Here is a 41,310-nt window from a genome sequence, read left to right as displayed (position 1 = left end):
GCCGCAGGCTGCGATCTTTTGACTTTGTTTTTCAAGAACGAGATCAAAAGATCGCAGCCTGCGGCAGCGCCTACAGGGGCTTCTTTGTTTCTGGCTGAACCGTTTCTTGTGCAAAAAGTGCCAGATACTGGCCGACTAGTGGCCTTGCGCTAGGCTTTGCGATGGCTATGCTGACACCTAACTAACCATGTCGACCGTAATGTCACTGTCGGTCGGTTAGTCCGTGATTCATGCTGCCAGAGTGCGCAACCCGAGGCACCGACACTGAACCAACAAGGAGCGTCGTTTAAATGGAAGTTCTTCAACGCGTTAGGGCTGGCCCGCGTGCGGGCTATCAAGAGAAGGATGTCTTGATTAGAACGTCGCTGCATGGACGCTCCGATTAATCATCATTTGTCACCTGACAACTTCCTCCTGTGGAGGAGTGCGTGTGCCTGTTCTTCGGAACGTAGTGGTGGATTCTGAAAGACCTGAACTTTCATCAAATCAAAAATCCGCGCGGAAGGTGATACAACCATGTTCAACCTACATCACAAGGCTGACCTGCAGGAAATCGAGCGATTCAGCTGTGCTCTGACCGAGACCAACGCCAAGCTGGATGCGATCAGCCGTTCAATGGCAATGATCGAGTTCACGCCCGAGGGCATCGTTCTGGATGCCAACGAAAACTTCTGCAAGACCATGGGTTATGGCGCCGAGGAAGTTCGCGGCAAGCATCATCGAATCTTTTGTGAAGAAGCGTTTTACCGCAGCGAGGAGTACGCCAAATTGTGGCGCGATCTGGCCCGTGGCGAACCCATCGGCGGAACGTTTCTGCGTCTGAACAAGAGTGGCAAAGAGGTCTGGCTCGAAGCCAGTTACATGCCGGTGTATGGCCCGGACAAGCAAGTCAGAAGTGTGATCAAAGTCGCCGCCGACATTACCGTGCGGATCAACAAGGAACACGAAGAGGAAAGCATGCTGGCGGCGATCGGCCGCGCCATGGCGGTGATTGAGTTCACTCCGGAAGGCAATGTGATTACTGCCAACGAAAACTTCCTGAAGACCATGCAGTACTCGCTCAACGAAATCGTCGGCCACCACCACAGTCTGTTTTGCCATCGCGCCGATGCCGAATCAGCGCAGTACAAAGCATTCTGGGCCTCACTCAATCGCGGCGAATATCACTCGCACCGTTTCGAACGCAAGAACAAGTCCGGGCAGATGGTGTATCTGGAAGCCTCGTATAACCCCCTGTTCGATGCCAAGGGCCGGTTGTACAAAGTGGTGAAGTTCGCCAGTGATATCACCCATCAGATGACCACCCTGCAAAACGCCGCGGAATCGGCCCACAGCACATCGGTACAAAACGACGCGTGTGCGCAAAAAGGCTCACAGGTTGTGCAGCAAACGGTGCAGATCATTCAGGACATTTCCCGCGATCTCAACGAAGCGGCGGTGAGCATCGATGCGGTCAGCAAGCAGTCGGACATCATTGGCACCATCGTTCAGACCATTCGCGGCATCGCCGATCAGACCAACCTGCTGGCGCTCAACGCCGCCATCGAAGCAGCGCGGGCCGGGGAGCATGGACGCGGCTTTGCCGTGGTCGCCGATGAGGTGCGCAGTTTGGCGGCCCGCACCAGTCAGGCAACCCTGGAAATTGTCGAAGTGGTGCGCAAGAACCACGACTTGTCGTTGAGCGCCGTGTCGAGCATGCAATCGAGTCTGAGCCGCACCGGGCTCGGGGTGGAACTGGCGAACGAGGCGGGGGAGGTGATCCTGGAAATTCAACAGGGTTCGCGGCATGTGGTGGATGCGATCAGCCAGTTCAATGAGACGTTGCAGTTGAACTAGCAGCGCATGACAACTGCAGGAGCTGTCGAGTAAAACGAAGCTGCGATCTTTTGATCCTGATCTTTAAACCAAGATCAAAAGATCGCAGCGTACCGCAGCTCCAGCATTGGTTCTTATGCTGCCTTGAGATCAGAGCGCAGCGAGAAACTTGTCGGCCAGTTTGTCGCTGTCCTTGACGTCGTTGACGTTCTCTTTCTCCGACTGCGCCAGTTGCATCTTGTCCTGCAAGCGCTGGGCGATCTCTTTGCCGATGGCCAGTTGTTTCTCCGGCGGCATGTTCTTGATGTCTTCTTCGGTGATGCCCAAGTCCTTGAGGATACTGTCGCGCAGACGCTGTTCCGGCGTCTTGCTCATGTAGTCCTTGAACTCGTCGGTGGCGGAACCGGTGGCTTTGGTCGCATCCGAAGTATCGGTGGTTTGCAGGCCGACGCGGGTCTTGGCGAACGCTTCGTCGACGTTGTCGCTGATGCGCGTGGCTTCGCTGACTTGCTGAGTGGCAATCTGCGTGGCCGAGTCCTGCACCTTGGCGGTGGCGTCGCTGTTTTGCGTCTGCACCTGGTTTTGCAGCGTTTGCAACATCGCGCCGTGCAGGCCGCCTTGCAGACCGGCAGCCGCTGTGGCGGTCGCGTCTTCTGCCAACCGCTTGGGCAGCGGCAGCATTTCCATTTGTTTGGCACTGACCAACATGATGAATTGACCTGTAGTTATGACTGACCGCCATACAGGAGCAATTACCGTGCCTGACCAATAAAGCCTTTTATTTCAGAGAGTTGTTGGATTCAGGCGATTGAGAAAACGGTCATCCTTTGCCGATGAGCGGCAGTGGGTGACCGCCAAGCGTCAGCGATGGGCAATCCTCTCCAGCGCCAGATTCGTGTGCACGGCCAGTGCGGCGAATCGGGCAGACGCTTGCGCGGCCACCCGATAAACCAAATTATGAATTAGCGATTTATGCCGCAGCGGCAGAATCCGGCAGCGCCGAGGCCGGCAAGCCGAATACCCGATCAAACAGCCAGTTGAAGGCAAACGTATAGCAAGGGATGAAGATGATTAGCGCCAGATCCAGCAGAAACGCCTGTACCAGGCTGATGTTCATCCACCACGCGATCAACGGAATCAGGAACACGATCAACGTCAGTTGAAAACCGACGGCATGGGCGATGCGTCGCTTGACTGTGCGGGTACGCGACTTCTGCCGACTTTCCCAGTGTTCAAACAGCGAGGTGTAGATGAAATTCCAGGTCACGGCGATGGTGGTGATGATCACCGCCAATGGCCCGGTGCTGCCCGGCGAGGTGCCGGACAACAAGGCCAGACCAAGGGCAGAGAAGGTCATGCCGATTACTTCGTAGAGCGACACATAGACCAGTTTGCGTTTGACGCCTTGCATGCAGATTTGCCTCTTATTTCAGATTCGATGGCCAGCGGGACTGGCGGAGGCGGCGAAAGATAGCTTCAATAGAGCTGACAGAAAAAGTCAGTAGCTTTCAGTTTTATTGATAGGTGGGGAATTGAACTTCAACAGTGACAGCATCGAACTGTTTCTCGCCGTGATCGAGCGCGGCTCCTTTTCCGCCGCCGCCCGGGTGTTGGGCAAAGTCCCGTCAGCGGTAAGCATGGGCATCGGCAACCTTGAGGCCGAACTGGGTTATCAACTGTTCGACCGCAGCCATCGCGAACCGCAACCGACGGCGATGGCGATGTCGCTGGTGCCTCACGCGCGGTTGATCGCCGAACAGCTCAAGCAACTGCAAGTACACGCGGTGGAATTGTCGCTGGGGCTGGAGAGCAAATTGTCGATCGGCGTGGTGGCGGACATTGATCGCCGACGTTTGCTGGCGGCAATCAAGGTGATCGCCGAGCGTCATCCGCTGCTCGACATCGAAGTGCTGACCGCGCCGCAGGATGACGTGCTGGCGATGTTGCACAGCGGTCGGGTCAGTGTGTGCCTGGCGTTCGCCGGACTGAGCGTGAACGTGCTCGAGCGTTTTCAGTTTGTCGGCAACGAACGAATGATCGCCACGCTGGCGGCGGACAGTCCGTTGTTGCAGGGCCAGGATCTGTTTCTTGAAGACCTGGTGCATGTGCGGCAGATCTTCGTCGCCAGCCGTGATTTGTCGATCAGCGAAACCCGGCCATTGGTGGCTGAGTCCTGTTGGCGAACCGACAGTCTGGAAACGGCGATGGAGATGGTCGAGGCGGGATTGGGCTGGGGCAACTTTCCGTTGTCGGTGGTGCAGTCGCGGCTGGATTCGGGGCGCCTGAAACGCCTGAATTTTCGCAACATCGAAAACGGCCTGGTGTTGCCGGTGCATGCGGTGTGGCTCAAGAGCCAGCCGTTGCAGAAGGGCGCGTTGGCGCTGGTTGAATTGCTCGGCCACTGACCCAATGATCGTTCCCTCGTGGAGCGTGGGAACGATCAGCAAGGGAAGGGTGGTGTCAGGTACTTTCGCGGATCTTCAGTTCGAAGCCCATGTCTTCCTCTGGCCGCGCCACGCTGTTGCCCGCCATCAAGGTCAACATCTGCTCCGCCGCCCGCCGGCCAATCGCCTCTCGCGGGGTATTGATGCTGCTCAGACGCGGCACCATGTGCTCGGACATTGGCAAGTCGTTGAAGCCCAGAATCGCCACTTGCTCGGGAATCTTGATGCCATTGCGCAGCGCCTCAAGCAAAGCACCCTGCGCCAGGTCGTCGTTACCAAAGAAGATCGCATCGACATCCGGATGCGCTGCCAGCAATTGCAGAAACAACTCCCCGCCTAAGCCAACAGAGGAGGAGCGCGGTGTCAGCACTTCCAGATCCGGATCGTAGCGCCCGGCCTTCTGCAACGCTTTGCGAAAACCTTCGCCACGCAACAAGGTGCGCTGATCAAGCTGTGCGCCGATGTACGCCAGACGCTTGCGTCCACGAGAGAGCAAATGCTCGGCGGCAGTTTCACCAGCGCTGAGCTGCGAGAAGCCGACGCAGTTCACGCCAGCGGCGCTGTCCAGTTCCATCATGTACACGCAGGGAATGTTGCTCGCTTCGATCATCCGCCGCGAACTTTCAGTGCGATCAAACCCGGTCAGCAGAAAGCCTCGCGGCTGATAGGCCATGTAGTTGCGCAGCAGGTTTTCTTCTTCATCGCGCGAGTAGTGGAAGTTGCCGATCAGCACTTCGAAGCCCTTGGGCGTCAACACCCGATGAATGGCTTCCAGCGTGTCGATGAACAACAGGTTGGATAACGAAGGCACCAAAACCACCACCGAATGGCTCTGGGCAGAGGCGAGGGCACGGGCGGCGGGGTTGACCACGTAGTTGAGTTCGAGCGCAGCTTTCTGGACTTTCTCCACCAGCTCAGTGGCCACGGTGCTGACGCCGCGCAAGGCGCGGGAGGCGGTAATCGGGCTGACGCCGGCCAGGCGGGCAACTTCATTGAGGGTGGGACGGCCGGTGGTGCGGGTATTTTTATCGTTTTTAGAGGTGGTCATCGGGCGGCTTGCCAAACAAAAATCAAGGCACTAAGGTAGCGCTGTCCTGATGCAGCTGCAAATGCGTAAGCGAGGTCCTGCCTGATCTTCGCTTTTTGGCGTTGGGAACAAACCTGCTGCAACCCAAAAAAACGACAAGAAGGCGTCGGCAACTTCTACCTGTGCACTAGAGTCATAGCTAGCAAAGGTAGCGCTGTCTGCGCGCTGAGGTGTTATATGAGTCATCCCATCACCGCCCTGGTCATCATGGGCGTTGCCGGTTGCGGCAAGACGTGCGTCAGCGAGGCCCTGTGCCAATTGAGCGGCGCCACTGCCATTGAAGGCGATACTTTTCATCCGGCCGCGAACATCGAAAAGATGAGCGCGGGGATCCCCCTGAACGACGACGACCGCGCCGGCTGGCTCGACAGCCTGTGCGATGAATTGCGTCGCGTCGATGCCTCGGGCCAGCGCCCGGTGCTGACCTGCTCGGCCCTCAAACACAGTTACCGCGAAGTGCTGCGCAGTGCCTTGCCGGGCCTGGGCTTCGTGTTCCTGGAACTGACGCCTGAAGTGGCCGCCGAGCGTGTATCCCACCGCCCGGGCCATTTCATGCCGGCCACGTTGATCGAAAGCCAGTTCGCCACCCTCGAATCGCCCAAGGGCGAGCCGTTGACCCTGGCGTTGAATGCATCGATCCACAGCGTTGAAGAACTGGCTGAACAAGCTCACGTCTGGTGGCAGGCCAACGGCCTGAAACAGGCGGTATGAGTGTGTCCATGCAGATAGCGCTGTCCTCACGACTTCTGATTAACCCGCTTTAATAACAACAACAAACCAGGAGACACCCCCAATGTTTGGCATGTCCCACGACGCCTACCTGCTGCTTGATGCAGTGGTCACGGTGATCGGACTCATCATCCTGATCACCAAGTTCAAGATTCACCCGTTCATTGCCCTGACCATCGCCGCCGCGTTCCTCGGCCTGACGTCCGGCATGCCGATCGGCACCATCATCAAGGCGTTCCAGGACGGCTTTGGTGGTGTGCTCGGTTTCGTCGGCATCATCCTCGCGCTGGGCACCATGCTCGGCAAAATGATGGCCGAGTCGGGCGGGGCAGACCAGATTGCCCAAACCCTGATCCGCGCGTTTGGTAAAGACAAAGTCCAGTGGGCAATGATGTTCGCCGCGTTCCTGGTGGGCATTCCGCTGTTCTTCGAAATCGGCTTCGTATTGCTGATTCCGCTGGTGTTCATCGTTGCCCGCCGCACCGGCGTGTCGATCATCAAGATCGGTATCCCGCTGCTCGCCGGCCTGTCCGCCGTGCACGGTCTGGTGCCACCGCACCCGGGTCCGCTGCTGGCCATCGGCGTGTTCGGCGCTGATATCGGCAAGACCATCCTGTACGGTCTGATCGTTGCGCTGCCGACCGCCATCATTGCCGGTCCGATCTTCGGTACATTCATCGCCAAGCACATTCCGGGTCACCCGAATCAGGAACTGGTCGATCAACTGGCCCGCGAAAACGATTCCGCCGTCCTGCCGAGCTTCAGCATCACCCTGATCACTGTGCTGCTGCCGGTGTTCCTGATGCTGCTGAAAACCTTTGCTGACGTCGCGCTGCCGGACGGTAATTTCTTCCGTACCTGGATGGACATGATCGGTCACCCGATCTCGGCACTGCTGCTGGCGTTGCTGCTGTCGCTGTACACCTTTGGCTACAAGCAGGGCATCGGCTCCAACCAAATGCTCAAGTGGCTTGATGCGAGCCTGGCGCCAACCGCGGCGATCATCCTGATCATCGGTGCTGGCGGTGGCTTCAAGCAGATGCTGGTGACCAGCGGCGTGGGCGACGTGATCGGCCACATGGCAGTCAGCGCGCAAATCTCGCCGATCCTGCTGGCGTGGCTGGTAGCGGCGGTGATTCGTATCGCCACCGGTTCGGCGACTGTGGCGACCATCACTGGCGCAGGCATTGTGGTGCCGGTGGTGGGGATGATCCCGGGCGTCAACCGTGAGCTGCTGGTGCTGGCCACCGGTGCCGGTTCGTTGATCCTGTCCCACGTCAACGACGCCGGTTTCTGGCTGGTGAAGCAATACTTCAACATGACCGTGGCCGAGACGTTCAAGACCTGGACCGCGATGGAAACCATCCTCTCCATCGTCGCGCTGGGCTTTATCCTGCTGCTGTCGCTGTTCGTTTAAGCGACTTTTTGCAGACACAAAAAAACCGCAGCGATGCGGTTTTTTTGTGGGCGACGAATTTATTTGGATCGTTCCCACGCTCTGCGTGGGAATGCAGCCCGGGACGCTCTGCGTCCCAAAGCGGACGCAGAGCGTCCAGTGAGGCATTCCCACGCGGAGCGTGGGAACGATCCTAGGTGGGTCAGTTATTTGGTGACTAAGCCATCCGCCCGGAACATCCCGCGAATGCCGCGTACAGCCTGACGAATCCGGTCCTGGTTTTCGATCAGCGCGAAGCGCACATGATCGTCGCCATACTCACCGAATCCCACGCCCGGCGAGACGCAGACCTTGGCTTCGGCCAGCAGCTTCTTGGCGAACTCCAGCGAGCCCAAGTGCGCGTATGCCTCGGGAATCTTCGCCCAGACATACATCGACGCTTTCGGATTCTCGACCATCCAGCCCAGCTCATGCAGGCCTTTGACCAGCACGTTACGCCGCTGCCGATACTGCTCGGCGATGTCGCGCACGCACTGCTGATCGCCTTCCAGCGCAGCAATCGCTGCCACTTGCAGCGGGGTGAACGTGCCGTAGTCGTGGTAACTCTTGATCCGCGCCAGAGCGTTGACCAGTTCTGGATTGCCGACCATGAAGCCGATACGCCAACCGGCCATGTTGTAACTTTTCGACAGGGTGAAAAACTCTACGGCGATGTCCTTGGCGCCCGGCACCTGCATGATCGACGGGGCTTTCCAGCCGTCGTAGACGATGTCGGCGTACGCCAGGTCGTGGATCACCAGCACGTCGTATTGCTTGGCGAGGGCGATCACCCGTTCGAAGAAATCCAGCTCCACGCACTGCGCGGTCGGGTTGGACGGGAAGCCGAGGATCATCATTTTCGGCTTGGGGATCGAACCGCGAATCGCCCGCTCAAGCTCGGCGAAGAAGTCCACACCGGGCACCAGCGGCACCGAACGCACCTGGGCGCCAGCAATCACCGCGCCGTAGATGTGAATCGGGTAGCTCGGGTTAGGCACCAGTACGGTGTCGCCCTGATCAAGCGTGGCCAGCATCAAATGCGCCAGGCCTTCCTTGGAACCGATGGTGACGATGGCCTCGCTTTCCGGGTCGATATCGACCTCGTAGCGTTGCTTGTACCAATTGGAAATCGCCCGGCGCAGGCGCGGAATGCCCTTGGACGTGGAATAACCGTGGGTGTCTTCGCGTTGAGCAACTTGTACGAGTTTTTCGACAATGTGCGGCGGCGTAGCGCCGTCGGGGTTGCCCATGCTCAAGTCGATGATGTCTTCACCACGACGCCTGGCGGCCATCTTCAGCTCGGCGGTGATGTTGAAAACGTAAGGGGGGAGTCGATCTATGCGCGCAAAGCGGCGCGGCGAACCTTGTTCGGCCATTGTTGCCTCGGATAACGTAAGCGCCCGGAACCGTCCGAGCGACGCTGGTCACTGCGGTGACCTGTTGGCGAAGATAAGGGCAGTGATGGCAGACTGTCCAGTCTGTGCATAAACAAATTTTTCCCAAGGAAATCGGTAGATGGAATTCACCAGCGGCTTCTTGCTGAGCCTTTCGCTGTGCCTGGACATCGGCGTGGCCAATATCGCAATGATCACTTTGGCGATGCAGCGCGGTTACTTTCAAGGCTTCGCGCTGGGCCTTGGCACTTGTGTCGGCGACTTGATTTACGCCGTGCTGGCGCTGGCCGGGATGACCGTGCTGCTGCAATACGAAACTGTGCGCTGGGTGCTGTGGATCGGCGGTTCGGCGCTGCTGATCTACTTTGCCGCGAAGATGATTTATTCGGCGATTCACCACGAAGCGCTGCTGGCTGAAACCGCCGAAGTGGGGCACAACTCCCATCGCAAGGAGTTCTTTCGCGGGATCTTCCTGGCCATGTCCTCGCCCAGTGCAATTCTGTGGTTCGCCGCAGTGGGTGGCACGCTGATCGCCCGGTCCGGTGGCGGTGGCCCAGTCAGTTCGGCGCTGTTCCTCGGTGGTTTTCTCTGCGCCGGGCTGCTGTGGTCAGCCGGTTTGTGCTTCGCCGCCAGCCACGGTGGCAAGCTGCTGGGTGACAAGCTGTTGCGCTATTCCTACCTGGCATCTGCAGCGATCTTCTGCTATTTCGCGGTGTACGTGATCGTATCCGGCTATAACGAGTTTGTCGGCTCCGGTGCCGTCGAGCAGTTGCACGCACTGTAATCGTGCTAATCGGCATGGGCTTTCTATACTCACCAGCCGAACCACTTTTTTGTTCCAGGAGTCGAGTCATGGATGAGCAAACACGCGTCGAAGTGGCTGAACCTCGCTTCGAACATGGACACTTTCTGCTGATAGCAGGTTTTCGCGGTCGTTTTACCCAAGAGACAGCCAAGGATATCCCGGCGCTGTGGGAAAAATTCCTGCCGCACCTGGGGCGCATTCCTGGCCAACAAGGCGAAGTGACCTATGGGGTCTGCTGCAATTTCGACGGCAAGGGTGGCTTCGATTACATCGCCGGGGTGGAAATAAGCAAGCTCGATGATCTGGATCAGAAGTTGTATCAATGGGTCGAAGTGTTACCCCGCCAGTACGCGGTGTTCGAACATACAGGGCCACTCGACCAGTTGCCGCAGACCCTTCAGTACATCTACAAAACCTGGCTGCCGAGCTCTCACTATGTGGAACTGAACGCCCCGGAGCTGGAGCGCTACAGTGCGGACTTCAATCCGAAACTGCATACCGGCAAGCTGGAAATCTGTGTACCGGTCGACAGCAAATCCTGAGCCGACAACGCTGAGGCGGATCACTGATCCGCCTCTTGTTTTCAACGCTGTTTACGGCGCGCCCGCATCAGGTCGATGCCCAGGGTGATAAAGCCGAATGTACTGATGCCCAACACCATCAACAGGCCAATCTCAACGCTGCTCATAAGCGGTTCCCCCAAGGGTAGTCAGAGACACCCCACAGAAATAGACCCCCGCGAACCCGAAGAAAAGCGCTTATACGCAGGCTTTACGCCGCCCGCGCGGATCGATATGCACACCTTATTCCTTTATGCTTTGCGCACTTTTTTCCGCTGATTTTCGAGCTGCCATGAACACCGTCATTCGCAACGTCACCGCCGCCGACCTGGATCGCTGCTACGCCATCGAAACCGTTGCCTATGAAGGCGACGAAGCTGCCACTCGCGAGAAGATCGCCACGCGCATTGCGACCTGGCCGGAGGGTTTCATCGTTGCCGAGGTGGACGGCGAGGTCGCGGGTTTCATCAACTCGGGCGCGGCGTTTGACGTGCAGATGTCGGACGAGGCCTTCAAGGAACTGATCGGCCACGACCCGGCCGGGCCGAACGTGGTGATCATGTCAGTGGTGGTGCATCCGGACTATCAGGGCCAAGGCCTGGCCAAGCGCTTGATGGCCGAGTTCATCGAGCGTATGCGAGGGATGGATAAAGCGACGATTCACTTGATGTGCAAGGAAAAGCACATCCCGCTGTATGCCGGGTTTGGCTTTGCCTACATCAAACCGTCTGAGTCGGACCATGGCGGCATGGCGTGGCACGAGATGATTCTGACCCTGTAAACACGTCCCCCTGTAGGAGCTGCCGAAGGCTGCGATCTTTTGATTTTGGGTTTTAAGATCTAGATCAAAAGATCGCAGCCTTCGGCAGCTCCTAGAGGGGATGGTGTGTCAGTAGAGGGTGTCTTGCACCCGCTTCGGCGCCTCGCGGTCGTACGTGTCGGCATCGAACTGGCCGTCGTTCAAACGCTTGTGAAAGGCTCCGGCCGTGGGCAGCGCCGAGCGCGGCAGATGCGTTTCAGGGTTCCACGCATCCGAGCGCACAAACGCTTTCGAACAATGGAAATACGCCGCTTCCACTTTTACCAGCAACACGGTTTTCGCCGGTTTGCCGTTCACTGCAAAACTCTCCAGCAACGCCGGCTCGGCACTGATCGACGCCGTGCCGTTGACCCGTAACGTCTCGCCTATCCCCGGAATGATAAACAGCAGCGACACCCGTGGATCGTGCAGCACATTGCGCAACGTATCGATGCGGTTGTTGCCCGGACGATCCGGCAGGGCCAGAGTGCGTTCGTCGATGATCCGCACAAACCCCGGCGCATCACCGCGTGGCGAATTGTCGAGGCCATCAGCGCCCACCGAGCTGACAATCACCAACGGCGACACGCGCACCATCGCCTGATAGTCCTCGTTGAGAAAGGTGATCTGCTTGCGCACCGCACGCTCGTGGGGCAATCCGTAAATAGCTTCCAGTGCTTCAATTGAGTCGATCATCGTGCTTCCCTCGATGACTTAGAAAAACAGGCCCATGCGTCGCTCGTACCCGATTCGGCCCTTGTACGCCTCGCCGCTGTCGACGTAGCCGTGTTTGGCGTACAGCGCGATGGCGGCGTCATTGTCGGCGTCCACCGACAATTCCAGCCCTTTGATCTCCGGCCATGCCTGGCGTGCGACTTTCGGCAGCGCTTGCAGACACGCCTTGCCGTAACCCTTGCCCTGCGCCCGGCGATCCACCTGCAATGCATGCAGCGTGGCGCTGTGTTCATCGGCCCAGGCCGGTAACACCGGCGGGCGCTTGAGCAGCAGGAACGCCACTGGCACTTCATCCGCCAGCAGCGCAAAACCCTTCACGCCGGGGCCGGGTTTCGACAGCAAGGTGTGCAACGCGCCATGAATGTCGCCGGAAAACTTGATCTGCTCGGGATGGATTTCAATCGCCTCGACTTGCTGACGCTGCAATGCGTTCAGGTTGTCGTACGGCACGAGTTGGGCTGACACGGGAATTTCCTTTTTCCTACAAAGATGAGTCCGGATTCTAGCGACTTTGCTTCCTGCGGAAATTTTTTGTTTCGTCTGTCGATCTGCCGATTGGCCGAACGACTAAAGGTGTCTTCACAACAACAATCACGGAGAACAGCATGAGCGCACAGACTGAAATCCAGACCCTGATCGACACCTATCGACAGGCCGTCATGGCCAAGGACGTGGAGAAAGTCATGGCGTTGTACGCCGACGACATCGTCTCGTTCGATGCGATCAAGGCCCTGCAATTCAAGGGCAAACCGGCCTACCGCGCGCACTGGGTGGAATGCATGGAAATGTGCCCCGGCCCGCACATCTTCGAATTCCACGAGATCGTCATCGAGAGCGCCGCCAATATTGCCTTCGCCCATTGGGTGGCCAATTGCGGCGGCACCAACGAGAAGGGCGAAACCCAGAGCTGCTGGATGCGCGTCACCGCGTGCTATCGGCAGGTCGGCGGGGCGTGGCGCATTGTCCACGAGCACTGGTCGGCACCGTTCGATCCGATGAGCGGCGCGACGCTGTTCGATGTGCAGCCCTGATCTTCAGCCATAGTTGATCCGTTCGTTTCAGGAGAACGCCATGAAATATCTTTGTCTGGTCTACAGCGATGAGCGCTTGCTGCATTCGTCGCCCGATAGCCCCGAAGACGCTGAATGCTGGGCCTACGCCGAGTCGATCGAGGGCAGCGGACGGATGGTCGCGGCCGAAGCGCTGGAGTCGGTGCAGACCGCGACCACGGTGCGGATGCGCCACGGCAAACTGTCGATCACCGATGGCCCGTTCGCTGAAACCAAGGAGCAACTGGCCGGCTTCTACCTGATCGATGCCAAGGATCTCAACGAGGCGATCCAGGTCGCCGGCAACATCCCGGCGGCCCGGGTTGGCAGCGTTGAAGTGCGCCCCGTGCGCCAGTTGAATGTCTGAAGTCCGGGCGCGGGTCGAGCAGGTCTATCGCGAAGACTCGCGGCGGATTCTGGCGACGCTGATTCGCCTGCTCGGTGATTTCGATCTCGCCGAAGAAGCCTTGCACGAGGCATTTTTCGTCGCGGTCGAACGCTGGCAGCGCGACGGCGTGCCGGACAATCCGCGCACCTGGCTGGTGTCCACCGGGCGTTTCAAGGCCATTGATGTGTTGCGTCGTCGTGCACGGTTCAAGGCCTCGCAGCCGTTGTTGTTGGCGCAGCTGGAAGAGCTGGAGCAGGCCGACTGGAGTGACGAAGACGTGGAAGACGATCGCCTGCGGCTGATCTTCACCTGCTGTCACCCGGCGCTGGCGGCAGATGCACAAGTGCCGCTGACCTTGCGTGAAGTCTGCGACCTGACCACCGAGGAAATCGCCCGTGCCTTTCTCTCGGCGCCGGCGGCGATTGCCCAGCGCATCGTGCGGGCGAAAGCCAAGATCCGTGACGCGAAAATCCCATACCAAGTGCCGACCCTGAGCGAACTGCCCGAACGCCTGGACAGTGTGTTGCGGGTGATTTATCTGGTGTTCAACGAGGGCTATTCGGCGTCGATGGGCACTGAGTTAACACGGGAAGATCTGACCCGTGAAGCAATCCGGCTAGGGCGGTTGTTGATGGAGTTGCTGCCGGAACCGGAGGTGATGGGGCTGTTGGCGCTGATGCTGCTGCACGAGTCGCGACGGCCGGCGCGCACCTCGCCGACAGGGGGATTGGTGCTGCTGGATGATCAGGATCGCTCGCAGTGGGATGCCGGTTTGATTGCTGAAGGTTGTGCGCTGGTGGAAAGGGCGCTGACCACGCGGCGGTTCGGGCCGTATTGCCTGCAAGCGGCGATTGCGGCGGTGCATGCCGAAGCGCCAACCGCCCAGGACACCGATTGGGAGCAAATCGTTGGGCTGTATGACGTGCTGTCGCGGGCGGTGCCGTCGCCGGTGATCGAGTTGAACCGGGCGGTGGCGGTGGCCAAGCGTGACGGGGCGTTGGCCGGGCTGACGTTGATCGAGGGGATATTGGCGCGAGGGGAGTTGCAGGATTACCACTTGGCACATTCGGCGCGGGCGGAATTTTGTCGGCAGTTGGGCCGGGTTGAGGAGGCGCGGGCGGCTTATTTGCGGGCGCTGGAGTTGACGCGGCAGGAGCCGGAGCGGCGGTTTATCGAGGGGCGGTTGAGCGAACTCGATTGATCTGAAATCTTCAATGGCAGCGCCGGCCTCATCGCTAGCAGGCTAGCTCCCACAGGGTTCGGGGTTGAACACTGCATTTGTGATCGACATCAATCACTGTGGGAGCTAGCCTGCTAGCGATTGAGGTCCGAAGGACCTTCGGCGTTTTGTCAGGCCTGCTGGCGGGTCGCAGCCATAACGATTTCGCGGATGCAAACGTTCTGCGGCTGCTCATACGCATAAGCAATCGCCGTCGCCACATCCTCGGCACTCAACACCGTCCCGCCCATTTCCTGCTTCCAGGCCTGATACCCGGTCTTGATCGCCTCATCCGTGGTGTGGCTCAACAACTCGGTCTCCACCGCCCCCGGCGCAATCGTAGTCACGCGCACGTTATGCGGCGCCAACTCTTCACGCAGGTTTTCCGACAGGCCATGCACGGCAAACTTGGTGCCGACATACGCCACGTGATTCGGGAAGGTCTTGCGCCCGGCCACCGAGCTGACGTTGATGATCGTCCCGTGTTTACGCTCGACCATCCCGGCCACCACCGCGTGCACACCGTTGAGCAAACCCTTCACATTGACGTCGAGCATCTGGTCCCACTGCGCCGGGTCCTGCTCTGTCATCACGCCCAGCAGCATCACCCCGGCGTTGTTGATCAGCGCATCGGCCGGCCCGAATTGGGCCTCGGCTTCTGCCACCGCTGCGAGCAAAGCGGCGCGATCGGTGATGTCGACTTTACGGCTGAGGGTGTTCGGCAGCTCCAGCGCTTCAAGACGCTCAACCCGCCGCGCCAGCAACAGCAGCGGATGGCCGGCAGCACTCAAGCGGCGGGCGGTGGCTTCGCCGATGCCCGAACTGGCCCCGGTAATGATGATCAATGGCTTGCTCATGGATGCGCTCCTGAAATAAGAATTTCAAATGACTAAAGAATGGGCGCAGTATATTTTGCCCTGCCGAGGCTGAAAAATGCCTTATTCCTCTGTTTGTCATCGGAATTTCCTATGGATATCCGCCATCTCAAAGCCTTCCTCGCGGTGTTTGAGGAACGCAACATCACTGCAGCCGCGCAGCGACTGTTCATTAGTCAGCCGACGCTGTCGGTGACCATCAAGCAGCTTGAAGAAGAACTCGGCGCACCGCTGTTTGTGCGCCAGCCACGCGGGGTCGAGGTCAGCGATGAGGCGCGGTTGTTGTACCCGCAAGCGCGGCGCATGGTGGCGGAAGCCGAGGCCTTGAGCCGGATGTTTCGCGGTGGCGAAAACCGCCTGCCGTTGACCCTGGGTATCGAGGGCGATATTGCCGCCAGCCATATCGAAGCGTTCGTGCGCATGGCCCATCTGGCATTGCCGAATCTGTTGCTGACGCTGGAGGAAGGTTGCAGCGGTGAGGGTCGTTTGGCGGTCGAGGAGATGTGCTGCGAAGACGAGTTGTTCCTGCCACTGTGGGAAGAACCGTATGTGATGGCGCTACCGCTGGATCATCCGATGGCGGCCGCACAGGCCGGTTGGGCGCCGATTGAAGACTGGATCACTTGCCCGCAGCATCCGTCGCATCAGCGTTTGATGGCGCTGTACGGGCGCTCGCCAGACGCGGTGGCGGGGCATGCCGGCTCGTTGCAGCAGGCGTTGCATATGGTCGCGGCGGGTGTCGGCGTGGCGATGTTGCCGCAGTCACTGGTGAACGGACATGGGCAGGTGGTGGTGCGCGCGCTGCACCTGCCGGCGCCGACGCGGCGGGTGGGGTTGTGTTATGCGGCGCAGGCGCTGGAGTTGCCGGCGATGCGTGGGTTGCATGAGTATTTTCAGGTGAATCGGCCGGCGGATATTGCTGCCGCCTGATCGGCCGCTATTCCAGCATCTTGCTCAGCAGCCAACTCCCCGCCGGCCCCGGCGGATAGAGCCGTGACCACAGGGCATCGACAAACACCGGTTTCGGCCAGCCGCGCACGTTCAATTCCACTAGCGTGCCATTGCCGAAACGTCCCACTAGCCAGCGCGGCAGTGGCGCCCAGCCGAAGCCCATTTCGGCCATTTCCATCAACATCAGATAACTCGGTGCCGACCACACGCGGCCCTTGGCGCGACTCTCGTAGGGATTGATGATCGTTGCCAGGCGCAGTTCGCGATGCTGTTCGAGGATGGCTTGATCGACATTTTTCAGCGTCGCCAGCGGATGTTCGCGGCTGACGAACAAGGCGATATCCGTGCGCTCGGCGACGGTCGAGGTCACCAGATCCGGCGGATACGTGTCCTGCATCTCGGCAAAGGCCAGATGCGCTCGACCGCGTTGCACCAGTTCGATCAAGTCATCGCATTCGGCGATCAGGCATTCCAGCTCCAGATCCGGATAACGCTGCTCGAAGCCCATCAACGCCGCTTCGAAACGCGCCGATTGGTAGGTGTCGGAAATCGCCACGGTCAGCTTTGGTTCGACACCTTGGGACAATTGTCGTGCGGTCATTTCCAGACGGCTGTTGGCTGCCAGAATCGCCTCGGCCCGTTGCAGCATCACGTGGCCAGCGGGGGTGAGGGTCGGTTTGCGGCTGCTGCGATCAAACAGGATCAGATCCAGATCAATCTCCAGACTCGCCACCGCCGCGCTGATGGTCGACTGACTGCGCCCGAGTTTGCGCGCCGCCGCCGAAAACGAACCCTGGGTTGCCGCCTGGACAAACGCCAACAGCACTTCTTGCGAAGCCATGAACTATCGCCTTGATCGATGGTTATTGGTTATGAAGTATCGGTGCGGGGGTGGATCATGGCAACCATCTTCACTCAAGGAGTCAGGCCATGACTGCCCCTAAATCCATCACTGAACGTATTTTCCAGGCCATCGGTTTCGAACTGCTGGCGATCCTGATTTGCACACCATTGCTGGCGTGGATCATGCAAAAACCGCTGCTCGACATGGGCGCGGTGACGGTACTGATCGCGATGCTGGCGCTGGGCTGGAACGTGGTGTTCAACCGTTTCTTCGACCGCATGCTGGCGCGCATGAACGTCGCGCACAACGCCTGGGTGCGTGTGGTGCATGCGTTGCTGTTCGAAGGTGGCTTGATCGTGATGGGTGTGCCGCTGATTGCCTGGTGGTTGTCGGTCAGTCTGTGGCAAGCGTTGTTGCTCGACATCGGCGTGTTGCTGTTCTTTCTGCCGTACACCTACGTGTATCACTGGGGCTATGACGTAATGCGCGAGCGCTTCCTGACCCGCAGCGCTTGTCAGGGTTGACCCCCATTCCCCTGTAGGAGCTGCCGAAGGCTGCGATCTTTTGATTTTGCTGTTTATAAGATCAAAAGATCGCAGCCTGCGGCAGCTCCTACAGAGGGACGTGTTACCTGTCAGAGAAACATCCCGCCCGACGCCTCAACCCGCTGCCCATTGATCCACTGCGCACCCGGCGACAGCAGCAGTGCCAGCGCTCCGCCAATATCATCCGGCTGCCCCGCACGACCCAGCGCCGTATTGCTGGCAACCATCGCATTCACCGCCGGGTTGTCGCGCACAGTGCCGCCGCCAAAGTCGGTTTCAATCGCACCCGGCGCCAGCGTATTTACGGTGATCTGCCGTGAGCCCAGTTCCTTGGCCTGATAGCGGGTCATTACTTCAATCGCGCCTTTCATCGCCGCATAAGCACTGGCGCCCGGGATGGTGAAGCGAGCAAGCCCGCTGGAGACGTTGATGATCCGCCCGCCATCGTTAATCAGTGGCAGGAGTTGCTGAGTCAGGAAGAACGGCCCTTTGAAATGCACGTTCATCAGCAGGTCGAATTGCTCCACGGTCGTTTCGGCGAAACTGACATGCAAACCGACCCCGGCATTGTTGATCAGGAAATCAAATCGCGGCCGATCAAAGTGCTGCAACGCCTGCTCGACCCGCGCGGCGAAGTCGGCAAAGCCTTCGCTGCGGCCGACATCCAGTTGCAGCATCACGGCTTTCGCGCCGAGTGCTTTGATTTCGCTTACCAGCGCCTGAGCTTCATCGGCGCGGCTGTTGTAGGTGCCGATGATGTCGATGCCGAGGGCTGCGAGGTGCAGGGCGGCGTTTTTGCCAAGGCCACGACTGGCGCCGGTGATCAATGCGATTTTGCGGTTCATGGGACTTCCTCGGTTGCGGTGAGTGGTGATGGATCAAAGTTTATTTATCCGCCGCCAGGTGATAAACAGACTGAAACCGGAATCACTGTTCGGATGATTCGAACAATCAGAGAGTGGCCCCATGAACAAACTGGAACTGCTGCGCACCTTCGTCCGGGTCAGCGAGTTATCAAGTTTCACCCTCGCCGGAGAAAACCTCGGCCTGCCACGTTCAATGGTGTCCGAACATGTGCAAGCGCTGGAAGCCCTGCTCGGTACGCGTCTGTTGCAACGCACCACACGCAAGGTGCAAGCGACGCAGGACGGCCTGGTTTTGTATGAGCGCAGCAAGGATCTGCTCTCGCACATGGACGAGATCGAAGGCTTGTTCCGTCAGGACGAAGCGTCGCTGACCGGGCGGATTCGCGTCGACATGCCGAACATTCTCGCGCGACGTGTGGTGATGCCAAGGCTCCCGCAGTTCATGGATCGTCACCCGAACCTGGAACTGGAAATCAGCAGCACTGACCGCCGAGTCGATCTGCTCAGCGAAGGTTTTGATTGCGTGCTGCGGGTCGGCGCACAACCGGATCAGTCGGTGGTGGCGCGGCACCTGTGCGACGTCAGCATGATCAATTGCGCCAGCCCTGCTTACCTTGAACGCTATGGCGTGCCACAGACCCTGGAAGATCTGGCACAGCATCGACTGGTGCATTACGTCGGCGTGCTTGGTTCGCGTTCGGAAGGGTTTGTGTATGAGGAGGAGGGGCAGATACGGCGCGTGCCAATGGCCGGCAGTGTCACGGTCAACAGCACCGATGCTTACGAGTCGGCGTGTCTGGGCGGCTTCGGGATTGTGCAGGTGCCCAATACCGGCCTGCGCTCGCATCTGCAAACCGGCGAACTGGTGGCGGTGCTGCCGCAATACAACGCGCCGGCAATGGGCGTTTCGCTGTTGTACGCGCGGCAGCGACATTTGCCGTTGCGGGTGCGGGCGTTTATGGATTGGTTGGGGGAGGTGATCCGTTCCACTCTCTAGCCCACTACACCAATCAAAATGCAGGAGTGAGCCTGCTCGCGATAGCGGTTCATCAGTCTAGATCTGCACCGACTGACGCTGCTTCATCGCAAGCAGGCTCGCTCCCACACGTTTGCTCACGGCATGATCAAACGTGGAAGTAACCCACGCACGAATCAAACGGCAGGCGCTTGAGTTCGATTTTGTTCAGGTCCAGCACTTCACGCAGCGCTTTGGTTTCACCCGGGAAGTTGCGATAAGCCACTTCGTCCAGTACCACGATCGCGCCTTTAGGCATGTAGGGCAGGAAAGTTTCCAGCGCGACCTTGGTCGACTCGTACAGGTCAGTGTCGAGAATCAACATGGCCACGACCAGGTCCGGACGCGTCTTGACCCACTCCGGCACGGTCTTGACGATGTCGCCCTTGACCAGTTCGCAACGCGGAATACGGTTGACCGGACGCAGCAAGTCATTGGCGTCGATCATGTCCTGGATCAGCGACTGGTCGGTATCGGCGAACATGGTTTCGTTGACGTCGGCCGGATCGTCGGTCTTGCTGATGCTCTGGAAGCCTTCGAAGGTATCGAAACCCACGATCGAACGGTTGATCGCGTAGGGCTCCAGAATCATCGACAGGTGCATGTAGAGCATCAGCGAGTTGCCCTTGTACACGCCGCACTCGATGATCGCGCCCGGAATCTCTGCGACTTTCTTGAACAGCTCCATGCGCGACAGGGCAGCGGTCACACCGATGCGGTTGGCGAATACAAACGGTGCGTCCGCCACGTACTCGGCATCCACGCGCTTGAGGACATTGGCGCGGGTTTCGTTGTACTGAGCCTCGGCGGGGGTGATGCGACGCTTGGTCATTGCTGGATTCCTTGGAAATTCGAAAAATCGTGGGCGTGGAAATAGTCTTTGAAACCGGCACCGACATCCGGACAGGCGCTGTCGACATTGATCGCGCCGCGCTGATGTTTGAGGTCATGCAGGTGCATCAGGCGGAAATCCACGCTGAAGCGGGTTTGCTGAGTGTGATTGGCCACGGTGCCGTGCAGGTGTGAGCCGGAGAAAATCAGCATTTCGCCGGTATTGCCGGCGATACGCAGTTCGGACGCGGTATTGATCTCTTCCAGTGGCACCGGATGCACGCGGACTTCGTCCTTGAGGTTGTCCTTGGCCTTGTGCCGCTGGTTGCTGATCCAGTCCGACAGGCTCCACTGACTGGAGGTGTTTTTCACCGGTACATCGAAGTAGCCGGTGTTGATCATCATCGTTTGATCCGGGGAAATGGTGTGCACCGGCATCCAGGTGTTGATCTGGCAATCGACGCTGCCATACCAGGTGTCGCGATGCGGCTTGTAGGCGTAGCTGACCCCGGCGTGCAGGTAGTCGTAATTGGGTACGACGCGGATGCGCGGCACGTCGAAGATGTATTCACGCGGATCGGCGCCGATCTCTTCGATAAAACTCAAAATCAGTTCTTTGACGCGCAGGCTGTTGGTGAACTGGCCCTTGAGGCGAGTCACCAGCACGACGAACTCTTCCACCGGCATCAGCATGTGCAGCGCCTGGTGCTGGGTTTCACCGTTGAATGCAGCCGTGATGCTCTCTTGAGCAAAGGCACACAGTTGGTGGGCAGCGCGCAGTTGCGTGTTCAGAAAGATATCGCCGGCGTAGATGGCTTCCTTGAAGTCAGCTCGTTGTTGAAGCTGATTGATATACAAATTCACTGTTGCCCTCCTGGAGACGTCGAGTGACTTAATAGTCGGCACCCGACCGACAAACTGAAGCGTTTTTTGACCACTGGCGCTTTGCGGCGAGGCTGGCAAGTTTCAAACCGACAAAAAAAATCCCGGTGTGCGAGGGGCCAGCCGGGATCTTTCGAGCGAATGTGAGCTTAGAACAATTGGGTGAACAACCAGTACAGGCTGCCCGACAACAAAATCGCCGCCGGCAACGTCAGCACCCACGCCATCAACAAATTGCGGATGGTCTTCATCTGTAATCCGCCGCCATTGGCAACCATGGTCCCGGCCACGCCCGAAGACAACACATGCGTCGTCGACACCGGCAAACCGAACATGTCGGCTGCGCCAATGGTCAGCATCGCCACGGTTTCCGCCGACGCGCCTTGTGCGTAAGTCAGGTGGGTCTTGCCGATTTTCTCGCCGACCGTCACCACAATCCGCTTCCAGCCAACCATGGTGCCCAGTCCGAGCGCGATGGCCACGGCGATCTTCACCCACAGCGGAATAAATCGCGTCGCGTTGTCGATCTGCTGCTTGAACAGTTGCAGTTTGCCGCTGGTGTCGGCATCGAAGTTGCCGACCTTGTTCTTGTCCATCAGGCGAATGGTTTCGCTGGCCAGGTACATGTCGTTACGCACGTTGCCCATGGCTTCGGCCGGGACTTTCGCCAGCGAGCCGTAGCCTTTGACTTCTTCACCGATGTGCCCGGTGAGGGCGGCGAGGGCGGGGACCAATTGCGGCGAGGCTTCCTTGCTGCGCATGTAATCCGAGAGGATCGGGCGCGGATCGGCCGGCGCCGGCAGCGGTGAACTTTTGACCAGCGCTTGCTGGGTGACTTGCGCCACGGCTGCGAACTGCAGTGATTGTTCTTCCGGCATGGTGCGATTCAAGGCGTAGGCCATCGGCAAGGTGCCGACCAGAATCAGCATGATCAGGCCCATGCCTTTCTGCCCGTCGTTGGAGCCGTGGGCGAACGATACGCCGGTGCAGGTCAGGATCAGCAAGCCGCGAATCCACCACGGTGGCGGGGTGTTGCCTTCAGGCGCCTTGTACAGCGAACGGTTCTTCACGAACGCGCGCAGCGCCAGCAGCAACAATGCCGCAAAACCGAAACCCACCAGCGGCGACAGCAGCAATGCGTAACCGATCTTCGTTGCCTGCGCCCAGTCCACGCCAGAGGTGCCATCGCGCCCGTGCATCAACGCATTGGCCACGCCGACGCCGATGATCGAGCCGATCAACGTATGCGACGACGAGGCCGGCAAGCCCAGCCACCAGGTGCCGAGGTTCCACAGGATCGCCGCAATCAGCAGGGCGAAGATCATCGCGAACCCGGCAGACGAGCCGACCTGCAGGATCAGCTCCACCGGCAGCAACGCGATGATGCCGAACGCCACCGCGCCACTGGACAGCAGCACACCGAGGAAATTGAAGAACCCCGACCAGACCACCGCCACATTCGGCGGCAGCGAGTGGGTGTAGATCACTGTGGCCACGGCGTTGGCGGTGTCGTGGAAACCGTTGACGAACTCAAAACCGAGCGCAATCAGCAGTGCCACGCCGAGCAGCAGGAACGGCGTCCACGTGGTGACCACGGTGCCGAGTTCGTGCATGTCGTGCATCAGGCTATAGGCCGTGAACAGCATCCCCATGGCCAGCACTGCGAAAAAGATCACGTAGGTGAACGGGCCGGTTTTCTTGTCGAGGGCGGGCCTGCCGCTGGGGGCAGACGTTTGGCGGGCGGTCAGGGAGGGAGTAGCCATGAGCGGACAATCCTGAGCGAGGGAAGGAGTGTCGCCCATGATCGTTGCAGAATGTTACAGAGAGGCTGCGGTAGATCAGTGTTTGGATGATTAGCGATTGATTGCTCGTCCCCACGCAGAGCGAGGGAACGAGCGGTGGCCAAAAAACTCAATAATCCCCGCGTTTACGAAACGCCCAGCGCCCGGCAATCACCGTAAACGTCGCCACCAGCGCGACCAATATCCAGAACCCCTCCGGGTCCTGCGACAACGGCACGCCCCCCACATTCATCCCGAAGAAACCGGCAATGATGTTGATCGGCAGCGCCAGCACCGTCACCACGGTCAGGGTGAACAGTGTGCGGTTGCTCTGTTCGTTGAGGTTGGCGGCGATTTCTTCCTGAAGCAGTTTGATCCGCTCGCCGAGGGCGGTGAGGTCGTTGATGATCAGCGCAAATTCCTCGGTGGATTTGCGCAACTCCTTGACGTCCTCCTTCTGCAACCACGGCGGCGGGCGATTGAGCAGGCGCAGTAACGAACCCGGCTCCAGCGCCAACAGCCGCTGCAAACGCACCAGCACCCGCCGGTGGGCGCCGAGTTCGGCACGGTTGGTCGACAGCCGCGATGAGAGCAATTCGTCCTCGACCTGATCGACGCTGAGGCTGGTCTTGCGCACGATCTGCGTCAGCACTTCGCCTTGATCGCGCAGCAGGTGCACGAGCAATTCCGAAGGCGAGCGAAAGCGCTCACCGGCCTTCACCGACGAACGCAATTTATCCACCGAATGCAGCGGTTGCAGGCGCGCACTGACGATCAGTTTGCTGCGCACGCACACCCACAGCGTCGACACATCAGAAGAGACCATGCTGCTGAGGTTGAACACCACGTCGTTGACCACCGCCAGTAACGCCGAGTCGACGTGCTCGATGCGCGTCGAACGCGAGCCTTCGTGCAGCGCCTCAAAAAACTCGTCGGGCAATTGCAGATGGCTTTTCATCCAGCGCTCGCACGCCGCGTGCGCCAGGTTCAGGTGCAGCCAGAGGAATTCGCCGCTGTCGCTGTCGTCCTGCAGGCAGCGCAGTGCCGTCGCCGAATCGACCTCGCGGCCAGGCTCACCGGGCAGAAAACGAAAGCCGTAGAGCAAGCCAAACAGGTCAGGATCGCGATGACTGATATCGAGGCTGTGGTTCATGAAGGCTCGCTGCGAGGTTGGCGTGAGACAGGGAATTCACAGATTCACCTGAACCGCATCATCGCAATGTCACATGACGTTTGTGTGACGGCAAAATGACGTCAAATCAGCAACTTACCGGCGGTCGGATTTTTCTCAAGAAGCGCTCTGGAACGCCGATCACAGGTGCATTAGGTTGCGCGCCATTGGCCACGGGCCAAGGTTCGCTAGGGAAGTCCGGCACTATTTCACGCTCGTTTCGGGCGTGCCTCATCCCTGTCTTGAGTACCTGCGATGCTGCAAAAATCCCTGAGAGCGCAAATTCTCGCCCTGCTGAGTGGCAGCCTGTTGGCGATGCTGTTGATCGCGCTGGCCTGTTTCCATTTCCTGTCCAACGGCGTGCAAAGCTACAGCCAGTTGATCGCAGGCCCCTTGCACACTTCGCAACTGATCGACGAAGCCAACCTGCAATTCAAGGTGCAGGTGCAGGAATGGAAAAACGTCCTGCTGCGCGGCAAGCAACCGGCAGACCTGGCCAAGTACTGGGGCCAGTTCGAAGACCGTCAGCGCGATGTGCAGAACATTCTCGGTGAACTGGCCAGCCAGAAAGGTATCGAGCCAAGTCTGAAAAACCGTATCGATCGTTTGCGCGACGAGCACCGTCAGTTGGGCGTTGCTTACCAGAAGGGTCGCGACGCCTATGTAGCGGCGGGCGGCGATCCAACGGCGGGCGACGTCGCTGTCAAAGGCGTCGACCGCGCGACCAGCGAGCAGATGAGCGAACTGGTGACCGAGTTGCGCAAACAGGGCACCGAGCAGTCGGCGCTGATCAGTGCCGAGGCTGATCGCACGGTATTGCTAGGCACCCTGGTGATGCTTGCTTCAAGTTTGCTGATTGGTCTGCTCAGCTTGTGGCTGGTCAATCGCAATCTGGTCGAGCCGATCCGCAAACTGATTGATTACGTGACCCAGTTGAGCCGAGGCAAATTGGCTGAGCGCGTGTCCAGCGACCGTCAGGATGAATTGGGCAACCTCGCCGCCGCCGCCAATACGCTGCGCGATTTCCTCGCTGAAACCTTCACCCGTTTGCAGCGCAGTGCCAGTGACCTGGACAGCGCCAGCGGCGAGTTGAACGCCATCGCCACCACCATGGCCGGCGGCACCAACGAGCAGTTCAACCGTACCGATCAAGTGGCCACGGCAATGAACGAAATGTCTGCCACCGCCCAGGAAGTGGCGCGTCACGCCGCCGATGCGGCGCGCGCTGCCGATGATGCCGACCAGTCCGCCCAGCAGGGTGAAAAGGTCATGCAAAGCACTATTCACACCATCACGCAGATGCGCGGCGAAATCGCCAACACCGCCACGGTGATCCGTCGTCTGGAAGCCGACAGCGGCCGTATCGGCAAGGTGCTGGAAGTGATTCGCGGCATTGCCGAGCAGACCAACCTGCTGGCGTTGAACGCCGCCATTGAAGCGGCGCGGGCCGGTGAGGCCGGGCGTGGTTTTGCTGTGGTCGCCGACGAAGTGCGCAACCTGGCGCAGCGTACGGCGGAGTCGATCATCGAGATCAACCAGATCATCCAGAGCGTGCAGACCGGCGCGGTGGACGCCGCGCAAGCCATCGATAGCGGCCAGACCCGCAGCGATGAAAGCGTCGAGCAGGTCACCCAGGCCGGCGCGATGCTGGAGCGCATCACCCACGCGGTGGAAGCGATTCGCGACATGAACCGCCAGATCGCCACCGCCGCCGAGGAGCAGACGTCGGTAGCCGAGGACATCTCACGCAATCTGACCGAGATCACCTCCATCGCCAGCACCAACCTCGAAAGCGTCCAGCGCACCGAAAGTGCCAGCCAGAATCTGCATGGGCTGTCGGGGCAACTGAACGAAGTCACCGCGCGCCTGAGCGCCTGAGCCGTTGACTGTGTACCGGTTCGGATACCGAGTCGGTACACAGTCGATCTCAATTCAATGCGGCCATGGTCGATGACCGGTTATCCATAACCGGCATTGGAGCATTCCCATGGTCAGCATCACCTCTGTTTCGATCAACCAGACCCTCACCACAGCGACCAGCAAGACGTCGATCAAAGACGTTGGCGAAGACACCTCGACTAGCGCAACGACGAGCAGCGGTGTAGCTGCCGATACCAGCAAAGTCGCTGCGGGTGGCGGTGCGGCGCCGGCGGGCGACAGCAGTTCCAGCAGCAGTGAAGAATCGGACTCGGTGAAAGAGCTGCGCAAGCAGATTGCCGAGTTGCAAAAGCAATTGCAGGAACAGCAACAGGCGCTGCAAGCGGCGCAGGCGAAGCAGGAAAGTGCTGAGGCGAAGGCTGCGGATGTTGCGGCGGCACAGTCGCAAATCTCCAGCACCTCAGCCTCGTTGCAAACCGCCACGGCGGCGCTGTTGCAGGCGTTGCAGGATTCCGACAGCAGCACCTCCGGCTCACTGGTCAGTACTTCGGCCTGATCATCAGCGCACTTTCTGTGTGGGGGCAGGCTTTAGCGTCGTTCACCCGATCCTGTAGGAGCTGCGGCACGCTGCGATCTTTTGATTTTGTTTTTAAAGATCAAAAGATCGCAGCCTCGTTTCACTCGACAGCTCCTACAGGGGGTTATGTCGCGCACAAAAAAGCCGTGCGATCATTAGATCGCGCGGCTTTGGGTACGCGGTGTATCAGGTGTCTTGCTTGTTGCTCAGCACCTTGCCGGTGGTGGCGTCGAAGTCCACGTCGAACTCTTTGCCATCAGCGGTTTTCAGCTCAACCTCATACTCATAATTGTTGAAGTGGTTATCCAGGTCGGTGTCGGTGATGGTCGCACCCGGGTGCAGCTTCAACGCGGCCTGGTTCATTTCTTCCAATGGCTTGATCTTGCCTTCCTTCACCAGTTGCGGGATCTGGTCGACGCGGACATCAGCCTGGGCCAGGCCAGCAGTCAGCGTCAGGGCAGCGGCGGTAAACAGGGCAGTCAAAGTTTTCATCGGTTCGTTCCTTGGGTGAGTCGTTTAAGTGAGTTCAGGTTAACCAGCGCAACTTAATTCACCCTTAAAACTCGCATCGTCCGCAGGATGCTCTTGTGGGAGCGAGCCTGCTCGCGATGCGGACACTTCGGTTACAGATCGTTGTTCTTCAACACCTGATCAACACTGGCCGCCGCAGGGCGTTTATAGAACTTCAACAGTTCGCTGGCGCGGTTGGTGAAGATGCCATCGACACCAGCAGCCATTACTTTCTCGAAGTCCACCGGCTCATCGACGGTATAGACGTGTACCAGCATGCCTTGGTCGTGGGTGTACTTGTTCATCCACGGCTGCACCAGATCGGAATAGCTCTGATCGCCACCCTTGGTCAGCTTCGCCGAAGGACCTGTGCCGATTGCACCTTGAGCCTTGGCGTAATCGACCCACTGTTTGAACTCAGCTTCGGACTTCGGCTCCTGCTTGCCGTAGAAAGCGTTCTTGTCCTTCTCGCCCGACTCGGCAAACGTCACTTTGGATTTCGGCTCGATGCTGCCTTCGCCGACCCACAACAGCAGAATCTTCGGCACTTGCGGCATTTCCTTTTGCAGCAGTTCGAGGCTGTTCTTCTCGAAGGTCTGCAAAATCACCTTGCCTTTTCCCTGACCGACGCCCAGCGCACTCTTCGCCAGTTTCGAACCCGCCGGGCTCAGCCAGCCGCGATCCTGCAGTTTGTCTTTCAGGTCTTTCTCGATCCCCGGAAACAGTTGCGGCTCCTTGGTTTCGATGTACAGGCCCGGCTTGTGCTGCGGGTTGGCCTGGGCGATGTCGATGATTTCATCCAGCGTCAGAATTTTCAGCCCAGCGTAGGAAGGGCGGGCGCGATCCGGGTAGGCCTTGTTGTACCAACTGCCGGCGTCGAGGGTTTTCAGTTCGGCCATGGTGAAAGCCGTGGCCGGGCTGTCCTTGCGCTCCGGGAACTTGGTGGCGACGTCGGTGGTGCGTTGCAGGTTGTTGTCGTGCAGGGCGAACAGCACGCCGTCCTTGCTGCGTTGCAGGTCCATTTCCAGGTAATCGGCGCCCAGATCGCGGGCCAGTTTGTAGGCCGCAGCGGTGGATTCCGGTGCATCAAAGGACGCGCCACGGTGGGCGATTACCGCCGGGTGCGGGATGCCATGCGTCGCAGCCACGACGTCGGGCGTTGTCTGGCTGGCGGCATGCGCCTGACCGAAACCGAGCAACAGGCTCAGCATGAGGGCGCTTTTGGTGAAAGTGGCGGGCATGTTCGAATTCCTTTCGCAGGGCATTTTCAAAGACGTACCTTTTAACAACTGAATCGATCGGGTGCTATCGCGAGACCGACATAAACGTATTAAAAGCGATTTTTCCTGCACTTTTGTGGCGCTGTTTGCAGTACGCTTGCCCACGGCAGACGTCCCGGCAGAGGACGCGCCCACTGTTGCGCCCTGCGTGTAAACCATCGATCAACATTTCGTGAGGTTTACCATGCGCATCACCTCCCAACTCATCTGCTAGGCCGCCGACGACCTCAAGGGCTTTGTCGGCCTCAACCGCAAGACCGGTCAGTACATCGTGCGTTTCAGCGAAGATTCCTTCGGCATGGACGTGGCGGATGACGGCATCATTCCCACCAGCGAATTCGTCTGGGCGCAGCTTTCAGACACGACCATGACGTTGAAGCGCGAGTTGATTCAGTTGCTGCTGGATCAGAACATCGATGACCGGATCAACATCACCGAGCCGTTGCGGGTATATATGAGCAAGCGCGAAGTGCCGGAGATTGTGGCGCTGCGCAGTCTGGTGCGCGGCTGAAATTTGCAGTGACCCTATTGCCGCCATCGCCAGCAGGCTGGCTCCCACATTGGATCTTTGGCGCTCACACATCCCCTGTGGGAGCCAGCCTGCTGGCGATGAGGCCAGTGAGTGCGCCGCCGCACTCACTGGCCAAACCGATACTCGCGCTCAACCTTGCACACCCGCGTTTGAAACGCCGAATACCAGATCGACCGCCCACGCTGCTGAATCACCTGGTGCTCGGGATGCTCCCGCCACGCCAGAATCGCCGCCTCACTTTCCCAATAAGAAACAGTGATGCCGATGCCGTCCGCCCCGCGAATCGAGTCAATGCCCAGAAAACCCGGTTGTTCGGCAACCAGTTCCATCATGCGCTCGGCCGCTTCGGCGTAACCGTTGTCGCCCTCGGTGCGGGTCGAGGTGAAGATCACTGCAAAACAATCTGGCTTCATCGACGTGACTCCACGCAGGCTTCGACTAACGCACGTACCAGCGGCGGCATCTGGCCCTTGAGCGCCGCACGTTCCGGTTGAAACAACGTCGCGACAAAGAAGCGATGATCCTTGAGTTCGATCGCCCGCAAGTCACCCGCTGAGTCATGACCCACAGCCTGTAGCCGATGTTTGAAAAGCTCCCGTTCGAACTGTGGATTCACACCGTAGCGGCAGCGATAGCCTTCACGAATTTCAGACGTTTCGTACGCCTTGGCGATCACCGAACCTGGCACCAGATCAATGCTGTCCACGGTTTCCACCAGCGAACAGGTGAGCGGGGTGAGCACGGCTCTTTCGGATTCGGGCGAAGTCTCGCCATGTTCAGCATCAGCCCAGCCCAACACATTGCGGGAAAATTCCAGCACCGCATGCTGAAAACCGCCACAGGTGCCGAGGAAGGGGCGCTGTTGCTCGCGGGCAAAACGGATCGCTCGCAATGCGCCGGCTTCACTTTTGTAAGGGCTGGCCGGCACGCACCAGAAACCGTCGAAGCTTTGCAGCGGTGTATCGGCGTGGATTTGATCCGTGGCCAGCCAATCGAATTGCACAGCCTGACCAAGGTGTCCGGCCACCCGACCGAGGGCAATGGGAATGGCTTGGTGGGCGGTGACTTGCGGATCGTAATCGCCGATCAGGGCGATGCGGATGGCGCTATTTTCCATGGGAGTTCCCTGCGCTTGTTGATTGATGGAGCTCACTATAGATTGGCGTTCACGCACTCAATATTGGCGTTTCTCCAAGTGATCAATGCACCGACGCACTATCGGCTCGACTACCCGGATCTGGCGCTGATTCTCGCTTTGGTACGTGGCGGCTCTCTGGCCCGGGCTTCACAGCTGTTGAAGGTCGATGTCTCGACGGTGTTCCGTGCCGTGCGACGCCTTGAGGCTGCGCTCGGCCAGCAACTGTTCGAAAAAAGCCGCGCCGGTTATTTGCCGACGTCGCTTGCGCAGACACTGGCCGAGCAGGCCGAACGCGCCGAGCAGGCACTGGACGCCGCGCGGATCGGCGTGGAGCAGGGCGGTGAAGTCGTCAGCGGCACGGTGCGGCTGACCTGCACCGACTCGGTGTTGCAGGGCTTGCTGCTGCCGGCGCTGGCGCAGTTCATGCCCAACTATCCGGCGCTGACCATCGAATTAAGCACTTCCAACGATTTCGCCAACCTCAGCCGCCGCGATGCTGACATTGCCCTGCGCCTGACACGCACACCGCCGGAGCATTTGGTCGGACGGCAATTGGCGAAGATTTCCTACCGCGTCTGCGCCAGTGCGCGCTACTTGCAGAACGTGGATGCGTCGGATCTGGCCGCACTGACCTGGATCGCCCCGGACGATTTCCTGCCCGATCACCCGACCATCGCCTGGCGCCGCCAGCACCTGCCCGGTGTGACCCCGGGTTATCGCTGCAACAGCATGCTTTCGGTCACGGAACTGGTGCGCGCCGGCCTCGGCGTGGCGGCGTTGCCGGACTTTTTGATCAACGATGGCTTGCAGGCGTTAAGCGAACCGCTGCACGGTTACGATACGGCGCTGTGGTTGCTGACCCGGCCGGATTGCCGGGCATTGCGTTCGGTGGTCACGTTGTTCGATGAACTCGGGCGGGCGCTGCGTTTGCCGTGATCAGCGCTGTGGGTTCTGGCACACGTGCGCGTGCAACTCGCTGGTCAGGCCTTCGATGCGTTCGGTCAGGCTTTTGGTCATCTCGGTGAGGCGCGTGTTCTGTTCCAACAGCTCCAGCAGTTGCGCGGTGTTCTGCGCTGCCTGTGCCTGGCGTTCGGTGTTGGCTTGCGCCAGGGCTTCGCGGTGCAGGGCGTCGGCGTCGGCTTGTGCTTTGTCGCGCGCGGCCTGGCGGGTTTGTGCGAGCAGGATCAGTGGCGCGGCGTAGGCCGATTGCAGGCTGAACGCCAGGTTTAAGAGGATGAACGGGTAAACGTCGAACGTGGTCACGCCAAATGCGTTGAGACTGACCCACAACACCACGATCAGGGTTTGCGCGCCAAGAAAGGTTGGCGTGCCGAAGAACCGCGCAAAGGCTTCGGCGCGCAGGGCGAAGGTGTCGTTGCCGAAGGTTGTGTTCAGGTGGGCGTGGGGGCGGTGGAAGCGCAGGTGATCGACGGGGGCTGAGGGTGTTTCGGGCTTCTCGTTGGTCATGGGGCACTCGGCAGGACGCGGGACGTGTCGTCACTATAGCTCTGCGTTGTGGCGGCCGGCCTCTTCGCGGGCAAGCCCGCTCCCACAGGGATTGAGTCGACCACACATTTTGTGTACGACCGCTTAACCTGTGGGAGCGGGCTTGCCCGCGATGGCCGCGACTCGGACTACCGGCGATACACGGATATCAGCCAGGCGCCCGCTCATTGGCAAACATACTCACCGCCTGCACGGCCTCACTGGCGCCATCACGAATCTGCAGGATTACCGTGCCGGCCTGATCCGCCAGTTCCACGCCCTGCGCCGCGCGATCGCGGGTGCCGTCCATGCTCTTGATCGCCTGGCGAGTTTCGGTCTGGATCAACCCGATCATGTTGGAAATCTCCGCTGTCGAGCCGCTGGTGCGTGCCGCCAACTGCCGTACTTCATCGGCCACCACGGCAAAACCGCGGCCCTGTTCACCGGCGCGGGCGGCTTCGATCGCCGCATTGAGCGCCAGCAAGTTGGTTTGATCGGCGATCCCACGGATGGTGTTGACGATGGCCGTGATCTGCTCTGAGCGCTCACCCAGTTGTGCGATCAGTGTCGAAGACTCGGCAATGTCCTGGGCAATTTCACGCATCTCGCTGGCCGCTTGCTGAATCACCTGAGTGCCTTGTTCGGCGACTTTCCGGGTCTCCACCGAAATGTGATAGGCGGCGCTGGCACTGCGCGCGTCTTGCGCGTGTTGTTCGACCCGAGCGGTGACGTCCGAGGCGAATTTCACCACTTTGCACAGACGTCCGGAAGCGTCGTAAACCGGGTTGTAATTGGCCTCCAGCCAAACAGTCTGCCCGCGCTTGTCGACGCGTTCGAACTGGCCTTGAAAGAACTCACCCTGATTCAGCCGTCGCCAGAAATCCTGATAGGCGCTGCTGTTGACCAATTCTGCGGTGCAGAACAAACGGTGATGTTTACCTTTGAGTTCGGCCAGTGAGTAACCCATGCGCGTCAGAAAATTCTGGTTGGCGGTGATTACGCAGCCGTCGAGGTTGAATTCAATCACCGCCATCGCCCGGTCGATGGCTTCCAACTTGGCGTTGACCTCGCTTTCCTGCTGCACCTTGGTCGTCACGTCCATGGCGTACTTGACCACTTTCACCACCCGTCCGGAGGCATCCTTGATCGGGTTGTAGCTGGCTTCGAGCCAGACTGGCTGGCCTTTGCTGTCGACCCGTTCAAACGTCCCTGACTGAAACTCCCCGTTTTTCAGGCGCGACCACAACTCGCTGTACCGAGCGCTGCGACCAAACTCAGGGGTGCAGAACAACCGATGGGGCTGGCCGATCGCTTGTTCGGCGCGGTAACCCATGGTTTTGAGGAAGTTGTCGTTCGCACTTAAAACCACACCGTCGAGATCGAATTCAATCACCGCCATGGAGCGGTTGATGGCATCGAGCAGGCCACTTTGTTGAGTGAGGGTGTGTTGAAGGTCATCGAGGGCGGCTTTGTGGCGATTAAAGAACATGTCGCAGTACCTGGAAGTAGGGAAAGACTGGGGTTGTGTCCCTGTTTCCGCGGGGGCAGGCCAAGCCGATGGATGTATGCATTGACCGCAAAGTGCCAGCATCCAGGCTGACGGCTGAATCTTATACAGACTTATTGGTTCTGTACAAGAAACTGCTGTTTCGAAATTGTACGAAAGTGCTCATATGCCCAGCGCCAGATTCATCCTGAAATACTTTGCCGTATTTTTTTCGGACGGATCTTGCGTCGGACATTGTCATTTATTCCAACGGAATCGCTGCCGAGGCATTCAATCGAAGGAGCGGGCAGGAGAGTGGCGATTCAGAGCTGATAACGCGCCAGAAACATCTCCAGTGCCGAGTCGGCCACGGTGTTTTGCGTCGCGGTGTCGAGCGGTGGCTGACCCATGGAAATCTGCGGCCAGAAACCGAACGACTTCAGCAGGCCCTGCACCTGTTGCGCGGCGAAAACCGCGTCCACCGCTTTTATCCGGCCATCAGCCTGAGCGGCACGAATCCAAACGGTCAGGCCTTCTTCCCGCTCGCTCATGCGCGCGACCATGTTCTGCGCACGCTCCGGTGAGTGGATGGTCGCGGCAATCGCCACGCGCGCCAGGCTGAGGAAGTTGTCATCGGCCATCAGTTGCAGTTTGGCCAACAACATCTGTCGCAACTGATCAGCTAGCGGCTGATCAGGGCTGTACGCGACCGACTGCTCGGCGCTGATCCGCGCCCATAACTGGTTGAGAATTTCGGCGAACAGCTCTTCTTTGCTAGGGAAATGGTTGTACACCGTGCGCTTGGACACACCGGCGGTGGCCGCGATTTTGTCCATGCTCGTGATCTCGAAACCGTTGGCACGGAATTCGGCAATCGCCGCTTGAATAATGGCTTCGCGTTTACGGTCAGTGAGGCGCTGTGGAGCTGTCATAAGTACGCTTCGGCAGGAAGAGGGTGAAATTACACTTGGCAGTTTACTTGTCATCTCGTTTGATGCAACCTAGAAACTACACTGATGAGTGTAATGTTGCGTTAATCCTCGCAACTTAAAAAACAGACAGTTCGGCTAATGCGTGCGTGCCTTGGCCATTTATCGTCCCACCGTGGAAAACCGTAAATTGCGCGGTTTTCTGGAGTCATTCAGTCATGGCCAATCCAGTTTCTGTTACGGACAACACCTCCACGCCTGAAGCCTCTCGACAGGATCAAGGCCTGTTCCGCAATCATGCGCCAGTTCAACGCGAAGGCGTGCGCAAAATGCTGCGCATCATGTGGAACATGATCTTCCACAAACCGCGCAACACCCGGCCGGCCGCAGCGATCCCGGTACAACCGCTGACCCGCGAAGACCTGCTGGCAGCGCCTGACCACAGCGTCTGGCGCCTCGGTCACTCGACCCTGTTGCTGAAGATGCAGGACAAGTTCTGGATCACCGACCCGGTGTTCGCCGAACGTGCCTCGCCGGTGCAATGGGCCGGCCCGAAACGTTTCCACCAGCCGCCGATCAGCCTCGACCAGTTGCCGCCGATCGAAGCGGTGATCCTGTCCCACAACCACTACGACCACCTCGATTACGAGGCCGTGCTGCGGCTGGCGGTGAAAACCAATCTGTTCCTGACCCCGCTGGGCGTCGGCGACACCCTCATCAAATGGGGCATCGACGCCAGCAAGGTTCGTCAGTTCGACTGGTGGGAAGGCACGGAAATCGCCGGCATCCGCTTCATCGCCACGCCGTCGCAACACTTCTCCGGTCGTGGCCTGTTCGACAGCAACAGCACCCTGTGGGCGTCATGGGTAATGATCGACGGCGACACCCGCATCTTCTTCAGCGGCGACAGCGGCTACTTCGACGGTTTCAAACGCATCGGCGAACAGTACGGCCCCTTCGACCTGACCCTGATGGAAACCGGCGCCTACAACGTCGAATGGCCGCACGTGCACATGCAGCCCGAACAAACCCTGCAAGCCCACCTCGACCTCAAGGGCCGCTGGCTGTTTCCAATCCACAACGGCACCTTCGATCTGGCGATGCATGCCTGGCATGAACCGTTTGACCGGATCTTGGCGCTGGCCTGGGAGCGCAGTGTTTCGATCACTACGCCGCAGATGGGTGAGGCGTTCAACATCGCTCAGCCGCAGCGTGGGAATGCGTGGTGGTTGGGGGTTGAAGGGGAGAGTGAGGGGGTGGTTCAGAACGCTTAACGAGTTTTAGGTTAAGCAAACACCACTTCAATTCGGCCCTCTTTCCGTGATCGGGGGGCCGATTTCACTACGATTTGCACGTCTCGCCCAAGATGTGAAAGACATTCCATCATTTTGGCTTCACTGATCCCTCGAAATTTCCCGCGCAGCATTTCGGAAAGTTTTGGCTGGGATAATCCAAGAATTTCAGACGCCTGAATCTGAGTAAGATGGCGAGCTTTGATGATCTCGCCGATCTTTGCCGCGAGCTGCGACTTAACCTGCATTTCACTGGCATTGGGCAGTTCGAGGTCTTGGTAGACGTTCCCGATACCTTCTTCAATTTCTATCATGTTGTGATCCTTTCGCGTGATCCTGAGCGGCTCGAAGTCTGTTTCGGATCAGATCAATGTCGGACTGAGCCGTTTTGATTCCAGCAGTCGACTTCTTCTGAAAGCAGTGCAATACATAAATGGCACTGCCGAAACGAACCGTATAAATGGCACGGTAGGTGTTGGTGTCGAAGTCTTCGATCAGCTCCAGTACACCTGCGCCTCCAAACCCTTTCAGGGGTTTTGCATCTGGGTGCTTCAAGCCACTTTGAGCCAAGTCCAGTGCATAACCAAAAACATCCTGTACGTCTGTGGGCATCTGCTTGAGATCTTTCTTGCTACTGCAGACCCAAAAGAGCGGCTTCCTTGCACTCATGCGAAAATATACCTATTTAGGGATAAAGATCAACTTGCCTTTTCAATCAGCCATGGCGTAGTCCCCATGCCCCACAGACTCCGATGCTGAGTTCGTAACACTCACTGATCGCCCCGGCGCAAACCCCGGAAAGAACACCAACCCCCGTGACTCAAACCGATACGCCAGCGCCAGACGCGCCGCATCCGCCACCTCTTGCTGCGCCTCGAACCGTTGAATGTCGGCTACCGAAACTTCAGCTTCCCGCGACAGCTGTTCCACGCTCCAGCCCAGCATCGCTCGGGCCTGGACGCAGTGGGTCGGGGTGAACTGGAAAAGGGCAATGCGTTCGAGGATGTGGTTCATCGCAAGAGAGGCCATGGTGTGCTCCGGGCTCAAGAGTGCTGATTGAAAATGTACTGTTTTTTTGTACAGTTTTTTTCGGCCGGGATCAAACGCATTTTTTGATTTGCCCTAATTCGCCGCCTCCAACCAGACGGACGGTGCCTGACCGAGGGTGCGCCGGAACATCGTCGAGAACGCTGCCGGGCTCTCGTAACCGAAATCCAGGGCAATTCGCGTCACTGCTTCACCCGCCGCCAGCCGCGCCAGTGCCAGCACCACGCAAGCCTGCTGGCGCCACTGGCTGAAGCTCAATCCGGTTTGCTGCCGAAACATTCTGTTGAATGTACGCAAGCTTATGTGTAACTGGTCAGCCCAGTGCTGCGGCGACTGGTGGGCGTTCGGCTGATGCAGAAAGTTCTGACACAACGCGAGGAGCTTTCCGTCAGACGGCAACGGAATGTGCAGCGGCAGCGGAGCACTGCGCACAACTTCATGCAGCAACAGATCGACCAGCGCGCCGTCGCGACCGCTCAGGTCATAGTCCAATGGCACCTCCACCGCTTCCATCAGCAAGTGCCGCATCAACGGCGAGACATTGATGACTTGGCAGCGCTCACCCAAATCCACCGCCCCGGGTTCGATGTACACACTGCGAGTGCTTACGCCCAGCATCAACACCTCATGCGCCACCCCCGGCGGAATCCACACCGCCCGCTGCGGCGGCACCACCCAATTGCCGTCATGGGTGCTGACCTGCATCACCCCGGTCGCGCCGTATAGCAATTGTGCGCGCCGATGTGTATGAAACGGCAACAGGTGACCGTGGGAATAATCCGTACCGATCGCCACCACTGGTCGTGGCGTGTCATCCAGCAGATTGATCGAAACATTGCGCATCGAGCGGCACCGAGTGGTTGGCGTAAACGCAAACATTATTGGCTGACTTGCTGAAGCAGGCCAAGCCAAGTCTCACTATCGTCGACCGCTCCACCCGAACGGACGACGCATCATGTTCTATCTCCTCCTGACCCTTTTCGGCTGCCTCACCGGCATAACAGCCGTGCTCTTCGGTTTCGGCGGCGGCTTCGTCGTCGTGCCATTGCTCTATCGCATGCTCACCGCCAGTCACGGCGCCGACGACCCCATCAGCCAATCGGCCATGCACATTGCCGTCGCCACCTCGACCTGCGTGATGATCGTCAACGCCCTGATCGCCACCGACAAACACCGCCGCGCCGGGAATCTCGTTCGTCATTATCTGTGGCCGCTCGGCGGCTTCATCGGTTTGGGTGCAATCGTCGGCGCAATCGCGGCGGTGTGGGTCAGTGGCGAAGTCATCCGCTACGCCTTCATCGCCTACCTCGGGGTAACCATCATCGACTGCCTGCTGCGGCGCGGATTTATCACGCAATCGGCCACTGTCATCCCACGCCGACTGGGCAGGGCGGAAACATCCGGCGGCGGTGTAGGCATCGGCGCCATCGCGACGTTTCTTGGCGTAGGAGGAAGCGTCATGACCGTGCCGCTCCTGCGTCGCTGTGGACTGAGCATGTCCCAAGCGACGTCCATGGCCAATCCGCTGAGTGTGCCGGTTGCATTGGCGGGAACGCTGACCTACATGGCGCTGGCAGGATTCAGCGAGACAGATCTGGGCGCATGGTTTGTCGGCTATGTGGATCTGCTGGCGTTTGCGGTGCTGACGGTTGGGTCGTTGCTGGGGATTCGACTGGCCACGCCGTGGATTGGGCGGATACCGGATCGGGTGCATGCCCGGGTGTACATCGGACTGCTACTGATGGTGATGATCAGCATGTGCTTGAGCTGAGGGCAAAGACGCTCGATTCCCCAGCCCAACCTCGACATAATCCGCGACGTTTTCTCTGGGCAACTGCCCGCTCACTCAAGGACGAAATGATGTATCGCGCACTGATGCGTCTCTCCGGCATGTTGATGCTCGCCAGTTTATTGATCTCAACCCGGACATGGGCTGATGAAAGCAAGCAGGTGTACACCGGCACTCTCGGCAAAGCTGCGATTGTTCTGGAACTGGACTCTCGCTACAGCGAGGGTCGTTACTTCTACAAAAAGTACCGCACAGACCTGGCGCTGGATGTCAGCAAAGAGGGCGACATACTGGTGATGATTGAAGGCGCGGCCATGGATGGCGATTCGCGTCCGACCTTACGCTTGCAGCCCAAACTCAATGGTTGGAGCGGCGAGTGGAGCAACCCGGCCGGTAAAACCCTGAAGGTGGAATTACAGCGCGCCACGCTTCCAGACGTCCCCGCCGGTGCCTTGCCGTATCTGTTCGAGCTTCATGACAAGAACCCGTACGAGTATTTGCGATTACAGGGTCTGCAACTGAAAAAGGGCAAAACCGAAACCTTCATGGGCTACACGCTGCAATGGTGGAGCGAGGAGCAATCGCAGGCTTCGCTGTTTGAAGTGATATCGGGATATTCCCCTCAAGCGCGGGAGCTTATCAATCAGCATTTGATGGCGCGTTTGTGGGGATATGTGTCGGGTTACTACAGCTGCTCGGGTGGTTATTCGCAATCCAGTCAGCCGCTTTGGATGACGCCGACATTGATGAGTGCGCGCATTTCCAACGAATTTTACTGCGAGGGCGCTGCGCACCCAAATGAAGATATTGAATCGCTCAACTTTGATGCCCAAACAGGGAAGTTGCTGACCCTTGAGGATGTTCTATGGGTAGGGCAGGGCAAGCCAGTGCACCAACAATATGAGCCCGAGGATTCGTCCGGGTCTTACTACCACTACCGCACCAAAGTGTTTGCCCCGTGGCTGGTTGCACAGCTGTTGAAACTGTACCCGAAAGAAATGACCCTCACGCCAGAAGGCGAAAACGACTGCGGCTACGATGAGGAGAGTCCTTGGCAATTTCCCTCCTGGTACTTCACCGATAGAGGCATCAAGCTGACGCCCACGTATCCGCATGGCGCGGCAGTGTGCGGATATGTCGATTGGGGCATCCTGCCCTATAAGCAGGTCAGGCAGCATCCCGGCGGCGTTGCGCTGCAACTGCCCTGACTCGCTGAGCAAACAGAACCTCGATTCCTGCAAGCATCCCCGCCATAATCCGCATCGTATTTTTCCAGCGCCAGTCGCGAGACCTCGGCGCTGCCAACCCCTCTTTCAAGGATTGATCCATGCTCAAGGGACTGTTGCGCCTGGCGCCTTACGCCGCTGCGCTGTTCACACTGATTTCCACCGCCCACGCCGAAGATGGCCGGCAGGTTTTCACCGGTACTTTGGGCAAAACCCCAATCGTGGTGGAGTTGAACACCGAACAGCCGGGCGAAGTGACCGGCCGTTACTTCTACGAAAAATACCATCGCGACCTGCCCCTCAGCGGTGCGTTGCAAGGCAACACGCTGACACTGACCGAAGGCAACAATCGCTACGGCGACGACAAACCGCTGCCGACCTTGAAACTGCAAGAAACCGGCAACGGCTGGCAGGGCGAGTGGCAAAGTCCGAAGGGTAAAAAACTGCAGGTGAACCTGACCGAGGCCAAACTTCCGGCGCTGCCTGCCAATGCCGTGCCCGTCATTGCCTCACTACCCAATGGCGAGGCGTATGAATACTTGCGCCTGCAAGGGCTGAAGCTCAAACCCACCAAGAAAGAAAACTTCATGGGTTACACCCTGCAATGGTGGACCGAGCCTGAAACGAAGATCTCTCTGTTCAGCGTGGAATCCGGCCTGCCGAAAGATGATCAACAGCGGGTTAACCAGCAACTACTGGGCAGACTCTGGCTTGAAGTCATCAGCTATCACGGCTGCCAACTTCAGGGCGGAGAAAACGTCGAGTTCATGCAACAGGCAGAACCGAAAATGATCTCTCCAGCCGTGGTCAGCCTGAACATCTCGACCAGCTATTACTGCGGCGGCGCGCATCCGGACTTCGGTGATTCCCCGCTCAACATCGACGTTAAAACCGGCCACCCATTGTTGCTCGAAGATGTGCTTTGGGTCGGTGAGGGCAAGCCACTTCTGCATGCCGAGCGCGACAGCCTGGGTGACAAGCCTCTGAGCGAGGCCGAAAGTGACGCGCGTTATCAGTATGAAAGCAAAGAGTTGGTGCCGTGGCTGATCAAGCAACTCACCGCCCTGTACCCCACAGAAATGAAGAAACCGACGCAAGAAGACGACTGCGACTTCACGGATGAAAGCATCTGGGGTTCTTCGCCGTGGTTCTTCACCGAGAAGGGCTTGTACCTGGGCGCCTACTTCGCTCGCGTGCAACGCTCTTGCGACAGACCAGACTGGTCGGTCTTGCCGTACTCGCTAATCAAACAACACCCCGGCGCCGTCAAACTGCAACTGCCCCAAGGCTGACCGTCACGCCAAACCCGGCGCTTCACGAATAATGAAGTGATCCAGGTTCTCGATTTCGGCATTGAAGACCTCGAAAGGCTTTTCGGGGTTCTTCTTGCCCGGCACCTGTTTCAACTCCGGCGTCACGCCATAAAAGAAACAGAACAACTCTTTATCACTGTCGACCGCCTGCTTGATCTCTTCCAGAAACGCCTTGCGCTTGCGGTAGTTGTCGATCAGTTTTTTGTTCAGATAGACGCTCACCGGATACGGCTTCTTCTTGCTGTCTTCAGGCTTCTTCCACCAGACCCTGTCCTCGAAGTCGATACGAAAACTGGCGCCGTGGAAGTCCTCGATCTTCTTGATCCGGCCCCAGTAAATCAGCCCCTTGTTGTCCATCAAGAACTTGATCGGCTTGAAGAACGAACTGTACGGCGCCGTATGCTCGCCGATCTTCAACGGCATACGCTTGAGCAACTCCTTGTCGGCGAAGTTCGACACAAAACACTCCACCGGATGCGCAAACACACTGGTCTTGTCCGGCGCCGTCTCACGACTCACTGACTCTTTACCACTCACCGCCGCCGCCCGCACCGGATCATCGCGCAACACATCCGCCGCCACCGCAGGCGCGGCAGGCTTACGCACAT

At 58.8% G+C, this 41,310-nt stretch carries 44 protein-coding genes and 4 pseudogenes (1 of these 48 cut by a window edge); 22 read left to right on the top strand and 26 right to left on the bottom strand.

Annotation, left to right across the window (positions count from 1 at the left end; translation table 11 throughout):
• Window positions 1-516: 516 nt before the first annotated feature.
• Window positions 517-1,293 (top strand): annotated as a pseudogene (locus IAI51_RS28285) (PAS domain-containing protein); the annotation flags it as partial.
• Window positions 1,294-1,296: 3 nt separating this feature from the next.
• Complete coding sequence (locus IAI51_RS28280) at window positions 1,297-1,836, top strand: methyl-accepting chemotaxis protein (protein ID WP_224787096.1); 540 nt, start codon at window positions 1,297-1,299, stop codon at window positions 1,834-1,836.
• A gap of 129 nt (window positions 1,837-1,965) precedes the next feature.
• Here the strand turns inward: IAI51_RS28280 and IAI51_RS15955 are convergent, their stop codons facing one another.
• Together IAI51_RS15955 and IAI51_RS15950 are read right to left on the bottom strand one after the other, a co-directional pair.
• Window positions 1,966-2,523 carry a hypothetical protein gene (locus tag IAI51_RS15955; protein ID WP_187679339.1) on the bottom strand — a complete coding sequence of 186 codons (558 nt, stop codon included), beginning with the start codon at window positions 2,521-2,523 and terminating at the stop codon, window positions 1,966-1,968.
• A 262-nt stretch (window positions 2,524-2,785) separates the two neighbouring features.
• Window positions 2,786-3,226: a PACE efflux transporter gene (locus IAI51_RS15950; protein ID WP_123588708.1), complete on the bottom strand. Its 441-nt coding sequence runs from the start codon at window positions 3,224-3,226 to the stop codon at window positions 2,786-2,788.
• A gap of 121 nt (window positions 3,227-3,347) precedes the next feature.
• Here IAI51_RS15950 and IAI51_RS15945 point away from each other — a divergent pair, with 121 nt between their 5' ends.
• The gene (locus IAI51_RS15945) at window positions 3,348-4,220 is read left to right on the top strand and encodes a LysR family transcriptional regulator (RefSeq protein ID WP_187679338.1); all 873 of its coding nucleotides are present in this window, start codon (window positions 3,348-3,350) and stop codon (window positions 4,218-4,220) included.
• A 55-nt stretch (window positions 4,221-4,275) separates the two neighbouring features.
• Here IAI51_RS15945 and IAI51_RS15940 read toward each other — a convergent pair whose 3' ends face one another.
• Window positions 4,276-5,307 carry a LacI family DNA-binding transcriptional regulator gene (locus tag IAI51_RS15940; RefSeq protein ID WP_187679337.1) on the bottom strand — a complete coding sequence of 344 codons (1,032 nt, stop codon included), beginning with the start codon at window positions 5,305-5,307 and terminating at the stop codon, window positions 4,276-4,278.
• Window positions 5,308-5,523: 216 nt separating this feature from the next.
• On the opposite strand from IAI51_RS15940, the gene IAI51_RS15935 reads away from it, so the two are divergent.
• Together IAI51_RS15935 and IAI51_RS15930 are read left to right on the top strand one after the other, a co-directional pair.
• Complete coding sequence (locus IAI51_RS15935; RefSeq protein WP_187679336.1) at window positions 5,524-6,057, top strand: gluconokinase; 534 nt, start codon at window positions 5,524-5,526, stop codon at window positions 6,055-6,057.
• Window positions 6,058-6,139: 82 nt separating this feature from the next.
• Window positions 6,140-7,492, top strand: a complete 1,353-nt coding sequence (locus IAI51_RS15930) for a GntP family permease (protein WP_187679335.1) — start codon at window positions 6,140-6,142, stop codon at window positions 7,490-7,492.
• A 185-nt stretch (window positions 7,493-7,677) separates the two neighbouring features.
• On the opposite strand, the gene alaC is transcribed toward IAI51_RS15930, so the two are convergent.
• The gene (gene alaC, locus IAI51_RS15925; protein ID WP_187679334.1) at window positions 7,678-8,886 is read right to left on the bottom strand and encodes an alanine transaminase; all 1,209 of its coding nucleotides are present in this window, start codon (window positions 8,884-8,886) and stop codon (window positions 7,678-7,680) included.
• 139 nt (window positions 8,887-9,025) lie between these two features.
• Between alaC and IAI51_RS15920 the strand changes: the two genes are divergently transcribed.
• The 3 genes from IAI51_RS15920 (at window position 9,026) to IAI51_RS15910 (ending at window position 11,050) form a co-directional block, all read left to right on the top strand.
• Window positions 9,026-9,688 (top strand): LysE family translocator, encoded by a 663-nt coding sequence (locus IAI51_RS15920; RefSeq protein ID WP_187679333.1) that lies wholly within the window; start codon window positions 9,026-9,028, stop codon window positions 9,686-9,688.
• A gap of 68 nt (window positions 9,689-9,756) precedes the next feature.
• Window positions 9,757-10,251 carry a GyrI-like domain-containing protein gene (locus tag IAI51_RS15915; protein ID WP_187679332.1) on the top strand — a complete coding sequence of 165 codons (495 nt, stop codon included), beginning with the start codon at window positions 9,757-9,759 and terminating at the stop codon, window positions 10,249-10,251.
• Window positions 10,252-10,561: 310 nt separating this feature from the next.
• Window positions 10,562-11,050, top strand: a complete 489-nt coding sequence (locus IAI51_RS15910; protein WP_187679331.1) for a GNAT family N-acetyltransferase — start codon at window positions 10,562-10,564, stop codon at window positions 11,048-11,050.
• A gap of 108 nt (window positions 11,051-11,158) precedes the next feature.
• Here the strand turns inward: IAI51_RS15910 and IAI51_RS15905 are convergent, their stop codons facing one another.
• Both IAI51_RS15905 and IAI51_RS15900 read right to left on the bottom strand, forming a co-directional pair.
• The gene (locus IAI51_RS15905) at window positions 11,159-11,764 is read right to left on the bottom strand and encodes a pyridoxamine 5'-phosphate oxidase family protein (protein ID WP_187679330.1); all 606 of its coding nucleotides are present in this window, start codon (window positions 11,762-11,764) and stop codon (window positions 11,159-11,161) included.
• Window positions 11,765-11,782: 18 nt separating this feature from the next.
• The gene (locus IAI51_RS15900) at window positions 11,783-12,268 is read right to left on the bottom strand and encodes a GNAT family N-acetyltransferase (RefSeq protein WP_187679329.1); all 486 of its coding nucleotides are present in this window, start codon (window positions 12,266-12,268) and stop codon (window positions 11,783-11,785) included.
• A 140-nt stretch (window positions 12,269-12,408) separates the two neighbouring features.
• On the opposite strand from IAI51_RS15900, the gene IAI51_RS15895 reads away from it, so the two are divergent.
• From IAI51_RS15895 to IAI51_RS15885, 3 genes are read left to right on the top strand one after another with little or no spacing between them, the layout of a single operon-like run.
• Complete coding sequence (locus IAI51_RS15895) at window positions 12,409-12,834, top strand: YybH family protein (RefSeq protein ID WP_187679328.1); 426 nt, start codon at window positions 12,409-12,411, stop codon at window positions 12,832-12,834.
• 40 nt (window positions 12,835-12,874) lie between these two features.
• The gene (locus IAI51_RS15890) at window positions 12,875-13,219 is read left to right on the top strand and encodes a YciI family protein (RefSeq protein WP_187679327.1); all 345 of its coding nucleotides are present in this window, start codon (window positions 12,875-12,877) and stop codon (window positions 13,217-13,219) included.
• A complete protein-coding gene (locus IAI51_RS15885; RefSeq protein ID WP_187679326.1) occupies window positions 13,212-14,441 on the top strand; it encodes an RNA polymerase sigma factor in 1,230 nt (409 codons plus the stop codon). The genes IAI51_RS15890 and IAI51_RS15885 overlap by 8 nt, the downstream gene beginning before the upstream one ends.
• 149 nt (window positions 14,442-14,590) lie before the next feature.
• Here the strand turns inward: IAI51_RS15885 and IAI51_RS15880 are convergent, their stop codons facing one another.
• Window positions 14,591-15,316, bottom strand: a complete 726-nt coding sequence (locus IAI51_RS15880; protein WP_187679325.1) for an SDR family oxidoreductase — start codon at window positions 15,314-15,316, stop codon at window positions 14,591-14,593.
• 111 nt (window positions 15,317-15,427) lie between these two features.
• Between IAI51_RS15880 and IAI51_RS15875 the strand changes: the two genes are divergently transcribed.
• Window positions 15,428-16,264: a LysR family transcriptional regulator gene (locus IAI51_RS15875; protein ID WP_187679324.1), complete on the top strand. Its 837-nt coding sequence runs from the start codon at window positions 15,428-15,430 to the stop codon at window positions 16,262-16,264.
• 7 nt (window positions 16,265-16,271) lie between these two features.
• Here IAI51_RS15875 and IAI51_RS15870 read toward each other — a convergent pair whose 3' ends face one another.
• Window positions 16,272-17,126 carry a LysR family transcriptional regulator gene (locus tag IAI51_RS15870; protein ID WP_187679323.1) on the bottom strand — a complete coding sequence of 285 codons (855 nt, stop codon included), beginning with the start codon at window positions 17,124-17,126 and terminating at the stop codon, window positions 16,272-16,274.
• 89 nt (window positions 17,127-17,215) lie between these two features.
• Between IAI51_RS15870 and IAI51_RS15865 the strand changes: the two genes are divergently transcribed.
• Entirely contained in the window at window positions 17,216-17,653 is a 438-nt protein-coding gene (locus tag IAI51_RS15865; RefSeq protein ID WP_187679322.1) for a multidrug/biocide efflux PACE transporter, read from the top strand.
• Window positions 17,654-17,763: 110 nt separating this feature from the next.
• Here the strand turns inward: IAI51_RS15865 and IAI51_RS15860 are convergent, their stop codons facing one another.
• Entirely contained in the window at window positions 17,764-18,519 is a 756-nt protein-coding gene (locus IAI51_RS15860; protein ID WP_187679321.1) for an SDR family NAD(P)-dependent oxidoreductase, read from the bottom strand.
• Window positions 18,520-18,640: 121 nt separating this feature from the next.
• Here IAI51_RS15860 and IAI51_RS15855 point away from each other — a divergent pair, with 121 nt between their 5' ends.
• Window positions 18,641-19,537 (top strand): LysR family transcriptional regulator, encoded by an 897-nt coding sequence (locus IAI51_RS15855; protein ID WP_187679320.1) that lies wholly within the window; start codon window positions 18,641-18,643, stop codon window positions 19,535-19,537.
• Window positions 19,538-19,664: 127 nt separating this feature from the next.
• On the opposite strand, the gene IAI51_RS15850 is transcribed toward IAI51_RS15855, so the two are convergent.
• The 4 genes from IAI51_RS15850 to IAI51_RS15835 form a co-directional block, all read right to left on the bottom strand.
• On the bottom strand, window positions 19,665-20,387 hold the full coding sequence (locus IAI51_RS15850) for a TylF/MycF/NovP-related O-methyltransferase (RefSeq protein ID WP_187679319.1): 723 nt from the start codon (window positions 20,385-20,387) through the stop codon (window positions 19,665-19,667).
• Complete coding sequence (locus IAI51_RS15845) at window positions 20,384-21,250, bottom strand: hypothetical protein (protein WP_187679318.1); 867 nt, start codon at window positions 21,248-21,250, stop codon at window positions 20,384-20,386. Before IAI51_RS15845 ends, IAI51_RS15850 begins: the two co-directional genes overlap by 4 nt.
• Before the next feature lie 167 nt (window positions 21,251-21,417).
• A complete protein-coding gene (locus IAI51_RS15840) occupies window positions 21,418-23,031 on the bottom strand; it encodes an inorganic phosphate transporter (RefSeq protein ID WP_187679317.1) in 1,614 nt (537 codons plus the stop codon).
• Window positions 23,032-23,179: 148 nt separating this feature from the next.
• Window positions 23,180-24,202 carry a transporter gene (locus tag IAI51_RS15835; RefSeq protein ID WP_187679316.1) on the bottom strand — a complete coding sequence of 341 codons (1,023 nt, stop codon included), beginning with the start codon at window positions 24,200-24,202 and terminating at the stop codon, window positions 23,180-23,182.
• A 273-nt stretch (window positions 24,203-24,475) separates the two neighbouring features.
• On the opposite strand from IAI51_RS15835, the gene IAI51_RS15830 reads away from it, so the two are divergent.
• Both IAI51_RS15830 and IAI51_RS15825 read left to right on the top strand, forming a co-directional pair.
• Entirely contained in the window at window positions 24,476-26,098 is a 1,623-nt protein-coding gene (locus tag IAI51_RS15830) for a methyl-accepting chemotaxis protein (RefSeq protein WP_187679315.1), read from the top strand.
• A 109-nt stretch (window positions 26,099-26,207) separates the two neighbouring features.
• Complete coding sequence (locus IAI51_RS15825; RefSeq protein ID WP_187679314.1) at window positions 26,208-26,654, top strand: hypothetical protein; 447 nt, start codon at window positions 26,208-26,210, stop codon at window positions 26,652-26,654.
• A gap of 207 nt (window positions 26,655-26,861) precedes the next feature.
• On the opposite strand, the gene IAI51_RS15820 is transcribed toward IAI51_RS15825, so the two are convergent.
• Together IAI51_RS15820 and IAI51_RS15815 are read right to left on the bottom strand one after the other, a co-directional pair.
• Window positions 26,862-27,167 carry a PepSY domain-containing protein gene (locus tag IAI51_RS15820; protein WP_187679313.1) on the bottom strand — a complete coding sequence of 102 codons (306 nt, stop codon included), beginning with the start codon at window positions 27,165-27,167 and terminating at the stop codon, window positions 26,862-26,864.
• A 131-nt stretch (window positions 27,168-27,298) separates the two neighbouring features.
• Window positions 27,299-28,426 carry a glycerophosphodiester phosphodiesterase gene (locus tag IAI51_RS15815; protein WP_187679312.1) on the bottom strand — a complete coding sequence of 376 codons (1,128 nt, stop codon included), beginning with the start codon at window positions 28,424-28,426 and terminating at the stop codon, window positions 27,299-27,301.
• 223 nt (window positions 28,427-28,649) lie between these two features.
• Between IAI51_RS15815 and IAI51_RS15810 the strand changes: the two are divergent.
• Window positions 28,650-28,976 (top strand): annotated as a pseudogene (locus tag IAI51_RS15810) (DUF2025 family protein).
• 125 nt (window positions 28,977-29,101) lie between these two features.
• On the opposite strand, the gene IAI51_RS15805 reads toward IAI51_RS15810, so the two are convergent.
• Window positions 29,102-29,410: an antibiotic biosynthesis monooxygenase family protein gene (locus tag IAI51_RS15805; RefSeq protein ID WP_187679311.1), complete on the bottom strand. Its 309-nt coding sequence runs from the start codon at window positions 29,408-29,410 to the stop codon at window positions 29,102-29,104.
• Window positions 29,407-30,114: a CTP synthase gene (locus IAI51_RS15800; RefSeq protein ID WP_187679310.1), complete on the bottom strand. Its 708-nt coding sequence runs from the start codon at window positions 30,112-30,114 to the stop codon at window positions 29,407-29,409. The genes IAI51_RS15805 and IAI51_RS15800 overlap by 4 nt, the downstream gene beginning before the upstream one ends.
• A gap of 15 nt (window positions 30,115-30,129) precedes the next feature.
• Here IAI51_RS15800 and IAI51_RS15795 point away from each other — a divergent pair, with 15 nt between their 5' ends.
• The gene (locus tag IAI51_RS15795; protein ID WP_187679309.1) at window positions 30,130-31,071 is read left to right on the top strand and encodes a LysR family transcriptional regulator; all 942 of its coding nucleotides are present in this window, start codon (window positions 30,130-30,132) and stop codon (window positions 31,069-31,071) included.
• On the opposite strand, the gene IAI51_RS15790 is transcribed toward IAI51_RS15795, so the two are convergent.
• The 4 genes and pseudogenes from IAI51_RS15790 to IAI51_RS15780 form a co-directional block, all read right to left on the bottom strand.
• Window positions 31,072-31,602, bottom strand: a complete 531-nt coding sequence (locus IAI51_RS15790; RefSeq protein WP_187679308.1) for a DUF1003 domain-containing protein — start codon at window positions 31,600-31,602, stop codon at window positions 31,072-31,074. It lies immediately after the preceding gene.
• Between the two features lie 187 nt (window positions 31,603-31,789).
• Window positions 31,790-32,227: pseudogene (locus tag IAI51_RS28275) on the bottom strand (methyl-accepting chemotaxis protein); the annotation flags it as partial.
• A gap of 114 nt (window positions 32,228-32,341) precedes the next feature.
• Window positions 32,342-33,019: pseudogene (locus IAI51_RS28270) on the bottom strand (PAS domain-containing protein); the annotation flags it as partial.
• Window positions 33,020-33,429: 410 nt separating this feature from the next.
• Entirely contained in the window at window positions 33,430-34,038 is a 609-nt protein-coding gene (locus IAI51_RS15780; protein WP_187679306.1) for a TetR/AcrR family transcriptional regulator, read from the bottom strand.
• A 215-nt stretch (window positions 34,039-34,253) separates the two neighbouring features.
• Between IAI51_RS15780 and IAI51_RS15775 the strand changes: the two genes are divergently transcribed.
• Window positions 34,254-35,309: an MBL fold metallo-hydrolase gene (locus IAI51_RS15775; protein ID WP_187679305.1), complete on the top strand. Its 1,056-nt coding sequence runs from the start codon at window positions 34,254-34,256 to the stop codon at window positions 35,307-35,309.
• An 11-nt stretch (window positions 35,310-35,320) separates the two neighbouring features.
• Here the strand turns inward: IAI51_RS15775 and IAI51_RS15770 are convergent, their stop codons facing one another.
• From IAI51_RS15770 to IAI51_RS15755, 4 genes are all read right to left on the bottom strand, one after another.
• Window positions 35,321-35,641, bottom strand: coding sequence for a helix-turn-helix domain-containing protein (locus tag IAI51_RS15770; protein WP_187679304.1), 321 nt, complete (start codon window positions 35,639-35,641; stop codon window positions 35,321-35,323).
• The gene (locus tag IAI51_RS15765) at window positions 35,628-35,996 is read right to left on the bottom strand and encodes a type II toxin-antitoxin system RelE/ParE family toxin (RefSeq protein WP_187679303.1); all 369 of its coding nucleotides are present in this window, start codon (window positions 35,994-35,996) and stop codon (window positions 35,628-35,630) included. The genes IAI51_RS15770 and IAI51_RS15765 overlap by 14 nt, the downstream gene beginning before the upstream one ends.
• Window positions 35,997-36,038: 42 nt before the next feature.
• Window positions 36,039-36,356, bottom strand: a complete 318-nt coding sequence (locus IAI51_RS15760; RefSeq protein ID WP_187679302.1) for an XRE family transcriptional regulator — start codon at window positions 36,354-36,356, stop codon at window positions 36,039-36,041.
• 93 nt (window positions 36,357-36,449) lie between these two features.
• Window positions 36,450-37,217 (bottom strand): AraC family transcriptional regulator, encoded by a 768-nt coding sequence (locus IAI51_RS15755; protein ID WP_187679301.1) that lies wholly within the window; start codon window positions 37,215-37,217, stop codon window positions 36,450-36,452.
• 112 nt (window positions 37,218-37,329) lie between these two features.
• On the opposite strand from IAI51_RS15755, the gene IAI51_RS15750 reads away from it, so the two are divergent.
• The 3 genes from IAI51_RS15750 (at window position 37,330) to IAI51_RS15740 (ending at window position 40,681) form a co-directional block, all read left to right on the top strand.
• Window positions 37,330-38,145 (top strand): sulfite exporter TauE/SafE family protein, encoded by an 816-nt coding sequence (locus IAI51_RS15750; protein ID WP_187679300.1) that lies wholly within the window; start codon window positions 37,330-37,332, stop codon window positions 38,143-38,145.
• An 89-nt stretch (window positions 38,146-38,234) separates the two neighbouring features.
• Complete coding sequence (locus IAI51_RS15745; protein WP_187679299.1) at window positions 38,235-39,371, top strand: hypothetical protein; 1,137 nt, start codon at window positions 38,235-38,237, stop codon at window positions 39,369-39,371.
• A gap of 119 nt (window positions 39,372-39,490) precedes the next feature.
• Window positions 39,491-40,681, top strand: a complete 1,191-nt coding sequence (locus tag IAI51_RS15740; RefSeq protein ID WP_187679298.1) for a hypothetical protein — start codon at window positions 39,491-39,493, stop codon at window positions 40,679-40,681.
• Window positions 40,682-40,684: 3 nt separating this feature from the next.
• Here the strand turns inward: IAI51_RS15740 and IAI51_RS15735 are convergent, their stop codons facing one another.
• A protein-coding gene (locus IAI51_RS15735) for a hypothetical protein (protein WP_187679297.1) crosses the window boundary here: on the bottom strand, window positions 40,685-41,310 show its 3' portion. 361 nt of this gene lie beyond the right edge of the window; the window shows 626 of its 987 coding nt (coding positions 362-987); its start codon lies off the right edge, out of view; its stop codon occupies window positions 40,685-40,687.

This window comes from Pseudomonas sp. N40(2020), from assembly GCF_014472415.1.
Taxonomy (GTDB): Bacteria; Pseudomonadota; Gammaproteobacteria; order Pseudomonadales; family Pseudomonadaceae; genus Aquipseudomonas.
Note: the sequence above shows the minus strand (reverse complement) of the source record. Positions and strands in the feature narration are given on the sequence as shown.

Bases quoted from the DNA above. Each gene is read 5' to 3' on its own strand.
- IAI51_RS28280 (WP_224787096.1), top strand. From the start codon at position 1,297: ATGACCACCCTGCAAAACGCCGCGGAATCGGCCCACAGCACATCGGTA.
- IAI51_RS15955 (WP_187679339.1), bottom strand. From the start codon at position 2,523: ATGTTGGTCAGTGCCAAACAAATGGAAATGCTGCCGCTGCCCAAGCGG.
- IAI51_RS15950 (WP_123588708.1), bottom strand. From the start codon at position 3,226: ATGCAAGGCGTCAAACGCAAACTGGTCTATGTGTCGCTCTACGAAGTA.
- IAI51_RS15940 (WP_187679337.1), bottom strand. From the start codon at position 5,307: ATGACCACCTCTAAAAACGATAAAAATACCCGCACCACCGGCCGTCCC.
- IAI51_RS15935 (WP_187679336.1), top strand. From the start codon at position 5,524: ATGAGTCATCCCATCACCGCCCTGGTCATCATGGGCGTTGCCGGTTGC.
- IAI51_RS15930 (WP_187679335.1), top strand. From the start codon at position 6,140: ATGTTTGGCATGTCCCACGACGCCTACCTGCTGCTTGATGCAGTGGTC.
- alaC (WP_187679334.1), bottom strand. From the start codon at position 8,886: ATGGCCGAACAAGGTTCGCCGCGCCGCTTTGCGCGCATAGATCGACTC.
- IAI51_RS15920 (WP_187679333.1), top strand. From the start codon at position 9,026: ATGGAATTCACCAGCGGCTTCTTGCTGAGCCTTTCGCTGTGCCTGGAC.
- IAI51_RS15915 (WP_187679332.1), top strand. From the start codon at position 9,757: ATGGATGAGCAAACACGCGTCGAAGTGGCTGAACCTCGCTTCGAACAT.
- IAI51_RS15910 (WP_187679331.1), top strand. From the start codon at position 10,562: ATGAACACCGTCATTCGCAACGTCACCGCCGCCGACCTGGATCGCTGC.
- IAI51_RS15905 (WP_187679330.1), bottom strand. From the start codon at position 11,764: ATGATCGACTCAATTGAAGCACTGGAAGCTATTTACGGATTGCCCCAC.
- IAI51_RS15895 (WP_187679328.1), top strand. From the start codon at position 12,409: ATGAGCGCACAGACTGAAATCCAGACCCTGATCGACACCTATCGACAG.
- IAI51_RS15890 (WP_187679327.1), top strand. From the start codon at position 12,875: ATGAAATATCTTTGTCTGGTCTACAGCGATGAGCGCTTGCTGCATTCG.
- IAI51_RS15885 (WP_187679326.1), top strand. From the start codon at position 13,212: ATGTCTGAAGTCCGGGCGCGGGTCGAGCAGGTCTATCGCGAAGACTCG.
- IAI51_RS15880 (WP_187679325.1), bottom strand. From the start codon at position 15,316: ATGAGCAAGCCATTGATCATCATTACCGGGGCCAGTTCGGGCATCGGC.
- IAI51_RS15875 (WP_187679324.1), top strand. From the start codon at position 15,428: ATGGATATCCGCCATCTCAAAGCCTTCCTCGCGGTGTTTGAGGAACGC.
- IAI51_RS15870 (WP_187679323.1), bottom strand. From the start codon at position 17,126: ATGGCTTCGCAAGAAGTGCTGTTGGCGTTTGTCCAGGCGGCAACCCAG.
- IAI51_RS15865 (WP_187679322.1), top strand. From the start codon at position 17,216: ATGACTGCCCCTAAATCCATCACTGAACGTATTTTCCAGGCCATCGGT.
- IAI51_RS15860 (WP_187679321.1), bottom strand. From the start codon at position 18,519: ATGAACCGCAAAATCGCATTGATCACCGGCGCCAGTCGTGGCCTTGGC.
- IAI51_RS15855 (WP_187679320.1), top strand. From the start codon at position 18,641: ATGAACAAACTGGAACTGCTGCGCACCTTCGTCCGGGTCAGCGAGTTA.
- IAI51_RS15850 (WP_187679319.1), bottom strand. From the start codon at position 20,387: ATGACCAAGCGTCGCATCACCCCCGCCGAGGCTCAGTACAACGAAACC.
- IAI51_RS15840 (WP_187679317.1), bottom strand. From the start codon at position 23,031: ATGGCTACTCCCTCCCTGACCGCCCGCCAAACGTCTGCCCCCAGCGGC.
- IAI51_RS15835 (WP_187679316.1), bottom strand. From the start codon at position 24,202: ATGAACCACAGCCTCGATATCAGTCATCGCGATCCTGACCTGTTTGGC.
- IAI51_RS15830 (WP_187679315.1), top strand. From the start codon at position 24,476: ATGCTGCAAAAATCCCTGAGAGCGCAAATTCTCGCCCTGCTGAGTGGC.
- IAI51_RS15825 (WP_187679314.1), top strand. From the start codon at position 26,208: ATGGTCAGCATCACCTCTGTTTCGATCAACCAGACCCTCACCACAGCG.
- IAI51_RS15820 (WP_187679313.1), bottom strand. From the start codon at position 27,167: ATGAAAACTTTGACTGCCCTGTTTACCGCCGCTGCCCTGACGCTGACT.
- IAI51_RS15815 (WP_187679312.1), bottom strand. From the start codon at position 28,426: ATGCCCGCCACTTTCACCAAAAGCGCCCTCATGCTGAGCCTGTTGCTC.
- IAI51_RS15805 (WP_187679311.1), bottom strand. From the start codon at position 29,410: ATGAAGCCAGATTGTTTTGCAGTGATCTTCACCTCGACCCGCACCGAG.
- IAI51_RS15800 (WP_187679310.1), bottom strand. From the start codon at position 30,114: ATGGAAAATAGCGCCATCCGCATCGCCCTGATCGGCGATTACGATCCG.
- IAI51_RS15790 (WP_187679308.1), bottom strand. From the start codon at position 31,602: ATGACCAACGAGAAGCCCGAAACACCCTCAGCCCCCGTCGATCACCTG.
- IAI51_RS15780 (WP_187679306.1), bottom strand. From the start codon at position 34,038: ATGACAGCTCCACAGCGCCTCACTGACCGTAAACGCGAAGCCATTATT.
- IAI51_RS15775 (WP_187679305.1), top strand. From the start codon at position 34,254: ATGGCCAATCCAGTTTCTGTTACGGACAACACCTCCACGCCTGAAGCC.
- IAI51_RS15770 (WP_187679304.1), bottom strand. From the start codon at position 35,641: ATGATAGAAATTGAAGAAGGTATCGGGAACGTCTACCAAGACCTCGAA.
- IAI51_RS15765 (WP_187679303.1), bottom strand. From the start codon at position 35,996: ATGAGTGCAAGGAAGCCGCTCTTTTGGGTCTGCAGTAGCAAGAAAGAT.
- IAI51_RS15760 (WP_187679302.1), bottom strand. From the start codon at position 36,356: ATGGCCTCTCTTGCGATGAACCACATCCTCGAACGCATTGCCCTTTTC.
- IAI51_RS15755 (WP_187679301.1), bottom strand. From the start codon at position 37,217: ATGCGCAATGTTTCGATCAATCTGCTGGATGACACGCCACGACCAGTG.
- IAI51_RS15750 (WP_187679300.1), top strand. From the start codon at position 37,330: ATGTTCTATCTCCTCCTGACCCTTTTCGGCTGCCTCACCGGCATAACA.
- IAI51_RS15745 (WP_187679299.1), top strand. From the start codon at position 38,235: ATGTATCGCGCACTGATGCGTCTCTCCGGCATGTTGATGCTCGCCAGT.
- IAI51_RS15740 (WP_187679298.1), top strand. From the start codon at position 39,491: ATGCTCAAGGGACTGTTGCGCCTGGCGCCTTACGCCGCTGCGCTGTTC.